49 protein-coding genes and 1 other RNA gene (2 of these 50 only partly in view) are annotated in these 56,640 nt (G+C 71.5%); 18 read left to right on the top strand and 32 right to left on the bottom strand.

Annotated features, from left to right (window positions below; all coding sequences use genetic code 11):
* Positions 1 to 74: the end of a hypothetical protein gene (locus tag ASE20_RS03610; RefSeq protein ID WP_200952707.1), read on the top strand. It extends 145 nt beyond the left edge of the window; the window shows 74 of its 219 coding nt (coding positions 146-219); its start codon lies off the left edge, out of view; its stop codon occupies positions 72 to 74.
* 22 nt (positions 75 to 96) lie between these two features.
* On the opposite strand, the gene ASE20_RS03605 is transcribed toward ASE20_RS03610, so the two are convergent.
* The 7 genes from ASE20_RS03605 to ASE20_RS03575 all read right to left on the bottom strand — a co-directional run bounded on the left by ASE20_RS03605 (position 97) and on the right by ASE20_RS03575 (position 10,630).
* Entirely contained in the window at positions 97 to 1,137 is a 1,041-nt protein-coding gene (locus ASE20_RS03605; RefSeq protein WP_056893181.1) for an iron-siderophore ABC transporter substrate-binding protein, read from the bottom strand.
* A 38-nt stretch (positions 1,138 to 1,175) separates the two neighbouring features.
* Positions 1,176 to 1,988 carry an ABC transporter ATP-binding protein gene (locus ASE20_RS03600; protein WP_056893180.1) on the bottom strand — a complete coding sequence of 271 codons (813 nt, stop codon included), beginning with the start codon at positions 1,986 to 1,988 and terminating at the stop codon, positions 1,176 to 1,178.
* Complete coding sequence (locus ASE20_RS03595; protein ID WP_056893179.1) at positions 1,985 to 3,022, bottom strand: FecCD family ABC transporter permease; 1,038 nt, start codon at positions 3,020 to 3,022, stop codon at positions 1,985 to 1,987. The genes ASE20_RS03600 and ASE20_RS03595 overlap by 4 nt, the downstream gene beginning before the upstream one ends.
* On the bottom strand, positions 3,019 to 4,056 hold the full coding sequence (locus tag ASE20_RS03590) for a FecCD family ABC transporter permease (protein WP_082612123.1): 1,038 nt from the start codon (positions 4,054 to 4,056) through the stop codon (positions 3,019 to 3,021). The genes ASE20_RS03595 and ASE20_RS03590 overlap by 4 nt, the downstream gene beginning before the upstream one ends.
* A gap of 29 nt (positions 4,057 to 4,085) precedes the next feature.
* Positions 4,086 to 6,128 carry a hypothetical protein gene (locus ASE20_RS03585; RefSeq protein WP_056893177.1) on the bottom strand — a complete coding sequence of 681 codons (2,043 nt, stop codon included), beginning with the start codon at positions 6,126 to 6,128 and terminating at the stop codon, positions 4,086 to 4,088.
* Positions 6,129 to 6,362: 234 nt separating this feature from the next.
* On the bottom strand, positions 6,363 to 9,281 hold the full coding sequence (locus ASE20_RS03580) for a bifunctional [glutamine synthetase] adenylyltransferase/[glutamine synthetase]-adenylyl-L-tyrosine phosphorylase (protein WP_200952706.1): 2,919 nt from the start codon (positions 9,279 to 9,281) through the stop codon (positions 6,363 to 6,365).
* 8 nt (positions 9,282 to 9,289) lie between these two features.
* Positions 9,290 to 10,630 (bottom strand): glutamine synthetase family protein, encoded by a 1,341-nt coding sequence (locus tag ASE20_RS03575; protein ID WP_056893176.1) that lies wholly within the window; start codon positions 10,628 to 10,630, stop codon positions 9,290 to 9,292.
* Between the two features lie 157 nt (positions 10,631 to 10,787).
* Here ASE20_RS03575 and ASE20_RS03570 point away from each other — a divergent pair, with 157 nt between their 5' ends.
* Complete coding sequence (locus ASE20_RS03570; RefSeq protein ID WP_056917992.1) at positions 10,788 to 11,534, top strand: hypothetical protein; 747 nt, start codon at positions 10,788 to 10,790, stop codon at positions 11,532 to 11,534.
* Here the strand turns inward: ASE20_RS03570 and ASE20_RS03565 are convergent.
* The gene (locus ASE20_RS03565) at positions 11,512 to 12,183 is read right to left on the bottom strand and encodes a helix-turn-helix transcriptional regulator (protein WP_056893174.1); all 672 of its coding nucleotides are present in this window, start codon (positions 12,181 to 12,183) and stop codon (positions 11,512 to 11,514) included. The two genes, ASE20_RS03570 and ASE20_RS03565, sit on opposite strands and share 23 nt — an antisense overlap.
* Positions 12,184 to 12,299: 116 nt before the next feature.
* Here ASE20_RS03565 and ASE20_RS03560 point away from each other — a divergent pair, with 116 nt between their 5' ends.
* Positions 12,300 to 12,758, top strand: a complete 459-nt coding sequence (locus ASE20_RS03560; RefSeq protein WP_056893173.1) for a hypothetical protein — start codon at positions 12,300 to 12,302, stop codon at positions 12,756 to 12,758.
* Positions 12,759 to 12,778: 20 nt separating this feature from the next.
* On the opposite strand, the gene ASE20_RS03555 is transcribed toward ASE20_RS03560, so the two are convergent.
* The 3 genes from ASE20_RS03555 to ASE20_RS03545 form a co-directional block, all read right to left on the bottom strand.
* Positions 12,779 to 14,914 (bottom strand): transglutaminase domain-containing protein, encoded by a 2,136-nt coding sequence (locus tag ASE20_RS03555; protein WP_056893172.1) that lies wholly within the window; start codon positions 14,912 to 14,914, stop codon positions 12,779 to 12,781.
* Positions 14,914 to 15,450 carry a hypothetical protein gene (locus ASE20_RS03550; protein WP_056893171.1) on the bottom strand — a complete coding sequence of 179 codons (537 nt, stop codon included), beginning with the start codon at positions 15,448 to 15,450 and terminating at the stop codon, positions 14,914 to 14,916. The genes ASE20_RS03555 and ASE20_RS03550 overlap by 1 nt, the downstream gene beginning before the upstream one ends.
* Before the next feature lie 218 nt (positions 15,451 to 15,668).
* Positions 15,669 to 17,726, bottom strand: a complete 2,058-nt coding sequence (locus ASE20_RS03545; RefSeq protein ID WP_056893170.1) for an NAD(+) synthase — start codon at positions 17,724 to 17,726, stop codon at positions 15,669 to 15,671.
* Positions 17,727 to 17,787: 61 nt separating this feature from the next.
* Here ASE20_RS03545 and ASE20_RS03540 point away from each other — a divergent pair, with 61 nt between their 5' ends.
* From ASE20_RS03540 to ASE20_RS03530, 3 genes are all read left to right on the top strand, one after another.
* On the top strand, positions 17,788 to 18,252 hold the full coding sequence (locus tag ASE20_RS03540) for a VOC family protein (protein WP_056893169.1): 465 nt from the start codon (positions 17,788 to 17,790) through the stop codon (positions 18,250 to 18,252).
* A 110-nt stretch (positions 18,253 to 18,362) separates the two neighbouring features.
* Positions 18,363 to 19,229 (top strand): 3-methyl-2-oxobutanoate hydroxymethyltransferase, encoded by an 867-nt coding sequence (panB, locus tag ASE20_RS03535; RefSeq protein ID WP_056893168.1) that lies wholly within the window; start codon positions 18,363 to 18,365, stop codon positions 19,227 to 19,229.
* A 26-nt stretch (positions 19,230 to 19,255) separates the two neighbouring features.
* Positions 19,256 to 20,425, top strand: coding sequence for a PQQ-dependent sugar dehydrogenase (locus tag ASE20_RS03530; RefSeq protein WP_082612121.1), 1,170 nt, complete (start codon positions 19,256 to 19,258; stop codon positions 20,423 to 20,425).
* A 7-nt stretch (positions 20,426 to 20,432) separates the two neighbouring features.
* On the opposite strand, the gene ASE20_RS03525 is transcribed toward ASE20_RS03530, so the two are convergent.
* Both ASE20_RS03525 and ASE20_RS25425 read right to left on the bottom strand, forming a co-directional pair.
* The gene (locus tag ASE20_RS03525) at positions 20,433 to 22,460 is read right to left on the bottom strand and encodes a M3 family metallopeptidase (protein ID WP_056893167.1); all 2,028 of its coding nucleotides are present in this window, start codon (positions 22,458 to 22,460) and stop codon (positions 20,433 to 20,435) included.
* Positions 22,457 to 23,815, bottom strand: a complete 1,359-nt coding sequence (locus ASE20_RS25425) for a hypothetical protein (protein ID WP_157538637.1) — start codon at positions 23,813 to 23,815, stop codon at positions 22,457 to 22,459. The genes ASE20_RS03525 and ASE20_RS25425 overlap by 4 nt, the downstream gene beginning before the upstream one ends.
* Positions 23,816 to 23,983: 168 nt before the next feature.
* Here ASE20_RS25425 and ASE20_RS03515 point away from each other — a divergent pair, with 168 nt between their 5' ends.
* Positions 23,984 to 24,649 (top strand): thymidine kinase, encoded by a 666-nt coding sequence (locus ASE20_RS03515; RefSeq protein WP_056893165.1) that lies wholly within the window; start codon positions 23,984 to 23,986, stop codon positions 24,647 to 24,649.
* On the opposite strand, the gene ASE20_RS03510 is transcribed toward ASE20_RS03515, so the two are convergent.
* The 6 genes from ASE20_RS03510 to ASE20_RS03485 all read right to left on the bottom strand — a co-directional run bounded on the left by ASE20_RS03510 (position 24,650) and on the right by ASE20_RS03485 (position 31,385).
* Positions 24,650 to 25,723 carry a hypothetical protein gene (locus ASE20_RS03510; RefSeq protein WP_056893164.1) on the bottom strand — a complete coding sequence of 358 codons (1,074 nt, stop codon included), beginning with the start codon at positions 25,721 to 25,723 and terminating at the stop codon, positions 24,650 to 24,652.
* Complete coding sequence (locus ASE20_RS03505) at positions 25,720 to 26,253, bottom strand: SigE family RNA polymerase sigma factor (protein ID WP_056893163.1); 534 nt, start codon at positions 26,251 to 26,253, stop codon at positions 25,720 to 25,722. The genes ASE20_RS03510 and ASE20_RS03505 overlap by 4 nt, the downstream gene beginning before the upstream one ends.
* Before the next feature lie 84 nt (positions 26,254 to 26,337).
* Positions 26,338 to 27,474 (bottom strand): alkaline phosphatase family protein, encoded by a 1,137-nt coding sequence (locus ASE20_RS03500; RefSeq protein WP_056893162.1) that lies wholly within the window; start codon positions 27,472 to 27,474, stop codon positions 26,338 to 26,340.
* Complete coding sequence (locus ASE20_RS03495) at positions 27,467 to 28,036, bottom strand: DUF5998 family protein (RefSeq protein WP_056893161.1); 570 nt, start codon at positions 28,034 to 28,036, stop codon at positions 27,467 to 27,469. Before ASE20_RS03495 ends, ASE20_RS03500 begins: the two co-directional genes overlap by 8 nt.
* A gap of 30 nt (positions 28,037 to 28,066) precedes the next feature.
* Positions 28,067 to 30,787 carry a bifunctional GNAT family N-acetyltransferase/acetate--CoA ligase family protein gene (locus ASE20_RS03490; RefSeq protein WP_157538636.1) on the bottom strand — a complete coding sequence of 907 codons (2,721 nt, stop codon included), beginning with the start codon at positions 30,785 to 30,787 and terminating at the stop codon, positions 28,067 to 28,069.
* Positions 30,788 to 30,797: 10 nt separating this feature from the next.
* On the bottom strand, positions 30,798 to 31,385 hold the full coding sequence (locus ASE20_RS03485) for a dihydrofolate reductase family protein (protein ID WP_056893160.1): 588 nt from the start codon (positions 31,383 to 31,385) through the stop codon (positions 30,798 to 30,800).
* A 60-nt stretch (positions 31,386 to 31,445) separates the two neighbouring features.
* On the opposite strand from ASE20_RS03485, the gene ASE20_RS03480 reads away from it, so the two are divergent.
* Genes ASE20_RS03480 through ASE20_RS03465 form a run of 4 tightly spaced genes read left to right on the top strand, consistent with a single transcriptional unit; the run spans position 31,446 to position 36,960 of the window.
* A complete protein-coding gene (locus ASE20_RS03480) occupies positions 31,446 to 33,971 on the top strand; it encodes a DNA topoisomerase (ATP-hydrolyzing) subunit A (protein ID WP_056893159.1) in 2,526 nt (841 codons plus the stop codon).
* A gap of 4 nt (positions 33,972 to 33,975) precedes the next feature.
* Positions 33,976 to 34,695: an LppX_LprAFG lipoprotein gene (locus ASE20_RS03475; protein ID WP_056893158.1), complete on the top strand. Its 720-nt coding sequence runs from the start codon at positions 33,976 to 33,978 to the stop codon at positions 34,693 to 34,695.
* A complete protein-coding gene (locus ASE20_RS03470; RefSeq protein WP_082612118.1) occupies positions 34,692 to 36,455 on the top strand; it encodes an MFS transporter in 1,764 nt (587 codons plus the stop codon). Before ASE20_RS03475 ends, ASE20_RS03470 begins: the two co-directional genes overlap by 4 nt.
* Positions 36,456 to 36,465: 10 nt before the next feature.
* Positions 36,466 to 36,960, top strand: coding sequence for a beta-class carbonic anhydrase (locus tag ASE20_RS03465; protein WP_056893822.1), 495 nt, complete (start codon positions 36,466 to 36,468; stop codon positions 36,958 to 36,960).
* A gap of 6 nt (positions 36,961 to 36,966) precedes the next feature.
* On the opposite strand, the gene ASE20_RS03460 is transcribed toward ASE20_RS03465, so the two are convergent.
* Together ASE20_RS03460 and ASE20_RS03455 are read right to left on the bottom strand one after the other, a co-directional pair.
* Positions 36,967 to 37,347 carry a hypothetical protein gene (locus tag ASE20_RS03460; protein ID WP_056893157.1) on the bottom strand — a complete coding sequence of 127 codons (381 nt, stop codon included), beginning with the start codon at positions 37,345 to 37,347 and terminating at the stop codon, positions 36,967 to 36,969.
* A 10-nt stretch (positions 37,348 to 37,357) separates the two neighbouring features.
* On the bottom strand, positions 37,358 to 39,355 hold the full coding sequence (locus ASE20_RS03455) for a DNA gyrase/topoisomerase IV subunit B (protein WP_157538635.1): 1,998 nt from the start codon (positions 39,353 to 39,355) through the stop codon (positions 37,358 to 37,360).
* Between the two features lie 430 nt (positions 39,356 to 39,785).
* On the opposite strand from ASE20_RS03455, the gene ASE20_RS03450 reads away from it, so the two are divergent.
* Positions 39,786 to 40,007: a hypothetical protein gene (locus ASE20_RS03450; RefSeq protein WP_056893155.1), complete on the top strand. Its 222-nt coding sequence runs from the start codon at positions 39,786 to 39,788 to the stop codon at positions 40,005 to 40,007.
* An 85-nt stretch (positions 40,008 to 40,092) separates the two neighbouring features.
* On the opposite strand, the gene ASE20_RS03445 is transcribed toward ASE20_RS03450, so the two are convergent.
* The 5 genes from ASE20_RS03445 to ASE20_RS03425 all read right to left on the bottom strand — a co-directional run bounded on the left by ASE20_RS03445 (position 40,093) and on the right by ASE20_RS03425 (position 44,472).
* Complete coding sequence (locus ASE20_RS03445; protein ID WP_056893154.1) at positions 40,093 to 41,508, bottom strand: hypothetical protein; 1,416 nt, start codon at positions 41,506 to 41,508, stop codon at positions 40,093 to 40,095.
* Between the two features lie 114 nt (positions 41,509 to 41,622).
* Entirely contained in the window at positions 41,623 to 43,128 is a 1,506-nt protein-coding gene (locus ASE20_RS03440) for an RNA polymerase sigma factor (protein ID WP_056893153.1), read from the bottom strand.
* A 184-nt stretch (positions 43,129 to 43,312) separates the two neighbouring features.
* Positions 43,313 to 43,879 carry an HhH-GPD-type base excision DNA repair protein gene (locus ASE20_RS03435; protein ID WP_056893821.1) on the bottom strand — a complete coding sequence of 189 codons (567 nt, stop codon included), beginning with the start codon at positions 43,877 to 43,879 and terminating at the stop codon, positions 43,313 to 43,315.
* A 63-nt stretch (positions 43,880 to 43,942) separates the two neighbouring features.
* A complete protein-coding gene (locus ASE20_RS03430) occupies positions 43,943 to 44,254 on the bottom strand; it encodes a hypothetical protein (RefSeq protein WP_157538634.1) in 312 nt (103 codons plus the stop codon).
* A 5-nt stretch (positions 44,255 to 44,259) separates the two neighbouring features.
* Positions 44,260 to 44,472, bottom strand: a complete 213-nt coding sequence (locus ASE20_RS03425; protein ID WP_056893151.1) for a hypothetical protein — start codon at positions 44,470 to 44,472, stop codon at positions 44,260 to 44,262.
* A 77-nt stretch (positions 44,473 to 44,549) separates the two neighbouring features.
* Between ASE20_RS03425 and ASE20_RS03420 the strand changes: the two genes are divergently transcribed.
* Genes ASE20_RS03420 through ASE20_RS03410 form a run of 3 tightly spaced genes read left to right on the top strand, consistent with a single transcriptional unit; the run spans position 44,550 to position 47,832 of the window.
* Entirely contained in the window at positions 44,550 to 46,034 is a 1,485-nt protein-coding gene (locus tag ASE20_RS03420) for a circularly permuted type 2 ATP-grasp protein (RefSeq protein ID WP_056893150.1), read from the top strand.
* Positions 46,034 to 46,987, top strand: a complete 954-nt coding sequence (locus ASE20_RS03415) for an alpha-E domain-containing protein (protein WP_056893149.1) — start codon at positions 46,034 to 46,036, stop codon at positions 46,985 to 46,987. The genes ASE20_RS03420 and ASE20_RS03415 overlap by 1 nt, the downstream gene beginning before the upstream one ends.
* Positions 46,984 to 47,832, top strand: coding sequence for a transglutaminase family protein (locus tag ASE20_RS03410; RefSeq protein WP_200952704.1), 849 nt, complete (start codon positions 46,984 to 46,986; stop codon positions 47,830 to 47,832). The genes ASE20_RS03415 and ASE20_RS03410 overlap by 4 nt, the downstream gene beginning before the upstream one ends.
* Here ASE20_RS03410 and ASE20_RS03405 read toward each other — a convergent pair.
* Entirely contained in the window at positions 47,816 to 48,256 is a 441-nt protein-coding gene (locus tag ASE20_RS03405; protein WP_056893148.1) for a tetratricopeptide repeat protein, read from the bottom strand. The two genes, ASE20_RS03410 and ASE20_RS03405, sit on opposite strands and share 17 nt — an antisense overlap.
* A gap of 53 nt (positions 48,257 to 48,309) precedes the next feature.
* Between ASE20_RS03405 and rnpB the strand changes: the two genes are divergently transcribed.
* Positions 48,310 to 48,672, top strand: an RNA gene (rnpB, locus tag ASE20_RS07210) — RNase P RNA component class A.
* Positions 48,673 to 48,812: 140 nt separating this feature from the next.
* Here the strand turns inward: rnpB and ASE20_RS03400 are convergent.
* The 4 genes from ASE20_RS03400 to ASE20_RS03385 all read right to left on the bottom strand — a co-directional run bounded on the left by ASE20_RS03400 (position 48,813) and on the right by ASE20_RS03385 (position 54,665).
* A complete protein-coding gene (locus ASE20_RS03400) occupies positions 48,813 to 49,817 on the bottom strand; it encodes a helix-turn-helix domain-containing protein (RefSeq protein WP_056893147.1) in 1,005 nt (334 codons plus the stop codon).
* 197 nt (positions 49,818 to 50,014) lie between these two features.
* Complete coding sequence (locus ASE20_RS03395; RefSeq protein WP_056893146.1) at positions 50,015 to 51,508, bottom strand: aldehyde dehydrogenase family protein; 1,494 nt, start codon at positions 51,506 to 51,508, stop codon at positions 50,015 to 50,017.
* Between the two features lie 69 nt (positions 51,509 to 51,577).
* The gene (locus ASE20_RS03390) at positions 51,578 to 52,831 is read right to left on the bottom strand and encodes an acyl-CoA dehydrogenase family protein (RefSeq protein WP_056893145.1); all 1,254 of its coding nucleotides are present in this window, start codon (positions 52,829 to 52,831) and stop codon (positions 51,578 to 51,580) included.
* Positions 52,832 to 53,624: 793 nt separating this feature from the next.
* Entirely contained in the window at positions 53,625 to 54,665 is a 1,041-nt protein-coding gene (locus tag ASE20_RS03385) for a Fic family protein (protein ID WP_157538633.1), read from the bottom strand.
* A gap of 240 nt (positions 54,666 to 54,905) precedes the next feature.
* Between ASE20_RS03385 and ASE20_RS03380 the strand changes: the two genes are divergently transcribed.
* Positions 54,906 to 55,121 carry a hypothetical protein gene (locus ASE20_RS03380; protein WP_056893143.1) on the top strand — a complete coding sequence of 72 codons (216 nt, stop codon included), beginning with the start codon at positions 54,906 to 54,908 and terminating at the stop codon, positions 55,119 to 55,121.
* 4 nt (positions 55,122 to 55,125) lie between these two features.
* Here the strand turns inward: ASE20_RS03380 and ASE20_RS03375 are convergent, their stop codons facing one another.
* Positions 55,126 to 55,641 (bottom strand): glycine cleavage system protein R, encoded by a 516-nt coding sequence (locus ASE20_RS03375; protein WP_056893142.1) that lies wholly within the window; start codon positions 55,639 to 55,641, stop codon positions 55,126 to 55,128.
* A 41-nt stretch (positions 55,642 to 55,682) separates the two neighbouring features.
* Here ASE20_RS03375 and ASE20_RS03370 point away from each other — a divergent pair, with 41 nt between their 5' ends.
* Positions 55,683 to 56,640: the 5' portion of a class I SAM-dependent methyltransferase gene (locus tag ASE20_RS03370; protein ID WP_056893141.1), read on the top strand. The gene runs 137 nt beyond the window's last position; the window shows 958 of its 1,095 coding nt (coding positions 1-958); it begins with the start codon at positions 55,683 to 55,685; its stop codon lies beyond the right edge, outside the window.

Genomic DNA, 56,640 nt, shown 5'->3' with positions numbered 1-56,640 from the left:
ACGTGGGCGACCACCTCCCGCGCCGCTACGAGCGGACCGAGACGCGCAGCATCCACCCCGACGGGCCGTGCTGACCCGTCGGGATGGATGCGTCGGTCACTTCGCGACGGCGGCCGCGAGCTTCTCGATCAGCTCCGGCATGCCGCCCGACCACCGGAAGCTGAGCGCGGTCGGGGGCGAGACGGCCGAGATCCGCTCGCGACCGACGACCTGCGCGACGGCACCGTTCTTGACGGCCGGGATGGCCAACGCCTTCTGGTCCTTCAGGAAGGCAGCGGCCTGCGCGTCGTCGTCGAAGTAGGTCACCGCGACGTCGGCGTCGATCTTGTCCGCCTCCTCCCAGCTGAGCTCGTAGTAGAAGCCGCCCTTGGAGGTGTCGAGCTTCGCGATGCTGGGCGCGACGCTGAAGCCGAGCTTGGTCAGGATCGCCAGGCGCGGGTCGAGCTCGGTGTACGGCGAGATCGTGTTCGGACCGGGGTAGAGCGCGGCGATGGTCCTGTCCGCGAACTCGGGGTGCTTCTTCGCCTCGTCCGCGAGGTAGCTGTCGATGTCGCCGAGGACCTTCTCACCCTGCGCGCTGCGGCCGAGGGCCTTCGCGGTGATGCTGATGGTGTCCTGCCAGGTCGTCGTCCACGGCGCCTCGGGATAGGCCACGGTCGGGGCGATCTCGCTGAGCTTCTTGTACTGCTCCTCGGTGATGCCGGAGTACGGCGCGAGGATCAGGTCCGGCTTGGCGGCGATGAACTCGTCGTAGGGCACGGTCGCACCGGAGCCGTCGTCGGGCAGCAGGGTCGGGTGCTCGACGTCCTCGGCGTCGTAGGCCTCCTCGACCCAGGGCAGCAGGTTGCCCTCGCCCACGGTCCAGATCTGCTCGGCGATCGCGACCGGGTAGACGCCGGCGGCGATGGAGGCCTCGGTGGAGCCCCAGCCCCACGTGGCGACGCGCTTCGGCTCCTCCTTGATCTCAGTGGTGCCGAAGGCGTGCTCGATGGAGATCGGGAACTCGTCGGTGACCTCCTGCGTGGTCTCGCCGGCGTCCTGGTCGGTGTCCTCCTGGCCGCAGGCCGACAGGGCCAGGACGGTCGTCAGACCCGCGACGAGCGCGGTGCTGCGACGGAAGGCGCGCGTGATCCGCACGGGTTGCTCCTAGTGTCTCGGGGTTAGGTGAGGCTATCCTAAACCAGAGTCCCGGCGAGTCCACGACGGGTCCGTCCCCTGGGCACCACGAGCGGCCCGCCGGTCACCGGGTCGGGGATCACCTCCGCGTCCAGACCGAAGGCCTCCCGCACCGACGCCGCGGTCAGCACCTCCCCGGGCGCACCCTGGCCGGCGATCCGGCCGCCGGCCATGACGACCATGTGGTCGGCGTACCGGGCGGCGTGGTTGAGCTCATGCAGGACCATCACGACAGTGGTCCCGCGCTGCTCGTTGAGGTCGCTGAGCAGGTCGAGCAGCTCGAGCTGGTGCGTCACGTCGAGGTACGTCGTCGGCTCGTCGAGCAGCACCGCGTCCGTCTCCTGCGCGAGCACCATGGCGATCCACACGCGCTGGCGCTGGCCGCCCGAGAGCTCCTCCAGGCGACGGTCGGCGAGATCGGCGACGCCCGTCGCCTCGAGCGAGCGGAGCACGACCTCGTCGTCCTGGCTGGTGTGCCGGCCGAACCAGCCCTGGTGCGGGAACCGGCCGCGGCCGACCAGCTCGGCGACGCGGACGCCGTCCGGGGCCACCGAGCTCTGCGGGAGCACCCCGAGGACCCGGGCCAGCTGGCGCCGCGAGAGGGCGGCCGCGTCCCGACCGTCGATGCGCACGGTGCCGGCGGACAGGGGGTGCAGGCGGGCCAGGCCGCGCAGCAGCGTCGACTTGCCGCACGCGTTGGGACCCACGATCGCCGTCACCTTGCCCGCAGGCAGCTCGAGGTCGAGGCCCTCGATGACGGGGTGACCCTTGTAGCCGAGCGAGATCCCCTCGGCGGCGATGGAGGTGCTCATGTTTGTCCCTTTCGGTCGCTGCGGGCGAGCAGCCAGAGGAGGTACGGCGCACCGACGAGCCCGGTGACGATGCCGACCGGCGCGGTCAGGCTGCCCGGCAGGGCGTACTGCCCGATGACGTCGGCGGACATGGCCAGCGCGGCGCCGACGACGGCCGAGGTGAGCAGCGCCGGTCCCCCGTCGTCGACGAGACGGCGGGCGATCGCGGGCGAGACCAGTGCGACGAAGGCGATCGGCCCGGCGACCGCGGTGGCCAGCGCGACCAGCGCGACGCCGATCAGGAGCGCCAGCACCCGGGAGCGGGTGGGGCCCAGGCCCAGGCCCTGGGCGTGCTCGTCGCCCAGGGCGAGCGCCCGCTGCTCGCGGGCGACGGGGACGGTGACCATCGCCAGCACGAGGACACCGAGGGTCAACAGCCCGAGCGTGCCGTCGCGGACGTCGGCCACGCTACCCACGGTCCAGAGCAGCACGGTGCCGCCCTCGCGCAGGTCGGCCTCGGAGAGCCGCCACGAGATCAGCGAGCCGCACAGGTAGGCGATGCCGACGCCGACGAGCACGAAGCGGATGCCGTGCAGGCCCCCTCGCCAGGCGAGGGCCCAGATCGCGACGGCCGCGGCGAGGGCGCCCGCGAAGGCAGCCAGGTTGACCGTGGAGCCGGAGGCGCCGTACCCGACGACAGCGGTCACCGCGCCGAGCGAGGCACCGCCGGAGATGCCCAGGATGTCCGGGCTGGCCAGGTTGTTGCGCAGCGTCGACTGGAAGAGCGCGCCGGCGAGGCCGAAGGCGACGCCGGCGACGACGGCCGCGGCGCCGCGGGGCAGGCGCAGCTCGCGCACGACGAGCAGGTCGAAGCGGTCCCCCACCCCGAACAGCGCGGGGAACGAGCGCTCGGGAGGTACGCCGGCCGCGCCCAGCCCGAAGGTCACGAGCAGCAGGCCCAGGCAGGCGCCGGCACCCACCAGGACGACGGCGAGGGTCCGCAGCCGGCTGCGGCGCCGGATCCGCGTGATCGCCTGCAGGGTCGCGGTGCTCACAGTCCGGCCACCCGTCGGCCGCGGGCCACGGCGATCAGGACCGGGGCGCCGATCAGCGCGGCGACGACACCGGCCTCGAGCTCGTCGGACCTCACCAGCCGGCCGATGATGTCGGCGGCCATCAGCATGACCGGTCCGAGCAGGGCGCACAGCGGCACCAGCCAGCGGTAGTCGGTGCCGACGAGACGGCGCGCGGCGTGCGGGACGGCGAGGCCGACCAGCGCGATCGGTCCGGCGAGCGCGGTCGCCGCGCCGGCCAGCAGGATGATCGCGAGGCCCGCGAGCGCGCGCGTGGTCCCGACACCCTGCCCGAGCGCCGCCGCGACGTCGTCGCCGAGGGCGAGGCCGTTGAGGCGGTGCGCGACGAAGAAGGCCAGCGCCGCGCCGAGCGCGATGAACGGCCACAGCACCTCGACCGCACCGAGGTCGCGGCCGTTGAGCGCACCGACCTGCCAGTAGCGCAGCTCGTTGAACGCGTCGACGTCGCGGAACAGCACCAGCGTCGAGATCGGGGTCAGCAGCGCGGTCACCGTCGCACCGGCCAGGGCCAGCTGCACCGGGCGGCCGTTGCCGATCGCGAAGACCACGACCGCGGCGACCGCGGCGCCGAGGAAGGCGAACCAGACCACGCTGCCCGCGCCCGTCACGCCGAGAACCGTGGCGGCCACGACCACGCCGAGCGCGGCGCCGGCGTTGAGCCCGAGGAGCCCGGGGTCGGCCAGCGGGTTGCGGGTGATGCCCTGGCTGAGCACGCCGGCCAGGCCGAGCGCGGTCCCGGCGAGCAGGGCGATCAGGGTGCGCGGGACGCGCTGCCCGCGGATCACCGCGTGGTCGACGTTGCCGGCGACGGGGTCGGTCAACGCGCGCCAGGCCTCGCCGAAGGCGACCTCGCGGACGCCGAGCGCGACGCTCAGCACGACGCCGACCAGCAGCAGCACCAGCGCGCCCCCGAGGACCCCGCACCGGACCGCGCGCCCGGACGGCACGACGGTCCGTGCCGGGGCGAGCGCCGCGGCGGCCTCTAAGGTTTGCATAACCTAAGAATCGCACACGGCGCACGTCCTCAGGTCGCGGGGGCGGACTCCTCCTTCGCCGGGACGGCGCTCGCGCCGGCCGCGGCGGCGTAGAGCCAGCCGTAGAACGCCAGCAGCACCAGCCACGAGGCGATCACGACGCCGTACATGGTCGTCCAGAGCCACACGGGAACATCGGGCTTGCGCTCGCGCTGCAGCATGAACGGCTCGTGCACGAACGCCGCGTCGGTGCCGTCGTCGACCTGGACCAGCCCGGAGGCGGGTCCGTCGATGGCGGTGTCGGCCGGCATGTGCACCGGGATCGAGACCATCGTGGTGGGCGCGAGGTGCAGGCGGATCAGCACCTTCCAGTTGCCGTAGATCGGCAGCGGCTCGGCGGAGCGGTACTCCCCCGCGTTGCCGGTCGGGTCCATCGCGACGCTCAGCATGCCGTCACCCGGCACCTTGCCGTCGGTGCGGTGCCGCCCCTGGTAGGCCAGCGCGGAGATCCACACCGCGTCCTCGACCCGGTCGTCGTCGGTGCGCACGGTCACCCGCGTCATGCAGCCGTCGGCGCCGAGGCAGTCGTCGTTGTAGGTGACGTGGCCCATGATCACGTCGGTGCCCTCGACCGGCTCGTAGGTCGTACGGCACTCGTCGCCGGCGCAGTCCTTGACGACCTCGACCTCGCCGGCACTGGCCGGCGGCGCGAAGATCCCCATCAGGACCAGGAACACGAGCGTGCCCGCCGTGCCGACCCACCGGCCGGCCACGGCCATGCCATCGCGCACCGGCGCCGAGGCCTCGGGCAGGTCCGCGATCCGCTCGATGTGGCGGGCGAACGACCAGCCGAGCAGGCCGCCGCCCGCGGCGGCGAGCCCGCCGACGCCGAGCATCAGCGGCATCTGCTGGGTGTCCGGGGGCAGCGGGTACGGCATGAAGAAGTCCATCCACCACCACTCGGTCGCCAAGCCGACGGTGCCGCCGAGGAGCGCGGCGCCCGCCGCGAAGACCGGACCGCGGTTGCGGACGAGGAGCGCCACCAGCTCGATGCACAGCGCCGGGCCGAGGAAGAGCAGCCAGTGGGCGCGGTGGATGTCGGGGACCGGGAGCGTGATCGCGAAGATCAGCACCCGCAGGCCGGTGTAGGCCAGCCAGGTGACCAGCGCACCGCCGGGCCCGAAGAAGAGGCGGCCGGCGGTGAAGATCCAGCTGGTCAGGAAGCCCGAGATGATGAACATCGTCGCGGCCGGGAACTGCGGCACGCCGAGGTCGAACTCCATCAGGAAGGCGACCGGGATGATGCAGATGCCGATCACGACGGTGATGTAGAGGCGGGTGGCCCACGCCGACCGGTCGGCCAGGACCGAGGCGGGCGCCTCGCGTCGTACGGGCGGCAGGATCTTGCCGAAGAGGCCGAGCCCGCCGGTGGCGAGGCCGCCGAACCAGGTCCAGCGCTGCGCCGGCGGCCGGCCCAGCTGGGCGCCCTCGGCGTACAGCAGCGGGACGGCGAGGATGCAGGTGACCGCTCCGCCGATCATCATCACGTGGGTCGGGCCCCACTCGGTGACGTCCTGCCCGAACAGGCGGTGCCACACGTCGTCGGCGGGGAAGCCCGCGGCCGCGATCATGCCCGCGCCGAGCAGCACGAGCGTGCCCATCGGCACCCGCCACTTCGGCGTCAGTCGCACGGTACGACGCGGCAGCGGATCCTTGGCGAGGGCCGCCGAGATCACGCCCGCGGCCAGGAAGAAGAAGATGCCGAACATGATCGGGAAGTGCGACGGGTTGGCCAGCGGCCCCTCGTCGCGCCCGTTCTGCATGTGGATCGGGACGTCCCAGTAGACGCCGAAGCCGCACGAGATCAGCGACAGGACGGCGAGGTAGCTCGGGAGCCCCGCCCAACGCGGCAACCCGTCGATCGCGGACACCCGGTCGGCCAGCCGGCCGATGAAGGTCGACTTCCCGTCCCGCTCCCGGAGCAGGAAGATCCCGAGCGGCACGTAGATCGCGGCGAAGGCACCGAAGGCGATGAAGACCTGGTCGAGCGCCGCACCACCCGCGGGCGGAGCCTGTTCAACGGCAAGGAGCATGCAAAGAACGCTACTCGCCGTAACAGGTAGTTGAACAGGGAATCGACCCGTGGTTGAGAGGGATCACACGCCGCAAAAAGCGTCGGGCCGCGACCTCTGGGGGGGTCGGTCGCGGCCCGACCGGCCCATCATGACACATCGATCCGCGACGCGGGCGACAAGGGCGAGGTGTTTCCACGATGGACCCGCAGCCGCAACGAAGGTGAGCCTTTCCCGCCCGTCCAGGTGGCCGGATCACTCCCAGAAGACGCGGTCCACGACGGCGCGCGCGTGACGGGTGATGCGCAGGTAGTCGTCGAGCAGCCGGTCGGTCTCGTCGGTCTGGTAGCCGAGGATCCCGGCGACGGAGCGTCGCTCGAGGCTGGCCCGCGGGAACTGGTCGCCGGGGCGACCGCGGGCGAGCAGCAGCGCGTTGCGGACCCGGGTCACCATCCGCCACGAGGTGCCGAGGGTCGCGGCGTCCTCGTGCGTGACCAGGCCCGCCTCGGCGGCTGCCGTGAGGGCGGCGAGGGTCTGCGCCGTCCGGAGTCCCGGTACGTCGGCACCGAAGCGCAGCTGCAGGAGCTGGACCGTCCACTCGATGTCCGCCAGTCCCCCGCGCCCGAGCTTGAGGTGCAGCGCCGGGTCGGCCCCGCGTGGGAGCCGCTCCTTGTCAACGCGTCCCTTGATCCGGCGCACCTCGAGGACGTCGTCGTCGGTCAGCCCGCCGGCCGGGTAGCGCAGCGGGTCGATCAGCGCGGTGAACCGCTCGCGCAGGTCGGGGTCGCCGACCACCGCGTCGGCCCGCAGCAGGGCCTGTGCCTCCCACACGTGCGACCACTTGGCGTAGTAGGCGGCGTAGGCGTCGAGCGTGCGCACCAGCGGCCCCTGCCTGCCCTCGGGCCGCAGGTCGGCGTCCACCACCAGCGCCGGGTCGGTCCCCGGGGCGCCGAGGACCTTGCGGACCTCCTCCGCGACGAGGCGCGCGTACGTCGAAGCTTCGTGCGGGTCCGCGCCGGGCTGGGGGTCGTGGACGAACAGCACGTCGGCGTCGCTGCCGTAGGAGAGCTCGAAACCGCCGTACCGGCCCATGGCGACGATCGCCATGCGGGTCGGCGGCTCGTCGAGGCCGCGCGAGCGCGCGGTCGACTCCATGGCGCCCTCGAGCGTCGCGGCCAGGGTCGCGTCGGTGAGCCGGGTGAGGGCGAAGCCGACGTCGGCGACGTCGACCAGCCCGAGGACGTCGCCGGCCGCGATCCGCAGGAGCTCGCGGCGGCGCACCGCGCGCACCGCCCGCACGCCCTTCTCGAAGCCGTCCTGGCGGCGGCCGGTCGCGAGCATCTCGTCGAGCAGCGCCTCGGCGGGCAACGGGGCGAGGTCGCCCCCCAGCAGGCGTACGCCGGCGGGCTCGCGCTCGAGCAGGTCGGTGCAGTAGCGCGAGGTCGCGAGCAGGTGGGCCAGCCGCTCGGCGACCTCCCCCTCGTCGCGCAGGGTCGAGAGGTACCACGGGGTGCGGCCCAACGCCTCGCTGATCCGGCGGAACCCGAACAGGCCGCCGTCGGGGTCGGGCGCCTCGGCGAACCACTGGAGCATGGCCGGCAGCAGGGTGCGCTGGATGGCGGCGGTGCGGCTCACGCCCGAGGTCAGCGCCTCGAGGTTGCGCAGCGCGGCCTGCGGGTCGGCGTACCCGAGGGCGGCGAGGCGGGCGCCCGCGGCCTCGGACGACAGGCGCACCTCATCGGCGCCGATCCGCGCGACCGCCGTGAGCAGCGGGCGGTAGAAGATCTTCTGGTGCAGGCGGCTGACCTCACGCCGGTGGTCCTGCCAGGTCTCGTCGAGGCGCTTCTCGGACTCCTTGAGGAAGCCGAGGCTGCGGCCGAGCCGCCGCAGCGCCGCCTCGTCCGACGGTACGACGTGCGTGCGCTGCAGCCGGTGGAGCTGGATCCGGTGCTCGAGGGTCCGCAGGAAGGCGTAGGCGCGGTGCAGCGCCTCGCCGTCCTCGCGACCGACGTACCCGGCCTCGGTGAGGCGGGCCAGCGCGCTGAGCGTGGTCGGGGGCCGGATGCCCTCGTCGGCCCGGCCGTGCACGAGCTGGAGCAGCTGGACCGCGAACTCGACGTCGCGCAGTCCGCCGGCGCCGAGCTTGAGCTGGCGGTCCGCCTCGCGGGCCGGGATGTGGTCGAGGACGCGGCGGCGCATCGCGCGGGCGGCCTCGACGAAGCCCTCGCGGTCGGCGGCCGTCCAGACCATCGGGCTCACCATGTCGACGAAGGCCCGGCCCAGGTCGAGGTCGCCCGCGACCGGGCGCGCCTTGAGCAGGGCCTGGAACTCCCACGGCTCCGCCCAGCGCTCGTAGTAGCCCTGGTGGCTGGCCAGCGTGCGGCTCAGCGGACCGGCCTTGCCCTCCGGACGGAGGTTGGCGTCGACCGGCCAGATGGTGCCCTCGGCGGTGTGGTCGGAGCAGACCTGCATCAGCTGCGCAGCCAGCCGGGCCGCGATCCGCTCGTCGCCCTCGTGCACGAAGATCACGTCGACGTCGGAGACGTAGTTGAGCTCGTGGCCGCCGCACTTGCCCATCGCGATGACCGCGAGTCGCGCCTTGTCGGCGTCCTCGCCGATCCGGGCCCGGGCCACCTCGAGCGCGACGTCGAGCGTCCCGGCCGCGAGGTCCGAGAGCTCGGCCGCGGCGTCGTCGACGCCGAGGTGGTGGGTCAGGTCGCGCGCCGCGAGGCGCAGCAGCAGGCGGCGGTACTCCACCCGCAGCGCGTTCACCGCCTCCGCGTCCGGCTTGTCGGCGACCGCCGCCAGCAGGGACTCCCGCAGCGCCCACGCGGCCGGCCGGGTCGACCCGAGCTCGGGGTCGGTCAGCTCGCGCCAGTGGAAGGGATGGGTGACCAGGTGGTCGGCGAGCGCGGCGCTCGCACCGAGCACGCAGAGCAGGCGCATCGCCGTGCCCTCGTCGTCGGCGACGGCGGCCAGCAGCTGCTCGCGGTCCTGCGCCGCCTCGGCCAGCCGGCCCAGCGCGTGCAGGGCGGCGTCGGGGTCGGCGGTGCGACCGAGGTAGGCCAGCAGGTCGACACCGACCGGGCCGAGCGCGGCCAGGTCGGCCTGCGCCCGGTCGAGGTCGACGAAGCCGAGCCGGAGCAGCTCGGTGCGCTGGCTGGCCCTGTTCACGGCGAGGCTCAGAGAACCGGCAGCATCCGGTCGCGCTCGAACACCGACACCTGGCCGCGGTACTCGTCCCACTCCGCGCGCTTGTTGCGCAGGAAGAACTCGAAGACCTGCTCCCCCAGCGTCTCGGCGAGCAGCTCGGAGCGCTCGGCCACGACGATCGCCTCGTGGAGGCTCTTGGGCAGCGGCTCGATGCCGAGGCTGTGACGCTCGCGCTCGCTCAGCGCCCACACGTCGTCCTCGGCCTCGCGCGGCAGCTCGTAGCCGTTCTCGATGCCCTTGAGGCCGGCGGCCAGCACGGCGGCGTAGGCGAGGTAGGGGTTGCAGGAGGAGTCGATGGTGCGCAGCTCGATGCGGGTCGACTGGCCCTTGCTGGGCTTGTACATCGGGACGCGGATCATCGCGGAGCGGTTGTTGTGGCCCCAGCAGATGTACGACGGCGCCTCGCCCCCGAACATCAGCCGCTTGTAGGAGTTGACCCACTGGTTGGTGACGACGCTGATCTCGCTGGCGTGCTTGAGGACGCCGGCGATGAACTGGCGGCCGGTCTTCGAGAGCTGGTACTCGGACCCTGCCTCGTAGAAGGCGTTCTGGTCGCCCTCGAACAGCGACACGTGCGTGTGCATGCCCGACCCGGGGTGCGTCGTGAACGGCTTGGGCATGAACGTCGCCCACAGGCCCTGGCTCAGCGCGACCTCGCGGATGACCGTGCGGAAGGTCATGATGTTGTCGGCCGTGGTGAGCGCGTCGGCGTACCGGAGGTCGATCTCCTGCTGGCCCGGGCCCGCCTCGTGGTGGCTGAACTCCACCGAGATGCCCATCGCCTCGAGCATCGTGATCGCCTCGCGGCGGAAGTCCGAGCCGTGGCTGTGCGCGGCGTGGTCGAAGTAGCCGCTGCGGTCCATCGGCACCGGCTCCTGGCCGGGCTGCGGCTCGTCCTTGAAGAGGTAGAACTCGACCTCGGGGTGCGTGTAGAAGGTGAAGCCCTGCTCCGCCGCCTTGCCGAGGGTCCGCTTGAGGACGTTGCGCGGGTCGGCGTACGACGCCGAGCCGTCGGGCATCACGATGTCGCAGAACATGCGGGCCGTCGCCGGGCCCTCGCTGCTGCGCCACGGCAGGATCTGGAAGGTGGTCGGGTCGGGCAGCGCGAGCATGTCGGCCTCGTAGACCCGGGCGAAGCCCTCGATCGCCGAGCCGTCGAAGCCGATGCCCTCGGAGAACGCGCCCTCGAGCTCCGCCGGCGCCACGGCGACGGACTTCAGGAACCCGAGCACGTCGGTGAACCACAGCCGCACGAACCGGACGTCACGCTCCTCGAGAGCGCGGAGTACGAAGTCCTCTTGCTTGCCCATGACGCAGAGCCTAGGGGGTCAGACGTCCCTCGGCAGGGCAGGGCCGATCCTGAGGTCTTTTCAAGGGTTTCCCAGATTTCTGTCGGACCTTCTGCACAGGATCAGGGCCCGGCCGGGGACCTCCCGGCCCGGATCCGCATCACGGAAGGGGACAAGCGTGTCCATCCTCAAGAATCGCATCGCCGCGGTGGCTGTGGGGGCCACCGTCGTCGTTGCTCTCGGAAGCACGGGAGCGGTCGCTGCCCGCATGATCGGCTCGGCCGACATCAAGGACGGCTCGATCCGGTCGATCGACATCGCCAACGGCACCCTCACCGGTGCCGACGTGCGCGACGGCGGCCTGACCGGCGACGACATCCGCAACAGCTCCGTCCGGAGCGCCGACATCGTCGACGGCGCCGTCCGGCTCGCCGACCTGTCGCCGGACGCCCGCGCCGCGTTCGCGCCCCCCGTCGGCACCATCGGCGTCGAGGTCGCGACGCTCGCCGCCCCGAAGGCGATCGCCCACATCGGCGGCGGGATCAACGCCAACAACACCGATCTCGACACCGGCCTCACCCTCCCGGCCGGCCGCTACCTGATCACTGTCGACGGCGCCTTCGAGAGCGCCCAGGCCGCCGCCGACCCGTCGGTCGACGTCTACCCGCAGCTGTCGCTGTGGATCGACCGCAGTGGCGACGGCGCCTTCCAGTGGCAGCAGCAGGAGGGTGACATCAGCCCGAACGCACTGATGCCCGCCGCCGCCAACCGCCACATCTCGGTCAGCGGCACGACCGTCGTCGAGCTGACCGAGGAGACCTACGTCGGCCTGCTCGGCTTCGGCTACGACAGCGCCCAGGGCACCGCCCGCAGCGGCGACATCAACGTCAAGAGCGCCACGCTCACGGCGACGCCGCTGTCCTGACCCGGACGCAGCAGCCCGTCCCCGGCTCGACCGCCACCGCGGTCGAGCCGGGGTCGAGGCGATCCGCGAGCGCGCCGACGAAGGCGTGGTTGACCCCGCAGACGAGGTCGCGGTGGTCGACGGCGAGCCGGTCGAACGGGCAGTTGCCCAGGCAGATCCCCTCCGCGGTCTCCCGCGGCTCGTAGCCCAGCGGCCCCAGCGCCGCGACCAGGCCGTCGCCGGCCGCCGGCCACTGCGCGAGGACCGCGGCCGCTGCCGCGTCGGCGGCCCCGTCCAGCGCCTCGGGCATCGGCGTGCCCGCGAGGTTCCGCTCGACGGCGTCGGCGAGCACCTGGCCGGCGAGGTCGTAGCGACGGCTCGGGACGCTGACGACCACCTCCCGCCCGGAGCGGCGGTAGAGCTTGGCCGGCCGTCCCGCCCCCGGACCGGAGCGGCCGGTCAGCCGCTTGAACTCCGTCACCAGCAGGCCCTCCTCGACCAGCCGGTCGAGGTGGAACTTCGCCGTGTGCCGCGGCACCTCCACGCCGGACGCGGCCTGGTCGCGGCTCACCGCGCCGGGCTGCTCGGCGACGAAGCGGTAGAGCGCTCGTCGTACCGGGTCGGCGAGCGCTCCCAGCCGGCTGACCCGTTGCCCGAAGGCCTCGTCCATCGCCGCACCCCTCCCCGGAATTTCTAGCAGACACGAGTCTTGCTGAAAGAGGCGCCCAGGTCTACCGTCAAAGTTGATGTCCCTTACAAGGGGACCGCTCGAGAAAGGGAATCGCCATGGCCAGCACCCACACGTGGGACCACCTCACCCACGACATGCGCGAGGAGCTCAACGACCTCACTCACTTCTCCACCATCGACGCCAACCGTCAGGGACGCGTCGCCCTCTGGGCCACCCTCACCGCACTCCCGCTGGTGTGGGGCCTGGACATGCTGTTCGGCGTCCTGACCGACAAGTGGACCAGCTACCTCGCCGTCTGGGCCGACAACTTCCTGCCCGGCAACGCCGACGACGCCGTGATGTGGATCGGCATCATCACCGTGGCGATCGCAGCGCTCGTCGCGTTCGCGCCGCACTTCGGCGGCGACGTGCTCGGCGTCTGGCTGTGCCTGCTCGCGATCAACCTCTTCTCGGTCGACGGGGTCGCCCACCTCGCGGTCGGGATGCTCGCGCTCGGCTTCTGCAGCTTCGCGATGGCCCGGATGGTGCGCGGGGACCACATCAGGGAGGCCTAGGGCGGCCCGCCGACCTCCGCTCAGCGCGTCGCGTACTGGCGGAGGTAGGCGTCGGCCATCCAGGCGTCGTCCTCGGAGCGCAGCGCGTTGCCGGTGAACTGGCCGTCGCGGATCATGAGGTACCGGGTCCCGTCCCCCGACCGCCACGGCCCGCCGGGGTCGTTCCAGGTGACGTCGACCGAGCGCCAGCTCCTGCCGTCCTTGACCTTGTTCCACGCGTGGCGTCCGCCGTTGGCGAGGTCGCCGGTGACGATGACCGACTCGATGCCGGCCTCCTTGGCGATGGCCTGGAAGGCGAACGAGTAACTCATGCAGACGCCGGAGCGGTCGAGCAGGATGCCGTCCACCGTCCAGGCGTACTGGAACCGCTTCGGGGTCTCCTTGTCGCGCGCCCGGGCCTTCTCCGCCGCCGCAAGGGCCACGTGGTCGTAGTCGGCCTGGTCGACCAGGTAGCGGTTGATCGCCGCCACCTTGTCGGACACGCTCATCCCCGGGCGGGTCTCGTCCTTCGCGATCCGCTCGGCGGCGTCGGCGATGCTCCGCTGCCGGACCCGCAGCTCGGCTGCGTCGAACGCCGGGTCGACGTAGAGGACGCTGCCGTCGAACGAGAACTCGTCGAAGGTCGCGAGCGCGTACGGGTTCTGGAGGATGGCCTCGTCGAGGGCGTCCTGGAAGCCGGGCAGGCCGGGCTTGCCCTCGAACCTCGAGAGATCGATCGAGGTGGAGCCCGCGACCAGCTGGCCGGCGATGAACCGGCTCAGCTCGTTGCTGCCGAACACGGGGAGGTCCGGCGCCGGCAGCTCCGGGGCGGGCCGCTTCGGGTGGTTGACGTCGATCACGACCTTGGTCTGGCCCAGACCCGCCTTCGGGTACGCACGCTGCGCGCGGGTGTTGAACGCCCGGACGTCGGCGTCGATGTTGCCGACGGCGTCGGCCGGGATCCGGACGACGTGGGACAGCCGCGTGCCGCGACCGCGCACCGGGACCAGCCAGAGGCGGCCCTGGCGTCGTACCTCACCGCGCTCGACGTAGGCCCCGGTCGCTCGCGTCGACCCGTCGACCGAGACGAACAGGAAGCGGCTGGGCAGCCCCGCCAGGCCGTCGTTGTCGACGTCGGCTCCCGCGTCCCACCCGTCGTCGGACCGCACGGGGAGCGCCTCGAGGCCGGCGAGGTCGACCGGTGCGAGCACGGAGGGCTGCCGGTCGACCACGGCGACGACACCGAGCTGGACCTCGACGTCGTCGGACACCAGCTCCGGGGTGCTGGCCATCAGCGACGCGTCACCGGTCGTCAGCTTCAGCACCTCGTTCTGGTCGCAGGTCGACCCGTGGCACTGCCTGACCTCCTCGGAGGACCACGACGTCTTCGTCGTGCGCCCGACCACCTGCACGGATCCGTTCAGGGTGTCCCCCGTTCGACGCTGCACGACCACGGCGTACTCGGTCGCACCGGCGACGGGACTCCACTCCACGAGCGCGTCGCCCTGGCCCGTCACCGACGCGGTGACCTGCTCGGGCGCAGGCGTCTCGGAGGCGAAGTGGACCTCGGTGACCAAGGGCCGGGCACGCTGGGCACCGTCCGGCTCGAGGTACTGCACGACGTACACGCGGGGGTTGAGACTCCAGTAGGTACCGACGTCGGCCAGGGTCCAGGTCGGCTTGGCGCCGACCTGTCCGCCCTCCCGCACGATGTGGGTGCTCCGCACCCGGAGCGGCTTGAGCGCCAGGCGCGGATCGTCGTCGGACGCCGTCAGGTCGGGCAGGATGTCGAACGGCACGTGCCGGGTCAGTCCCTGGTCGGCGTAGACCTCGATCCTGCCGGGGTCGCCCTTCCAGAGGTCCTCGGCCTCCGCGTCGTAGCGGGCCGGGATCACCAGGTCCTCGTCGATCGCGGCGCCGTCGACGGGCGCGGTGTAGTCGAAGCCGGGCACCGCCTCCTGCGCCGAGGCGGTGGTCGGGAGCACCGTGCGTCCGTCGCCGAGCAGGCGCTCCCGCGCGGCCTCCGCACTGGTTCCCCCGTCACGCTCGTCACCGGGCGCGTCGTCGTCGCGGTCCAGGACCAGGACGACGGCCACGCCCACGACGAGGACGACGACCAGGGCGAGCGAGCCGAGCACCGCCAGCCAGGGGAATCCCCGCTGTCGACCGCCCGACATCACTGCTCGTCCATCCAGCTCGGGGTCTCCAACGTGGGAGCGGTGATCTCGGGGATCGGCTCGTCTCCCTCGTCGCCGCTCGACCAGACGTCGCTGCACGCCTCGAGCACCCCACGCTGGGCGCTCTGCAGCTGTCCCTGCTGCTCGGTGATCTCGGCCGGCACCGTCGTCTCGGGGTACTCACCACGGCTCAGCGCATCCTCCACCGACTGCTTCCAGTCAGCGAGCGCCCGGTAGTACGGCACGACGGCGGCTGCCTCGTCCTCGACCAGCGCAGCGAATTCCTGGTCGTCCTCGACGTCGGCGAGCACCGCGTCGTACATCGACTGCAGCTCGTCGGGATCGAAGCCGGCCGCAGCCTGGACCTCCGAGCTCATGATCAGCGTCTGGTAGCTCTCGCACGACGCCGTACGGGCGCCGCCGTCACCCGCCGCCTTCTTGTCGTCCTCGTCGTCCTCGTCGTCGCCGAGCACCACGAAGGCGAGGGCGGCGATGACGGCGAGGACCAGCACCAGTCCCGCAACGAGCCAGAGCACGGTGCGCCCGCTCCCGGACCGCTGCGGAGGCGGCGCGAACGGCGGCGGCGGCGGAGGCGGCCCGAAGGGGGGCGCGCCGGCGGGAGGTTGGTTCATGGGTCCCGGGACCTGTCTTTGTCGGCGCCAGTGCGCTGGCGTGGGTGAGGGCTCGACCTTCTGGCGAGCCCTCACCTAGATGCCGCGCACCGGCACCCCTCAAACCTGACTGGCGCCGGCGGTCACCGCTCCGGGACGTTGGCCGACAGCTCTGCGAGCCACGCGGCCGCGCTGGCGTCCGAGGGCATCCGCCAGTCGCCACGCGGCGACATCGTGCCGCCGGCGCTGACCTTCGGCCCGTTCGGCAGCGCGGAGCGCTTGAACTGGCTGCTGAAGAAGCGGCGCACGAACACCTCGAGCCACTTCCGGATCGTCGGGAGGTCGTACGCCGTGCGCCGCTCCTCCGGGAAGCCCGGCGGCCACTCCCCTGCCGCCTGGTCGTGCCAGGCGTGCCAGGCGAGGAAGGCGATCTTGCTGGGCCGGTAGCCGCGGCGCAGCACGTGGTGGAGCGTGAAGTCCTGCAGTGCGTAGGGCCCGACCGAGTCCTCGGTCTTCTGCTCGCCGCCCGGGATCAGCTCGGGGGTGATCTCCTGGTCGAGGATCTCCTGCAGCACCTTGTCGGCGTCGTCGTCGTAGTGGCCGTCGTGCAGCTGGTCGGTGTCGATGACCCACCGGATGAGGTGCTGGATGAGGGTCTTCGGGACGCCCGCGTTGACGTTGTAGTGCGACATCTGGTCGCCGACGCCGTAGGTGCACCAGCCGAGCGCCAGCTCCGACAGGTCGCCCGTGCCGAGCACGATGCCGCCGCGGTGGTTGGCCAACCGGAACAGGTAGTCAGTGCGCAGCCCGGCCTGGACGTTCTCGAAGGTGATGTCGTAGACCGGCTCGCCGCCGCTGAAGGGGTGGTCGAGCCCCTCGAGCATCGTCCGCGCGGCCGGCTTGATGTCGAGCTCCTGGAAGGTGCAGCCCAGTGCCCTCGAGAGCCGCGTGGCGTACGACTTCGTCGTCTCGCCCGTCGCGAAGCCCGGCATCGTGAACGCGTGGATGTCGCTGCGTGGGCGGCCCAACCGGTCCATCGCCTTCGCCGCGACGATGAGGGCGTGGGTCGAGTCGAGGCCACCGCTGACACCGATGACGATCTTCGGCTGTTGCCCGGAAGGTGGACTCAGCGCCTTCAGGCGCTGCTCGAGCCCCGAGACCTGGATGTTGTAGGCCTCGTAGCAGTCCAGCGCGAGACGCGCCGCGTCGTCGGGGACGAACGGGTAGCGGTCGACCTTGCGCCGCAGGCCGATGTCGCCCGCCGGCGGGTCGAGGGTGAGCTCGATGCGGCGGAACGCGTCGATGTCGAGGCCGAGCGCGCGGCGGTTGTCGTCGAAGGTGCCCTGCCGCATCCGCTCCTGGCGGATCCGGTCGAGGTCGACGTCGACGACGGTACGACGGGGGCCGTCCGGGAACCGCTCGCCCTGCCCCAGCAGGTCACCCATCTCGTAGACCATCGTCTGCCCGTCCCAGGACAGGTCGGTGGTCGACTCGCCCTGACCGGCGGCGGCGTAGACGTAGGCCGCGTTGCAGCGCGCGCTCGCACTGCGGGCCAGCAGGTGCCGGTCCTCGGCGCGGGCCACCGTGATCGGGCTGCCCGACAGGTTCGCCAGCACGGTCGCGCCGGCCAGCGCGGCCTGCGCGCTCGGCGGCACCGGCACCCACATGTCCTCGCACACCTCGACGTGCAGCTGCAGGCCGGGCACGTCGGTCACGTCGAAGATCAGGTCGGCGCCGATCGGCACGGTCGTGCCGGCGACCACGACCTCGCCGACGACGTCGTCGCCCGGCGCGAACCAGCGGCGCTCGTAGAACTCGCGGTAGGTCGGCAGGTAGGACTTCGGCGCGACGCCGAGGACCTCCCCGCGGTGCACCACGATCGCGCAGTTGAGGATCCGGTTGCCGTGCCGCAGGGGGGCGCCGACGACGACGATCGTCATCAGGTCGGCGGAGGCCGCGACGATCTCGGCGACCGCGGCGTGCACCGCGTCGAGGAGCACGTCCTGCAGGAAGAGGTCGTCGACGGCGTACCCGGTCAGGCCGAGCTCGGGGAACACCGCCACCGCCACGCCCTCGTCGTGGCAGGCCCGGGCCTGCTCGATCGTGCGGGCGGCGTTGGTCGCCGGGTCGGCGATGGCGACCGGCAGGGTCACCGCCGCGACCCGGGCGAACCCGTGGGCGTAGGCCGAGTAGAAGTCCACGAAGGTGAGTCTAGGGAGACGGGCCGCGATGACTCCGGGGCACGCCGCCGGTCTCCCCTGCATGAGCATCACCCACATCCAGCCGTGCCTGTGGTTCGACGACCGGCTGGAGGAGGCCGCGCGGTTCTACACCGGCATCTTCCCGAACTCCTCGATCACCCACCTGGGCCCGCTGGCCGGGGAGTTCACCCTCGACGGGATCACCTTCCGCGGCATCAACGGCGGGCCGTCGTACCCGTTCACGGAGGCGGTGTCCTTCTCGGTGACCTGCCGGGACCAGACCGAGGTCGACTACTACTGGGACTCGCTCGCCGACGGTGGCCAGGAATCGGTCTGCGGGTGGCTGCGGGACCGGTTCGGCCTGTCGTGGCAGATCGTCCCGACCCGGCTGCACGAGCTGATGACCGACCCGGACCCCGCCCGGGCCGAGGCGGCCAGCCGGGCGATGCTGGGGATGCGCCGGATCGTGGTGGCCGAGCTCGAGGCGGCGGCCGACGCCGCCGTCCCGCGGCCGGGCGAAGGGTGACCGAGCACACAGGGCGCGCACGCCTTCGGCGGGACTAGCCTCGTCGTTGTCCTTCACGAACGTGGACCCGCAGCTGCGGGCCGCGAGTCACGAATGAACGGAGCTCGACGATGAGCAGCAGCACCCCCGAAGAGACCGCGCCCTACGGCGGCGCGCCGGCCGCGCCCGCGACGCCCGCCCCTGTCCGGCGGATCCGCACGCACCACCTGCGCGAGATGAAGGAGCGCGGCGAGCGCTTCTCGATGCTCACCAGCTACGACCAGCTGACCGCCGGCATCTTCGACGAGGCCGGCATCGAGGTCCTCCTCGTCGGCGACAGCGCCTCGAACAACGTCCTCGGCAACAGCACGTCGATCCCGGTCACGGTCGACGAGCTGCTCCCCCTGACCCGCGCCGTGAGCCGCTCGGTCTCGCGCGCGCTCGTGGTCGGCGACCTGCCCTTCGGCAGCTACCAGGCCTCCCCGGAGCAGGGCTACCTGACCGCCGTCCGGTTCATGAAGGAGGGCGGCGCGCACTGCGTGAAGCTCGAGGGCGGGGTCGAGATGGCGCCGCAGATCGAGTTGATGACGCGCGGCGGCATCCCCGTGATGGCGCACATCGGCTTCACCCCGCAGTCCGAGCACGCGCTCGGCGGCTACCGCGTCCAGGGCCGCGGCGCCGCCGCCGACCGGGTGCTCCGCGACGCGCTCGCCGTCCAGGAGGCCGGCGCCTTCGCCGTCGTGATGGAGATGGTCCCCGGCGACGTCGCCGCCGAGGTCACCGCCAAGCTCGACATCCCGACGATCGGCATCGGCGCCGGCAACCAGTGCGACGGCCAGGTCCTCGTCTGGCAGGACGCCTTCGGCCTGCGGACCGGCAAGCTCCCGCGCTTCGTCAAGCAGTACGCCGACCTGCGCTCGGTCCTGCTCGACGCAGCCCGTGCCTACGACTCCGAGGTCAAGGACCAGAGCTTCCCCGCTCCGGAACACACCTTCTGACACCGGATCCGACGTACCGTCGGACCATGAGGGTCCGTCTCGCCGTCCTGTCCGTGGTCGTCCTCGTCGGGTCGTTGCTCGGCGCTGCCTGTGCGGGCAGCGCCGAGCCCGGCCCGGCCGACGCGCAGCGCGTCGTACCCGCGCTCGACGTCGACGTCGTGGCGACCGGCCTGGACCATCCGTGGGAGGTGCAGCCGCTGCCGTCCGGGCAGCTGCTGGTGACCCAGCGCGAGCGGCGGACGTTGACGCTGGTGAACCCGACCAGTGGCAGCAAGCGCAACATCGCCTTCCCCAGCAGCCAGGTGTGGGCGCAGGGCGAGACCGGCCTGCTCGGCCTCGCGGTCGACCCCGAGTTCGCGGCCAACCGGCGCATCTACACCTGCTCCGGCTGGCGGACGACGTCCGGCCACGACATCCGCGTGATCGCGTGGACCCTCGACACCGGCCTCACCCGCGCGACCTTCCGCCACACCCTCAAGGCCGGGCTTCCCTCGAACAGCATCGGCCGCCACGGCGGCTGCCGCCTGCTGATCACCCGCAACGGAGCCCTCCTGGTCGGGACCGGCGACGCCGCCCACGGCACGAACCCGCAGAACCTCCGCTCGCTGGGCGGCAAGGTGCTCCGCATGGGTCGCTTCACCGGCAGGCCCTCGGCGGGCAACCCCTGGCCGCGCAGTCCCTACCCGAACCGGCGCTACGTGCTGTCCTACGGCCACCGCAACGTCCAGGGCCTGGCCCAGCGCGCCGACGGCACGGTCTGGTCGGTCGAGCACGGTTCCTACCGCGACGACGAGATCAACCTGATCGGCGCGGGCCGCAACTACGGATGGAACCCGGTCCCCGGCTACAACGAGTCGGTCCCGATGACCGATCCCCGCCTTCCCGGCACCCAGTTCGCCGCCCGCTGGCGCTCCGGCGACCCGACCATCGCCACCTCGGGCGCCGACTTCGTGAAGGGCAGCGGCTGGGGCGACCTCGCCGGCACCCTCGCCGTCGCCGTCCTGAAGGACCAGCGGCTGATGTTCGTCCGCTTCGACAGCTCGGGCCGCCTGCGCTGGACCCGCGTGCCGGCCGAGCTCCGCGGCACGCACGGCCGGTTGCGCGACGTCACCGCCCTGAACGACGGCTCGCTGCTCGTCACCACAGACAAGGGCGACGGGAACGACGAGATCCTGCGGGTCCGGCCCGCCTCCTGACAGGGGCTCAGGCGAGCCCGCGGCGCTCGAGCAGCGGCTCGATCGGCGCCGGGCGCCCCCGCCACTCGAGGTACGACGCCAGCGGGTCGCGCGTACCGCCGATGCCGATCACGTGCTGGAGGTACTGCTCGCCGTTCTCGCGGGTGAGTCCGCCGTTCTCGCGGAACCACGCGACGGTGTCGGCGTCGAGGACCTCGCTCCAGATGTAGGAGTAGTAGGCCGAGGCGTAGCCGGAGCTGAAGCTGTGGGCGAAGTACGGCGTGGAGTAGCGCGGCGGAACGGCCGGGTTGTCGAGGCCCACCGCCGCGAGGGCGGCGCTCTCGAAGGCGGGCACGTCCGCCACGTCGGAGGGGACCTCCTCGGGGGCGAGCTCGTGCCAGGCCAGGTCCACGAGGGCGGCGGCGAGGTACTCGCTCGTCGCGAAGCCCTCGTTGAAGGTCTCCGCCGCACGCAGCCGCTCGACGACCTCGGCCGGGATCGGCTCCCCGGTCTCGTGGTGGCGCGCGTAGTTGGCCAGCACCTCGGGCCACAGGATCCACATCTCGTTGACCTGCGAGGGGTACTCCACGAAGTCACGGAACACGGCCGTCCCCGCGAACTTCGGGTACGTCGCCCGCGCCAGCAGGCCGTGCAGGGCGTGGCCGAACTCGTGGAACAGCGTGCGGGTCTCGTCCCAGGTCAGGAGCGTCGCCTCACCCGCCGCCGGCTTGGGGACGTTGAGGTTGTTGACCACGACCGCCGACTCGTCGCCGAGCAGTGTGGACTGCGTGACGAAGCTGCTCATCCACGCCCCGCCGCGCTTGGAGTCGCGGGTGTAGAGGTCGAGCAGGTACAGCCCGATCGACGCACCGTCGCGGCTGACCTCGAAGACACGCACGTCGGGGTGGTAGCCGTCGAGGTCGGTGCGCTCGACGAAGGTGAGTCCGTAGAGCCGCTCGGCCGCGAAGAAGACGCCGTCGCGGAGCACCCGCTCCGCCTCGAACCACGGGCGCAGCGCGGCCAGGTCGACGTCGTACGCCGACGCGCGGACCTGCTCGGCGTAGTAGGGCCAGTCCCACGGCGCGACCTCGAACCCGGCCTGGGCGGACAGCGCCTCCTGCTCGCGGCGGGCGTTGCGGGCCGCGGGGACGGCGAGGCGCTCCAGCAGCGAGCGGACCGCGGCCGGCGTACCGGCGGTGTTGTCGGCGGTCACGACCGCGGCGTGGTTGTCGAAGCCGAGCAGCCGGGCGCGCTCGGCGCGCAGCCGCAGGATGGCCAGCGCCAGGGCGCGGGTGTCGTGGTCGCCGCCGCGGCTGCCACGCGAGCGCTGGGCGACGGAGAGCCGCTCCCGAACGGCGCGGTCGGTGAGCGAGGCCAGGTGGGGGTGGGCGGTCGGGAGCACCAGCGTGAGGAGGTACGTGCCGTCGAGGCCGCGCGCGGAGGCCGCGGCGGCGGCCGCCGACACCTCGCCCGGCGTCAGGCCGGCGAGCTCGGCCGGGTCCTCGACCACGACCGCGAGGTCGTTGCTGTCGGCCTGCAGCGCGAGCTCGAAGGCTGTCTCCTTGCTGGAGATCTCCTCGTTCAACGCCCGCAGCCGGGCCTTCTCCTCCTCACCCAGGGCCGCGCCGGCGAGGCGCAGCTCGGTGACATACCGCTCGACGAGGTACGCCGCCTCCGGCTCCAGCGACGCTCGCTGCTCGTCGACCGCCTGGATCCGCAGCCACAGCGCCGGGTCGAGGAGGATCGCGTCGGAGTGGGCGGCGAGCCGGGGCGCGAACTCCGCGCGGACGGCGTCGATCGTGGGGTTCGCGTCGGCACCGGCCTTGTTGCCGAACACCCGCAGCACGCGGGTCAGCGCCGTGCCGCTGCGCTCGAGCGGCACCAGGGTGTTGTCGAAGGTCGGCGGCGCGGGGTCGGCGGTGATCGCGGCGATCGCGGCCAGCTGCTCGGCCATCGCGGCCTCGAGCGCAGGCGCGTAGTCGTCGTCGCCGATGTCGGCGAAGCGCGGCAGCTGGTGGGGCAGGTCGCTGGTCCCGAGCAGGGCTTCCGTGGTCACTCGGGCACTGTAGCGACGGGCTCCTGAGGTTTCGTGGCGTCACCGGCGGGCTCGGGAGCCGGGTCCGTGGCGGGCTCCGAGGTCGGGGCCGGGGCCGGGTCGACCGACCGCTCCGCCGGCCCCGGGTCCGGGATCGGGTCGGAGGTCGGCGCGGGCGTCGGCTCCGGCTGCGGTGTGGGCTCGGGCTCGGTCGACGGGTCCGGGGTCGGGTCGGGCGTCGGCTCGGGCGTCGGCTCGGGAGTGGGGTCCGGGGTCGGGTCCGGCGTCGGCTCAGGAGTGGGGTCCGGGGTCGGCGTCGGGTCCGGGGTCGGCGTCGGGTCCGGGGTCGGGTCCGGGGTCGGGTCCGGGGTCGGGTCCGGCGTCGGCGTGTAGGGCCCGTCGAGGTCGGGCAGGGTGCCGCTGGGCGCCGGCAGGTGTCCGCCGTTGCGGCGGATCGAGGCCCGCACCCGTCCGAGAGCGACGGCGAGGTCGTCGTCGCAGTCGCAGAGTACGAACGGGTCGCCGATCGGGCCGATCACGAGCGGCGAGCTCGCCGGGACGCTGGCGATCTCCTCGGCGTACCGCGCGACGAGGGCCAGCACGGTGTCGGCGAAGCCCTCCGAGGTGTTGTACGACGCGAGCGCCTTGCGCAGCGCGGCCGGGTCCGACAGGTCGGCGCCGTCGGCGCACAGCAGCACGCTGGTGCCGAGTGCCGCGTCGTCGAGGTCCTGCGGGTTGCGGGCGCCGTCGCCGTCGGCGTCGACCGCGACCGAGGACCAGGTGGTGGGCAGCAGGCCGAGCGGTCCGACCGGCGCGTCCCAGCGGGCGTTGCGGTCGAGCTTGCCGCCGTCGGTGTCGCTGACCTTGTTGCGGCCGTCACGGCCGTCCTGGGGCATGCCGACCAGGGCCGGCTCCACGACGCCGTCGGCGGTGGTCTCGTGGGTGTCGTCCGCACCGCGTCCGTGGTCGGACTCGATCCGGCCGAGGGCGGCGAGCACCATCCAGTCGAGGTGGCAGTCGGCGGCGGCGCCGTCGATGATCGCGGCGGCGCGCTGGTAGGCGACCACGGCAGTCGCCGGTGCGTCGACGATCGCGCCGTCGTAGTGGGCCGCGGCACCGACCGGTGCGCGCAGCGCCGACGTATCGACGACGACGGCGTTCGGAGCGGCCGCGGGCGCAGCCAGCTCGGCGTCCGGCACGGCAACGGGCGCGTCGGCCGTCGGCGCCGGCTGGGCGCTCGTGTCCTTGGTGGCCTCGGGGGCGTCCTGCCCTCCGACGCCGCCCAGTGCCAGCGCGATGGCTGACACGGCGACAACGCCAACTCCCCCGAGAGTGCGCCACAGGACGCGGGTGGCCTCGTTGGTGGTGACCCCCATACCACCGGCCCTTCTGTGAGAAAACGGACAAGGGCAAGTCTTTGCCCGAACCCCACCCTTCCGCAGCCGAATGGCCAGATCCACGGACTCCGGCAGAGTTGTCGAGCCGTTCCCCACGCTCACACGGTGCGTTCACCATCGGATCCGTGGGATGAGAGGATGCCGCCCGTGGCCGAGCTGACCTTCCGAACCGGGACCATGGACGCCGGCAAGTCGACGCTCGCCCTGCAGACCAACCACAACCACGCCGCCCGCGGCCGGGTCGGCCGGCTGTTCACCTCGCACGACCGCGCGGGCGTCGCCATCGTGTCGTCCCGGCTGGGCCTGACCGCGCTCGCCGAGGAGGTCGAGCCGGACTTCGACTTCTGGCGCTACACCGTCGATGCGCTCACCCAGGGCGCGCGGATCGACTACTTCATCTGCGACGAGGCGCAGTTCTACACCCCGGCGCAGGTCGACCAGCTGGCGAAGGTGGTCGACGAGCTGCAGATCGACGTCTTCTGCTTCGGCATCCTCACCGACTTCCGCACCCGCCTCTTCCCCGGCGCGGCCCGGCTCGTGGAGCTGGCCGACCGCACCGAGGTGCTGCAGGTCGAGGCGCTGTGCTGGTGCGGCAAGCGGGCCACCCACAACGCCCGCACCGAGAACGGCGTGATGGTGACCGAGGGCGAGGTGATCGTGGTCGGCGACGTCGACAACGAGCCGGTCTCGGCTCCCGACGACGACGTCGAGGTGGCCTACGAGGTGCTCTGCCGCCAGCACCACCGGCGCGGGCTGACCGCGGCGCGAGCGCGCGCGGTCAGCCTCTCCCCCGAGCCGCTGCCCTTCGCCTGATCAGTCCTCGACCGGCTCGCCCACCGGGAGTGCGAAGCTGCCCTCGGTCAGCTCGTCGAACGTGCCGACGTCAGCCACCACCTCCCGGCATCTGCCGCTCGACACCGTGCACGCCAGCAGCTCGGCCATGGAGCCGTCGCGACTGGCGATGACCGCCAGGGTGTCGTTGCCCAGCCACTCGAAGCCGGCCGCGAACGAGCGCCCGTCGACGTCGATTCGCTCCTCGTCCCCCGTGGCCACGTTGTGCACGCGGAGCTCGTCAGCGTCGAAGCTGACCCGCCGCCCGTCGGGCGAGAGCACCGCGGTGGTGCCGGCAGGATCACCGATCTCCACGGCGCCGTCGCCGGCTCGCTCGACGACGTAGGCCTCACCGGTGGACCAGACCATCACGTCGTCCTCGACCGCCATCAGCTCGCCGCCCGGCGCGGGCGGACCGACCTTCCAGACGTCGTTGCCGTCGACGTCGAGCACGTCCCAGCCACGGTTGTGCACGTACAGCGAACGCTGGTCGACGGCGACGACATCCGCGTCGTCCGAGGGCTGGTCGATCGCGCGGGACAGCACACGCCGGCCGGCCGCCTGGTCGTAGGCGACCCACCGCGCGCCGGCGCCGTCGGGCTCCCGCCAACCGACCACCGACGTCTCGACGTCGGCGGCGAGGCGCGCCGTCCGGGGGTCGACCCGGCCGATCGAGGTGACCGTCCCACGGGCGACCGACCACACCTCGCCGGCGTCGTCCGCCACGACGAAGCCGGTACCGGTCCGGACGAACGAGTGGACCACGTGCCCGACCTCGATCGAGCTCCCGGACGTCAGGATCCGGGTGCCGACGGCCCAGGTCACCTCGTTCGCCGGCGCGCCGGTGTACGGAGCCCGGTCGGCGGCCTCGTCCGACCCGCCGGCGGCCAGGGCGATCCCGCCGACGACGACCGCCAGTGCGGCCACGCCGCCGACGAGGCCGATCCGACGGCGTCGTACAACGCGGTCACCGGAGTCCATGACCGCGGCGAGGTCGACGGCGTCGAAGTCGAGGTCGGCCGCGGTGTCCATCAGGTTCTTCAGCTTCTCGGTCATGCCGGCACTCCTTCCGAGGCGAGCAGGTCGTCGATGTCGAGGTCGTCCCCCATCAGGTCGCGGAGCCGGTTGAGCGCGGCCGAGGCCTGGCTCTTCACGGTGCCGACGGCGCAGCCGAGCACCTCGGCGGCCTGCCGCTCGGTGAGGTCCTCGTAGTAGCGCAGCACGATCACCGCGCGCTGCCGGGGCGGCAGCTGGGCGAGCGCGTCGAGCAGGGTACGGCGGGCGACCAGCGCGTCGGCGTGGCCGGCCTCGGCCCGTTCCGGCAAGGTCTCCGCGACCTTCTCGGCGTTCCAGCTCCGCTTGCGGAACCAGGTGATCGCGGTCGTCGTGATCGCCTTGCGGGTGTAGGACTCGGCGGCCTGCGGGTTCCGCAGCCGCGGCCAGGCGACGTAGGTCTTGGTCAACGCCTCCTGGACGAGGTCCTGGGCGAGGCCGACGTCACCCACCATGAGGTACGCCGCGCGGTGCAGCGCACCCGAGCGGGCGGCCACGAACTCCGCGAACGCGGCCCGGTCACGAGCGGGCATGGTGCCTCCGGTCCTCGGGGGCTCCACCGGCCCCGGTCATCCACCCAGACGACGCGACCACGGCAAAAGGTTCGGTCGTCCCGGTCAGTCCAGCAGGACCGGGATCAGCATCTCGTCGGGCGTCAGCGAGCCGTGCATGCCGATCAGCTTGGCCTCGTAGGGAAAGCCGTCGGTCGACAGCACCGCGAAGTCGCCACGGCAGGCCACGACGACGTCGCCGATCCGCGGCAGCACCGACGGGTCGACGGGGCCGAACCAGCCGCGGCCGATCGCCTCGGCGCGGGTCAGCACCTCGGCACGCTCGCCGATGACCTCGCGCCAGGTGGCGACGACGTCGGGAACGGCACCCCCGGTGCAGTAGAGGTGGCGGAAGCGGGCCTCGCCGCCGACGATCGCGACGCCGTCGCGCAGGTCGTCATGGGCGGAGACGTCGAGCCGCGACCCGTCCGGCACGTCGACCATGCCGTGGTCGGCCACGACGACGAGGCGGCGGTCGGCCGGAAGCGCCTCGCGCAGCTGCTCGGCCTCGTGGTCGATCATCGCGAGCTGCTGCAGCCACTGGCTGGAGGCGACGCCCCACCGGTGGCCGGTCCAGTCCAGGTCGCCGTCGTAGACGTAGGTCAGGGCCGGCTGGCGGGGATCGGGCCGGGACGCCGCGATGACCGCCGCGATCCGCTCGCCGACGCGGTCGACGCCGACGTAGTCGGCTCCGCGGTGCGCGGCGACGGTCAACCCGCTGCCGTTGAACTCACGCTTGTTGACGACCGTGACCCGCACGCCGGCGTTCTGCAGCGACGAGAACGCCGTGGTGTGCGGCTGCCACTGGGTGGGCTCGACGTCCTGGTCCCAGACCAGCGCGTTGAGCAGGTCGCTGGTGCCGGGGACGCGGGTCGTGAAGCCGACCAGGCCGTGGGCGCCCGGCGTGAGGCCGGTGCCGAGCGAGGTCAGCGACGTCGACGTCGTCGACGGCACGCCGGCCGTGGCCGGGGAGGAGCCCGCCAGCAACGAGGCCAGGTACGGCGCCGCGTGCGCGTGCCGCTCGAGGAGCCGGGCGCCGAGGCCGTCGATCAGGAACACGACGTACGACGCCGCGTCGGGCAGCGTCAGCCCCGAGGGGGCCGGGCCGAGCGGGCTGCCGAGCGCGTGGGCCGCGGCCGGGACCAGGTCGCCGAGCGAGCGGACGCCGTAGGCCGGCTCGCAGAACCCGTTGACCTCAGCCACGGGTCAGGGCCGAGAGCGATGCCGCGAAGGAGAGCAGTCCGGCCACGGCGTCCGTGCCGTCGGCGGCGGCCGAGACGCGCAGCGAGAAGTCGTCGGAGGTCATCGTGCCGGTGTAGCCGTGGTCCGCCTCGCACTGCGGGTCGTCGCAGGCGGCGGGCTCGAGGTCGAGGCGGCTGACCGCGCCCCAGCCGATGGTGAGCACGGCCTCGGCGGGCGGGCGTGGCCCGGCGGTCGGGTTGGTGGTCATCCGGGTGACCACGACGTTGGCGACCGCACTGAGGCTGACCGCCTCGGTCGAGGTCGACGTGTACGGCTCGGGCAGCAGGTCGTCGCCGGCGTGCTCGTCGGTGTGGGCGAGGATCAGCCGGGTCGGGGTCAGCACGATCACGGTCTGGTGGCGGCGTACCTCGTCGCGCTCGAAGGTCGGCTCGTGGTGGACGTAGAAGGACACCACGGACTCGCCCCCGCACGCGCCGTTCACCGCATCGGCGACCACCTCGGGGTAGTAGCCGGTGCGGTCGATCGCAGCGTTCAGCTCGGGGTGCCGGTCACGGTCCGTCATGAGCGGCATCCTCGCACGGGCGTCCTGTCGTCAGTCCGGGACGGTGGTGATCAGGTCGGGCATGCGTCGCACCAGCGAGTCCGGGCGCGGATCCTTGATGGCCGCCACCCGCGCCGACGCGGTGAGCACCTCGGCGCCCTCGACGCCCGCGAGCACGAGCGACAGCTCCAGCGAGCTGACCTGCGGCAGGTCGTTCTGCAGCTCGGCGACCCGGGTGATCAGGTCCTCGATGGCGGCCACGTCGACCGCCTCCGCGCCGCGGTAGCCGAACAGCAACGGCGCACTCTTGACCTCGCGCACCATCGACGAGACCTCGTGCTCGCCCAGCGGCGGGATGCGGTAGGACCAGTCGCCCAGCAGCTCGATGACCGGGCCCGAGATGCCGAACGAGACGACCGGGCCGAACAGCGGGTCCTCGAACGTCCGCACCGCGATGGGTACGCCGGTCGGCGCGTTGCGCTGCACCACGAACCGCCCGGTCGCCGGGTCGACGAGACGGCTGAGGTCGCCCCAGGCGTCGTCCATCTCCTCGCGGCTGTTGATGTTGCGCCACACGTGCACCTGGTCGGGCCGCTCGCGCACCGCCGGCAGGGTCGACTTGAGCACGACGTTCCAGCCGAGCTGCTCCCCCGCTGCGACCGCGGCGTCGAGGTCCGTGACCGGCAGGGTCCGCCACAGCTCGATGCCGTACGCCGCCAGCAGCCGGGCCACCTGGTCCTGGTCGAGCTCGACCTCGCGGCCGGACGCGGCGATCCTCGGGTCGGCGAGGACGCCGTCGACGAGCCGCCGCGCGCCGCGGTCGTCGACCTCGCCCGCCTCGGCGGGCGGGCCGTCGGGGGCGTGCAGCCACACGGCGTACTCCACCACCCGCGCCAGGGCACGGACGGCCGCCTCCACCGCCGGGTACGACGGCACCGAGCCGCGTCCCGCGGACGAGCCCGCGACATCGGGCACGCGCAGCAGCTCGGGGATGCCCTCGGCCCCGAGGAAGGAGGAGACCAGCGGCTTGTCGGACTGCTCCCCCACGGCCGCCAGCACGTTGGCGACCTCCTCGCCGCTGACGTCGAGCGGCGGGATGTAGACGGCGATGACGGAGTCGACGTCGGGGTCGTCGATCGCGTCGTCGAGCGCGTCCTCGAAGTCCTCGGCGGTGGCGTCGGCGCCGAGGGCGACCGAGCGGTTGACGACGAGCCCGACCGCGGAGGCGGCGTCGGCGGCGAGCAGGCCGAGCGCGTCGGAGTTGCCGACGATCGCGACCCGCCGGCCCCGCGGGAGGGGCTGGTGGGCGAGCAGCTGGGCGACGTCGAACATGTCGTCGAGCGTGTCGACCTGGATGACGCCCGCCTGGCGGAACATCGCGTCGACCGCGGCCTGGGGAGCGCCGATCCGACGGACCGTGTGGCCCATCGGGACGCCCTGCGTCGTACGGCCGGAGCGGACCGCGACGATCGGCTTGCGGTGCGAGACCCGCCGCGCGATGCGCGAGAACTTGCGCGGGTTCCCGATCGACTCGAGGTACATCATGACGACCTCGGTGGCGTCGTCCTCCTCCCAGTACTGCAGGAGGTCGTTGCCGGACACGTCGGCACGGTTGCCCGCGCTGACGAACGTCGAGATGCCGAGGCCCCGGTTCTTGACCTTCTCGAGGATCGCGGAGCCGAGTGCGCCCGACTGGCAGAAGAAGCCGGCACGCCCGCGGTTGGGCATGACCGACGACAGCGAGGCGTTGACCTGCACGCTCGGGTCGGTGTTGATCACGCCGAGGCAGTTGGGGCCGATGAGGCGCAACCCGTAGGACCGGCACAGCCCGGCCAGGTGCCGCTGGCGCCGACGTCCCTCCTCGCCCGTCTCGGCGAAGCCCGAGGAGATGACGACCAGGCCGTGCACGCCCTTGTTGGCGCAGTCGAGCACCACGTCGGTGACCGCCTCGGCCGGCACGGCGACGATCGCGACGTCGACGTCGTCGGGGATGTCGTTGACGTTCTTGTACGCCGGCAGGCCCGACACCGCGGGCGCGCTCGGGTTCACGACGTAGACCCGCCCGGTGAAGTCGGCCATCACCAGGTTGCGCACGAGGACCTGGCCGATCGTGTCCTGGCGGCGGCTGGCACCGATGATCGCGACGGACCTGGGCCGGAAGAAGCGGTCGATCGACGCGGCCTCCGCGGCGTGCTCGCGGTCGCGCATCACCCCGATCGCCGTGTCGGTCGGGTCGATCGGGAACTCCAGGGTGATCACGCCGTCGTGGTAGCCGCTGGCGACGCGGTAGCCGGCGTCGCGGAAGGTCTGGATCATCCGGCTGTTGTCCGGCAGCACCTCCGCCGTGAACCGCTCGACGCCCTTCTCCCGGCCCGCCTGGGCGAGGTGCTCGAGCAGCAGCTGCGCGATCCCGCGCCCCTGGTGGTCGTCCTCCACCAGGAAGGCGACCTCGGCCTCGTTGTCGCCCACGACGTCGTACCGGCCGACGGCGATCATCTGCTCCTGCACGACGAGGATCAGCGCCACCCGGTCGACGTGGTCGACGTGCGTGAACCGGCGGACGTCGCGCTCGGAGAGCACCGGCATCGGCGAGAAGAAGCGGTAGTACTTCGACTCGTCGGACACCCGCGCGTAGAACTCGACGAGCAGCTCGTCGTCCTCGGGCCGGATGGGCCGGATGTGCGCCGTCCGGCCGTCACGCAGCAGGACGTCGCCCTCCCAGTGCGCAGGCGGAGCCTCGATCTCCTCGGTCAGGGGCACATCGCCGGTCACAAGGAGGAATCTACCGGCGAACCGGGTAGCTGAGGTGCAGCACCCGGTCCCCGCGGACCACGACCTCCGGGTCCTCGAGCAGGTGCTGCCCCTCGATCGCGCCGAAGTACCTCTTCCCCCGGCCGAACACCACCGGGACGACGTCCATCGCCACCACGTCCACGAGGCCCGCCGCGAGCGCCTGCCCGCCGACCTCCCCCGCGCAGATCGCCAGCACCCCGTCGCCGGCTCGCCGCTTGCCCTCCTCCACCGCGCTCGCGACGTCGGTGAAGAATGGAACGTCCGCCTCCGGGTGCCAACCCTCCGGCTTGGGCCGGTGGCTGACGACCAGGAGGTGCTCCCCCGCCGGCGGGCTCGCCTCCCACCCGTTGGTCTGGTCGAACAGCCGACGGCCCTGGATGATCGCGCGGATGCTGCGCCACATCGGCCGGACGTACGCCGCGGAGGCGGCGGTGACCGCGAACGGACCGTGGTCCTCCCCGTCGGTCAGGGACTGGTCGCCGTTGAAGTACCAGTCGAACAGCGGTCCGACCTCGTCGTTCTCGTCGGCGATGAAGCCGTCCACGGACACCACTGCGTGCATCATCACGGTCGCCATGCGGGGACAGACCGGACCTCCTCCCCGGATTCATCGGGGCCACCCGGAAGAATGACCCGCATGGCACGGCGTACCAAGTCAGATCCCCTTCCGGAGGACTTCGAGGAGCACATCCTCGACACCGACATCCGCGACGAGATGCAGTCGTCCTTCCTGGAGTACGCCTACTCGGTCATCTACTCCCGTGCGCTGCCCGACGCCCGCGACGGCCTCAAGCCCGTCCAGCGCCGGATCCTCTACACGATGAACGACATGCGGCTGATGCCCGACCGCGGCCACACCAAGTGCGCGCGCATCGTCGGTGAGGTCATGGGTCGGCTGCACCCCCACGGCGACGGCGCGATCTACGACGCCCTGGTCCGCACCGCGCAGTCGTGGTCCCTGCGGCTGCCGATGGTCGACGGCCACGGCAACTTCGGCTCGCCCGGTGGCGAGGACCCGCCGGCCGCGATGCGTTACACCGAGGCCCGGATGGCGCCGGCCGCGGTCGCGATGACGGAGTCGATCGAGGAGGAGACGGTCGACTTCAAGCCCAACTACGACAGCCGCGAGTACGAACCGACCGTCCTCCCGTCGGCGATCCCCAACCTGGTCGTCAACGGTACGACGGGCATCGCCGTCGGCATGGCGACCAACATGGCGCCCCACAACCTGGTCGAGGTCGTCCAGGCGCTCCGCCACCTCATCCAGCACCCGAAGACCGACGTCGACGGCCTGATGCGCTTCATCCCCGGCCCCGACCTGCCCACCGGCGGCAAGATCGTCGGCCTCGACGGCATCCGCGACGCCTACGAGACCGGCCGCGGCATCTTCAAGATGCGCGCCACGGCCCGCATCGACAACGTCGGCCGCCGCAAGGGCATCGTGGTGACCGAGCTGCCCTACGGCATCGGCACCGAGAAGGTCATGGAGCGGATCAAGACCCTGGTCCAGACCAAGAAGATCCAGGGCATCGCGGACATGAAGGACCTCACCGACCGCGAGAACGGCCTGCGCCTGGTCATCGAGATCAAGAACGGCTTCGTGCCCGAGGCCCTGCTCGAGCAGCTCTACAAGCTCACCCCGATGGAGGACTCCTTCGGCATCAACAACGTCGCCCTGGTCGACGGCCAGCCGCGCACGCTCGGCCTCAAGGAGATGCTGGAGGTCTTCCTCGAGCACCGCTTCGACGTCGTGCGCCGTCGTTCGCAGTTCCGCCGCAACAAGAAGGCCGCGCGCCTCCACCTCGTCGACGGCCTGCTGATCGCGCTGCTCGACATCGACGAGGTCATCCAGGTCATCCGGACGAGCGACAACTCCGCCGCCGCCAAGGAGCGCCTGCGCAGCGTCTTCGACCTCTCCGAGGAGCAGGCCGAGTACATCCTCGAGATGCAGCTGCGCCGCCTGACCCGCTTCTCCCGCCTCGAGCTGGAGAAGGAGCAGGAGGAGCTGCGCAAGGAGATCGAGGATCTCGACGCGATCCTCGCCGACGAGGGCCGGCTCCGGAAGGTCGTCTCCGACGAGCTCGCCGAGGTCGCGAAGACGTTCGGCACGCCGCGTCGTACCGTCCTGCTGGAGTCGGCCGGGTCCACCGCCGTCGCCGCGGCGGCCGCACCGCTCGAGGTCGCCGACGACCCGTGCTTCGCCCTGCTGTCGTCGTCGGGCCTGCTGGCCCGCACGACCAGCGCCGACGAACTCGGCACCGGCGGCGGCCGCGCCAACCACGACGTCGTCGTCTCCGCCGTCCGTACCTCGGCGCGCTCCGACATCGGCGTCCTCACCTCCGCCGGCCGGCTGCTGCGGCTCGGCGTGCTCGACCTGCCGGCGATCCCGCCGAGCGCCAACGAGCCCAACCTGCAGGGCGGCCTGCCGCTGAGCGAGGTCCTCGAGCTCGCGTCCGGCGAGCGCGCGCTGGGGCTGACCACCCTCACCGCCGACGGGCCGGGCCTCGCGCTCGGCACGAAGCAGGGCGTCGTCAAGCGGGTGAACCCCGAGGTGATCAGCAAGGACGAGTGGGAGGTCATCTCGCTCAAGGACGGCGACGAGGTCGTCGGTGCGGTCCAGCTGGTCACCGGCACGGAGGAGCTCTGCTTCGTCACCTCCGACGCCCAGCTGCTCCACTTCGGCGCCGACGGCGTGCGGCCCCAGGGCCGCTCGGGCGGCGGGATGGCCGGTGTCCGGGTCGCCGACGGCGAGCGGGTCGTCTGGTTCGGCGTGCTCGACCTCAACGCACCGGGCGGCGTCGTCCTGGTGACGGCGTCCGGCTCCTCGACCGCGCTGCCGGGCACCGAGCCGGGCTCGGTCAAGGTGACCGACTTCTGGGAGTACCCCGCCAAGGGCCGCGCCACCGGCGGCGTGCGCTGCCACCGCTTCCTCAAGGGCGAGGACACGCTCGTGTTCGCCTGGGCCGGCCCCGCCCCCGCCCGCGGTACGGCGGCCAGCGGCGCCCCGGTCGACCTGCCCGACGCGGGCGGACGACGGGACGGCTCCGGCGTCCCCGGCAGCCAGCCGCTCGCCGCGGCCGCCGGTCCGCTGACGGCCACCCTGACCGTGGCATCCGGCGGGGGCACCGCGCCCGACTCCCCTCCCACCGATGTGTCAGGGTGACCTCATGACGACCTCGACCCGTGTCGCCGCCGGCCTGCTCACCGGCCTGTTCGCCGTGAGTGGACTCACCGCCTGCTCCGGCGACGACGACGGCGGCAGCGACGCCGCGTCCTGGACCGACGCCGGGGCGAAGGCCAAGGAGCTCCTCGACGGCACCAGTGGCATCGAGGTGTCGATCTCGACCGCCGACGACCCGGGCGTCGACTACCTCTCCGCCGCCAGCGGCACGATCGTCGCCGACCCGCCCGCCTTCGAGGGCTCGGTCAGCGGCTCGGTGTCGGGGCTGCCGGTCACCGGCGTCCCGGTCATCTCGGTCGGCGGCACGCTGTGGATCAACCACGCGCTGCTCGGCGGCTGGAGCGACCGCTTCCAGCCCGAGGACCTGTGCGCGCCCGACCCGGCGACGCTGCTCTCCCCCGACTCCGGTGTCTCCAACGTGCTCACCTCGAGCGACGACGTGAAGGCCGGAAAGTCCGAGCGCGGCGGCAAGGACAACAAGGAGGTCTTCCACACCTACTCCGGCACCGCCACCGGCGACGCGATCCGCGAGATCCTGCCGTGTGCCGAGGGTGACGCGTTCGACGCGACGTACCGGATCGACGACGAGGGCTACCTCCGGACCGCCCGCCTGACCGGTGTGTTCTTCCCGGACGCCGACGAGGTGACCTACACGATCGACGTCACGAAGTACGACGTCACCAAGGACATCTCCGCACCCGAATGACCGGAATCACCGGTCCCGACGCGCGCCCCGCGGCCCGCGACCGGGTGCTGCTCGCCTTCTGCGCGGTCGCGGTCGCCTTCGCGGCGGTCGACACCTACGTCGTCGTCCTCGCCCTGCCCGACATGATGGCCGGGGTCGGGATCCCGGTCGACGAGCTCCAGCGGGCGGCCCCGATCGTCTCCGGCTTCCTGCTCGGGTACGTCGCGATGCTGCCCCTCATCGGCCGCATCGCCGACCTGCGCGGGCAGGTCCCCGTGCTGGCGATGTCGCTGGTGCTGTTCTCGATCGGCTCGCTGGTCACCGCGACCTGCTACGACCTGCCCAGCATGGTCGTCGGCCGGTTCCTGCAGGGCGTCGGCGGTGGCGGCCTGGTCCCGGCGACGATGTCGCTGGTCGCCGCGCTCTACCCCGTCGAGCGCCGCGGCCTCCCGCTCGGCCTGGTCTCGGCGGTGCAGGAGTTCGGCAGCGTCCTCGGCCCGCTGTTCGGCGCGATGGTGCTCTCCTTCACCAGCTGGCGCGGGATCTTCGCGATCAACCTCGCCGGCGGTGCGGCCCTCCTGGTGGCCGTGGGCCTGCTCGTCCGCCACCGGTCCCCCGGGGCCGAGGAGGTCGCGCCGCGAGCGTCACGGGACCGCCGCACCCTCCTCGCGCGGGTGATCGCCGTGGTCCTCCTCACCGCCACCGTGGTGACCGGCCTGGTCACCTTCCTCCAGCCGAGCGACCTCCAGCGCGACCTCACCTGGGGCCAGCTCTTCATCCCGTACGTCGACGGCGGGAGCCGCTGGATCACCCCCATCGGCGTCGCGACCATCGGTTGCGCGCTCGCCCTGGCGCTGTGGTGCTGGTTCCTCCCCCGCGCGCTGGTCGACCTGCGTGGCTGGCTCGGTCACCTCGTCGCGGCCGACCTGCTCGGCGCGGCCCTGCTCGCCACCGTGCTCGGCGGCGTCGTGCTCGCCTTCGCGACCGCCGACCCGGAGGTGGCGGTGTTCTCGCGGCAGGGCCCGTGGTTCCTCGCCGGCTCCGCCCTCGCGCTGGTCCTGCTCCTGCTCCACCTGCGCCGTGCCGCCGACCCGATCGTGCCCCGGGGCGCGCTCGCGGCGACGCCGGCGTGGGGCTCGCTGCTGGTGAGCTTCCTCGTCGGCTGGGCCCTGATCGCGGCCCTCGTCGACATCCCGCTGTTCGCGCGGACCACCACCGAGCGCGACTCGCAGCTCGGCGCCGCCCTCGTCCTGCTCCGCTTCCTCGCCGCCCTGCCGATCGGCGCGGTGCTCGGTGGCTGGCTCCTGCAGCGGGTTCCTGCCGGCGTACTCACCGCCGTCGGCATGGGCTCCGCCTCGCTGTCCTTCCTGCTGATGGTGCAGTGGGATCAGCACAGCCTCGACGGCTTCGCCAGCAACCTCCCGCTGGTGCTCGGCGGCTTCGGCTTCGGGCTCGCGCTCGCCCCGGTCAACGCCGCGATCCTGGCCTCCACCGACGACGACACGCACGGCCTCGCCAGCGCCCTGGTCGTCGTCGCCCGCATGGTCGGCATGCTCGTCGGCATCTCCGCCCTCACCACGATCGGGCTGCGCCGGCTCTACGCCGCCCAGGCCTCCCACCCGGACCTCGACCTGCGCGAGCTGGGCATCGTCCAGGAGCACGCCGTGTTCGTCGGCGCCTCCGTCGCGGCCCTCGCCGCCGGCGTCCTCGCGCTCGTCGTCTTCGCCCGGGCGGGCACCCGAGGTGTGGACACCGCGAAGGTGCTCCGCGCCGCCGGATAATCTTGTGGGCATGGGCGATTTCGATGACCTGCTGAAGGCGAACCAGGACTACGCGGAGACGTTCGACCAGGGTGGATTCGACGGCAAGGCCCACGCGGGCGTCGCCATCGTCACCTGCATGGACTCCCGCATCGACCCCCTGCGGATGCTCGGCCTCGACTACGGCGACGCCAAGATCTTCCGCAACCCGGGTGGCCGCGTGACCGAGGCGGCGCTCGAGGCGCTGGTGCTCGGCGCCCACCTGCTCAACGTCGACCGGATCCTGGTGATCCCGCACACCCGCTGCGCGATGGCCGCGAACTCCGAGGCCGACATCCACGAGAAGATCGGCGCCGCGGTCGGCCACGACGTCAGCTGGCACGCCTTCCACGTCATCCCGGACCAGAAGGTCGCCCTCGCCGAGGACGTCCGCAAGGTCCGCTCGCACCCGCTCATCCCCGACAGCGTCAAGGTCGGCGGCTTCATCTACGACGTCGACTCGGGCCTGCTGACCCAGGAGGTCTGAGGGCGGTCAGCCCTCGCCGTCGAGGCGGGCCCGCAGCACCCGGTCCACCAACGCGCCCGGAAGCTCGTCGAGCCGGCGCCCCAGCGTCGGCAGGTCGCCGATCGACGTGATCACGTCGAGCAGCTTCGCGGTGTCCGCCACGGGGTCCGCCAGCGCGACGTCGACCAGCAGCGGGCAGTCCACCGCTCCCCCGTCGGGCTCCGGCGCCACCTCCGGCACCCAGCAGCCGACCTCGAGGAGCAGCTGCGCGCCCCGACCCACGCCCTCGGCCCGCGGGTCGACGTACCAGAACAGGTCGCCGACCGCGATCCGCAGGTGCCCGCGCCGGGCCTTCGCGCCCCGTGCCTTGAGCAGCTTGACGACGGCTGCCCGGCTCTCGCTCACCACGAGGACAGCATCACGCGTCAAGTGCTTCCATGTCGATCTCGTACGCCCCCTGCACGATGAACTCCTTGCGCGGCGCCACGTCGCTGCCCATCAGCAGCTCGAACACCTCGGCCGACAGGTTCGCGTCGTCGACCGTCAGCCGGCGCAGGGTACGACGACGGGGGTCCATGGTCGTCTCGGCCAGCTGGTCGGCGTCCATCTCACCGAGGCCCTTGTAACGCTGGACCGGGTCCTTCCAGCGGACGTTCTTCTTCTTGAGCTCGGCGAGCTTGCGCTGCAGCTCGTCGTCGGAGTACGTGTAGACGTACTTGTCCTGGCCTTTCTTCGGGCTCGAGATCTCGATCCGGTGCAGGGGCGGGACGGCGGAGTAGACGCGGCCGGCCATGATCAGGTCGGGCATGTACTTGAAGAACAGGGTCGCCAGCAGGGTGCGGATGTGGGCGCCGTCGGAGTCGGCGTCGGCCATGAAGATGATCCGGCCGTAGCGGCGGGCCTCGAGGTCGAAGGTGCGGCCGGAGCCGGCGCCGACGACCTGGATGATCGAGGCGCACTCGGTGTTCTTCAGCATGTCGCCGACCGACGCCTTCTGGACGTTCAGGATCTTGCCGCGGATGGGCAGGAGCGCCTGGAACTCGGCGTTGCGGGCGAGCTTGGCGGTGCCGAGCGCGGAGTCACCCTCGACGATGAACAGCTCGGTGCGCTCGTTGTCGGAGGCGCGACAGTCGGCGAGCTTGGCCGGCAGCGAGGACGACTCGAGCGCGTTCTTCCGGCGCTGGGTCTCCTTGTGCTGGCGGGCAGCGATCCGGGTCTTGGACGCGGCGACGACCTTCTCCATCAGGAGCTTGGCCTGCGCCTTCTCGGCCCGCTTCGTGGAGGTCAGGAACTCCTTGAGCTCGGCCGCCACCACCTTGCGGACGACGCTGCGCGCGGCCGGCGTACCGAGGATCTCCTTGGTCTGGCCCTCGAACTGGGGCTCGGCCAGCCGGACCGTGACCACGGCCGTCATCCCCTCGAGGATGTCGTCCTTGACCACGTCGTCGTCGTTGACCTTGAGCGCCTTGGTCGCCCGCATGGCGTCGTTGAAGGTCTTGGTCAGCGCCGTCTCGAAGCCGGAGACGTGGGTGCCGCCCTTGGGTGTCGCGATCACGTTGACGAACGAGCGCAGCTCGGAGTCGTAGCCGGTGCCCCAGCGGACGGCGACGTCGACGGTGAGCTCGCGCTCGACGTCCTGCGGGGTCATGTGGCCCTTGTCGTCGAGCAGCGGCACGGTCTCGGTGAAGGTGTCGCTGCCCTGGAGGCGCAGCACCTCGGTGACCGGCTCGCCGGTGGCGAGGTAGTCGCAGAACTCACCGATGCCGCCGTCGTGGCGGAACCTCTCCTCGACCCACTCGACCGGGTCCGCCGCGCGCTGGTCGCGGATGACCAGCTCGAGGCCGGGGACGATGAAGGAGGTCTGGCGCGCGCGTCCGATCAGGCCGTCGAGGACGAAGGTGGCGTCCTTGGTGAAGATCTGGCGGTCCGGCCAGAACCGGATCCGGGTCCCGGACCTCCCCTTGGCCACGCGGCCGCCCTTGCGGGACAGGCCGGATGCGGGGGTGAACGGGGCCGAGGGACCCTCGCCGTCGAAGACGCCCGGCACGCCGCGCTGGAAGCTGATGCCCTGGGTCGCCGGCGAGCGGTCGACGTCGATGTCCATCCGGCTCGAGAGCGCGTTGACGACCGACAGGCCGACGCCGTGGAGGCCGCCGGTGGCGACGTAGGAGCCGCCGCCGAACTTGCCGCCGGCGTGCAGCTTGGTGGCCACGACCTCGACACCGGACAGGCCGGTCTTCGGCTCCTTGTCGGTCGGGATGCCGCGGCCGTCGTCGTAGACCTCGACGGAGCCGTCGGGGTGCAGCGTGACGTCGACCGTACGAGCGAAGCCGCCCAGCGCCTCGTCGACGCCGTTGTCGATGATCTCCCAGAGGCAGTGCATCAGCCCCCGGGTGTCGGTGGAGCCGATGTACATCCCGGGACGCTTCCGCACGGCGTCGAGGCCCTCGAGGACCAGGAGGTGGGCTGCGTTGTAGGTGTTGTCGGCGATGACCGGGCTCCTTCATGCGATACGTGGAACGAGCGCGCCACACGCGCGGCGCACGGTCCGAATCTACCGGCGACACGCCGGAGACCGGTGCAGGCACACGGCGGAGGGCGGGTGGACGATGAGCGACATCGGCAAGGGCGCCGTCCGGACCAGGCAACGATGACCGATCGGTTGGTCACAAGCTTGTTTCGGGTATTGGAAAATCGAGAATCCAACCATCGACAGGTGATCAGATGTCCGCATAGGGAACGTGGAATGGGCCACATACGATCGGGAATCTTTGGACCGGTCGCTACGTTGATCCCCACGTCACCCCGATGAGGGTGTTGTAGCCAGGCGAAAGAGAGGCCCCGAGATGACGACTGCTGTTGCTCCCAGCGCTCAGCTCACCGCTGAGGACCGTTGCGACCGTTGTGGCGCCCAGGCCTACCTCCGTGTCGAGCTGACCACGGGCGGAGAGCTTCTCTTCTGCGCGCACCACGCGCGCGAGCACGGTGACCGCCTTCGCGAGATCGCGGCGAACGTGCACGACGAGACCCACAAGCTGACGGACAAGCCGGCCCCCGCGGCCGACTGACGTCGTAGCGCAGGATCGTGGCCCCGAGGCGACTCGGGGCCACGGCGCTTTTTGGGACACCTCACCAGGTCGGGAACCACCCACCTCAGCGCAACGCAGCGACGACCACCGTCGCGTCGGTGACGCGCACGTCGTCCGTCTCCTCGCTCCCCGCCCGCACCGCGTCGTCGACGCGAGCGACCCACGGCCGGTCGCCGCCGGCGCAGGCGAGTGCTCCGCTGAGTCCGGGGGCCAGCGGAGCACCCACGACCGGGTACGTCGCCTCGAGGTCGCCCGCGCGGACGGCGAGCGCTGCGGGCACGCCATCGACGGCGAACGGCCGCCACACCCAGGACCGCGCACCGCAGCCGCTGCCGGGCGCGAGCGCGATGCCGCCGCGGCTGTCATCGTTCTCCTGCTCGACCTCCGTCTGTGCCAGCACCTGTTCGTCTCCGCCGAGCCGGGCGGTCGTCAGTACCTCAGTGGTCGGGGCCGTCACCGGCCCCTCGGCTCCCGCGACCTGCTTGCTGTCCGCCAGGCCCAGCCACGCCACCTCGACCGCCCCGCCGACCACCCGCGTCTGCAGCTGCGTCGCTCCGTCCTTGGCCCAGACCTCGGCGAAGGGCTCGTCGCGGCTCGCGCGCTGCCGGACCTCGTACGCCGTCGTCCAGTAGAACTGCGTGTCGAAGGTCGACTGCCAGTTCGGCGAGACCGTGCCGATCACGATCGCCTCCCCGCCGCCGGGGAGCGCCACGATCTGAGAGCCTTCCGTCGAGACGCCCTCGGCATCGACCGCCTCCGGCGCCGTCCAGACACCACCCGGCGGGAGGTAGTGGGTCGTGACGGCACCACCGCCCCCTCGCTCGGTGCTGGTGGCGATCGCGTGGACACCGCCGTGCTCGTCGAGCGCGATGCGGGTCTCCGCGTACCAGTCGAGATCGCTGGTGGTCCAGCTGCCGGCGGCCGACCCGAGCGCCAGGATCGGCGCGCCCTCGTCGGACAGCCCGAGAACGGCGACGTCGCCGGCCGCATTCACCTGGACGTCGTTGACGTAGCTGATGCCACGCAGGACCTGGGCGTCGCTCCAGGCACCGTCCGTGCCACGCACCCGGGCAACGGTCCGCACCGGGGCCTCCATCGCGTCGTCGCCCGCGGTCAGCTCGGTCCACACCGCGACGCCCGCCCCCGCATCGTTGAACGCGGCGCGCGGCGGCGAGGTCGTCGTGCCCGGCGTCGAGATCTCCTCAGGGGCCGACCACGCATCGCCATCGAGCGTCGCCGCCAGGACCGGACCCCGGGGACCGTCATCCGTCGTCCGCGCCGCCAGCAGCAGCAGCCCGTCGCCGGCACGGAACAGCTGAGGCTCGGCGGCATGCTCGATCCGCAACGAGCCCTCGCCGTCGACCGTGGCGGCGGAGGTGGACGGCACCGGGCCCCGGGCGTCGTCCTCCCGCTCGAGCGAGCAGCCGGCGACGGTCAGGGACAGCAGGAGGGCGGACGCACACCCGAGACAACGGCGCATGCCGAGGAGCCTACGACCGGCTGGGCGTCCGGCGCTGGTTCCGGAAAAGCAACGCGCGGCGCCCTCCGAGGAGAGCGCCGCGCGCCTTGCACGGGACCGAGAGGTCGTCGTGGATCAGTCGAGGTAGTCGCGCAGGACCTGCGAGCGCGACGGGTGCCGCAGCTTCGACATCGTCTTCGACTCGATCTGGCGGATCCGCTCGCGGGTCACGCCGTAGACCTTGCCGATCTCGTCGAGGGTCTTCGGCTGGCCGTCGGTGAGACCGAAGCGCATGCTCACCACGCCCGCCTCACGCTCGGAGAGCGTGTCGAGGACGGCGTGCAGCTGCTCCTGGAGCAGCGTGAAGCTCACCGCATCGGCCGGCACGATCGCCTCGGAGTCCTCGATGAGGTCACCGAACTCCGAGTCGCCGTCCTCGCCGAGCGGGGTGTGCAGCGAGATCGGCTCACGACCGTACTTCTGGACCTCGACGACCTTCTCCGGAGTCATGTCGAGCTCCTTGGCGAGCTCCTCCGGGGTGGGCTCGCGCCCGAGGTCCTGCAGCATCTGACGCTGCACGCGGGCCAGCTTGTTGATGACCTCGACCATGTGCACCGGGATGCGGATGGTGCGGGCCTGGTCGGCCATGGCGCGGGTGATGGCCTGACGGATCCACCAGGTGGCGTACGTCGAGAACTTGTAGCCCTTGGTGTAGTCGAACTTCTCCACCGCGCGGATCAGACCGAGGTTGCCCTCCTGGATCAGGTCCAGGAACAGCATGCCGCGGCCGGTGTAGCGCTTGGCGAGGGAGACGACGAGACGCAGGTTGGCCTCGAGGAGGTGGTTCTTGGCGCGACGGCCGTCCTCGGCGATCCACTCGAGCTCCTCCTGGAGCTTCGGGGAGAGCTTGCCGCCCCGCGCGAGCTTCTCGTCGGAGAAGAGGCCGGCCTCGATGCGCTTGGCGAGGGAGACCTCCATCTCGGCGTTGAGCAGCGGGACCTTGCCGATCTGCTTGAGGTAGTCCTTGACCGGGTCGGCGGTCGCACCGGCGACCATGACCTGCTGGGCCGGCTCGTCGGTGTCGTCGGCGGCCGAGACCACGAACGAGGACGTGGCCGTGGCCTCCTCCTCGTCCTCCTTGATGGAGGGGTCGGCGGCGACGTCCTTCTCGAACTGGTCGTCGGGGATGTCGGGCAGGATCTTCTTGCCGTCGGGCCCGACGGCCGCGACGGCGACGTCGCCCAGGTCGACGACCTCGGCCTCGTCGGCCTTCTTCTCCGCAGCGGCGGTCTTCTTGGCGGGTGCGGCAGCCTTCTTGGCTGCCGGTGCGGCCGCTGCCTTCTTCGCAGGAGCAGCCGCCTTCTTGGCGGTGCTGGCCGTCGCGGTGGCACCGCCCTTGCGGGCAGCAGCAGCGACGGCGCGCTGGTCAGCGGGTGCACCCAGCTCCACGGAGATCCCGAGTCCGGAGAGATGGGCCATGAGCGACTTCAGGTGGGCCGGGGCGACGTCGGCTGCGCCGAACGCCTGACGGACGTCCTCCGCAGTCACGCTTCCCGCTGGCGCGCCACGCTCGATCAGCGCAACGATGGACGGGTGGGTGAGCACGGCGGGCGGGACCGAACGGTTCGAGGACACGAACACCTCTCGATACTGGCGGGTCTAGGGCGCGGCGAGGCCCGGAGGCGTCAAGACCGCTTCGGTCATCATGCCACGGTGCCGAAAGGGGCTTCGCATCCGGGCCTCCTCCGACGTGTCGTGGTCGGGTCGCGTCGCGTTCGCGCGGCGTTCACGCGGACGCTGGACGCAGGTCCGGCGACGGACACCGTCAGGCCTTGGCCTTCGCCTCGGCCTTCTTGGCCTGCTTGTACTCGCGCACCTTCAGCAGCGAGTCCGCGTCCGTGACGTCGGCGACCGAGCGGTACCCGTCGAGCGCGTAGTCACCCGCCGCCTTCTCCCAGCCGGCCGGCCGTACGCCGAGCTGCTTGGCCACGAGCGCCGTGAAGATCTGGGCCTTCTGCTTCCCGAACCCCGGCAGCGCCTGGATCCGCTTGAGCAGGTCCGCCCCGCTCGCGGCCTCGGTCCAGATCCGGGACGCGTCGCCGTCGTACTCGTCGACCACGGCCTGCGCGAGCTCCTGCATCCGCGCGGCCATCGCGCCGCCGTACCGGTGGATGGCGGGCGGGGTGCGGCACAGCTCCGAGAACTTCTCCGGGTCGGCGCCCGCGATCGCCGCCGGCTGCAGGGTCCCGAACCGCTCCAGCACCTTAGCCGGTCCCGCGAACGCGCGCTCCATGGGAAACTGCTGGTCGAGCATCATGCCGGCCAGCAGCGCGAACGGGTCGTCCGTCAGCACCTTGTCGGCGGCGGGGTCCTGGGCGATCTGGATGGCCATGTCGTCCATCTTGCCCGAGGCTCGATCACCAGGGCTCGTAGGTCACCGTGAAGCGGTCGCCGCTCACGCCGTCCAGTCGAGGAACACACCGCCGGCAGTCACCGCGACGAACCACCACACCCACGACACGACACCCAGCACCACGACCCGCTTCGGGTACGGCGTCCACCACACGAAGCACATCACGAGCATCGCGACCCAGGTGAGCATCAGCAGCACGACGGCCCACGCCGGAGCGAGGAGCCCGGAGGCGGCGTACAGGAAGAAGGACGAGACCACGAGCACCAGGCCGATGAACGGCAACGGGGAGATCTTCCGTCCGGTGGCAGGGTCGATCGCCACCGGACGGATCCGGCGGCGACGGGAGAACGGCACGGGGCCTACTCGCGGTCGGAGTCGGGCCCGGCCGCGGCGTCGTCGTTCCAGTCCGGGTCGTTGTCCCACGCGGCCGTGCGCTCGGCGGCATGCTCGATCGCGCGCGCGGCCTCGGCCTCGGTGTCGTAGGGGCCGAGGCGGTCCTTGTTGGGGCAGCCCTCGGCGCCCTCGACCGCGTGGTGCTTCAGGCAGAACCAGTACTCGCCGTCATTCGCCATGGTCGGCAACCTACTCCAGTAACAGCAGCGCCGCGTCGTGCAACATTCGCGTTACCGGACGTGAGTAGTGTCCGGTCATGAGCACGATGTTCGAAGGGTACGGGACCAGTGGACCGGCCTACGACGAGATGTTCGACGGTGACGAGCTGCGGCCGCCGTACCTGCGGATGCGCGACTCGCTCGACAAGATGAGCACCCCCGAGCTGATCAGTCGGGTGGAGGCGCTGCAGGCGAGCTACCTCGACCAGGGGATCACCTTCGACATCGGCGGCGAGGAGCGGGCGATGCCGCTCGACATCCTCCCGCGGGTCATCGAGATGGACACCTGGACGACCATCGAGCGGGGCCTCCAGCAGCGGGTCAAGGCACTCGAGCTGCTCCTCGCCGACGTGTACGACGCCGGCAACGTCTTCAACGACGGGGTCCTCCCCCGCCAGGTCATCACGACCAGCTCCCACTTCCACCGGCAGGCCGCGACGATCCGCCCCGCGAACGGCGTGCGCGTGCACGTCTCGGGCATCGACCTGATCCGCGACAACAACGGCGAGTTCCGCGTGCTCGAGGACAACGTGCGGGTGCCGTCGGGGGTGTCCTACGTGATGACCAGCCGGCGCGCGATCTCGGCCGCGCTGCCGGAGACCATCGCGCAGCACCGGATCCGTCCGGTGGCGAGCTACCCGCAGCGGCTGCTGGCGGCGTTGCGGGCCGCGGCGCCGGCGGGCGTGGCGGACCCGACCGTCGTCGTACTGACCCCGGGCGTCTACAACGGCGCCTACTTCGAGCACACGCTGCTCGCCCGCACGATGGGCGTCGAGCTCGTCGAGGGCCGCGACCTGGTCTGCCGGCGCGGCGAGGTGATGATGCGCACGACGAAGGGGCTCGCCCCGGTGCACGTGATCTACCGACGCGTGGACGACGAGTTCCTCGACCCGGTGCACTTCCGCGCCGACTCGATGCTCGGCTGCCCCGGCCTGATCGACGCCGCGCGGGCGGGCAACGTCACGCTCGCGAACGCGGTCGGCAACGGCGTCGCCGACGACAAGCTCGTCTACACCTACATGCCCGACGTGATCCGCTACTACCTCAACGAGGAGCCGGTGATCCGCAACGTCGACACCTGGCGCTGCGGGGAGCCCGACCACCTGGCCGAGGTGATGGACCGCCTCGACGAGCTGGTGCTCAAGCCGGTCGACGGGTCGGGCGGCAAGGGCATCGTGATCGGTCCGCGCGCATCGAGGGCGGAGCTGGACGAGCTGCGGGGCAAGGTGCTCGACGACCCGCGCTCGTGGATCGCGCAGCCCGTGGTCCAGCTGTCGACGGTGCCGACCTTCGTCGACGGCGAGCTCGGCCCACGCCACGTCGACCTGCGGCCGTTCGCGGTCAACGACGGCAGCCGGGTGTGGGTGCTGCCCGGCGGCCTGACCCGGGTGGCGCTCGGCAAGGGCGAGCTGATCGTGAACTCCTCGCGCGGCGGCGGCACCAAGGACACCTGGGTGCTTGCTGGGCCGACCTCCCCCGAACAGCAACAACAGCAACAGCAGCAGTCGAGGGAGGTGCTCTGATGCTGAGCCGGATCGCCGAGTCCCTGTTCTGGATCGGCCGCTACATCGAGCGGGCCGACGACACGGCGCGCATCCTCGACGTCCAGACCCAGCTCCTCCTCGAGGACGCCGCCGTCGACGAGGCACAGACCTGCCGCGACCTGCTGTCGTGCATGGGCGTGGAGCCCGCCGACGCGAAGGAGTACGGCGTCGACCTGTTCGGCTCCGTGTCGATCGAGCAGGTGCTGCGACTGCTGGCCTACGACGCCGGCTCCCCCAGCTCGATCGCCGCCATCTTCGGCGCCGCCCGCGAGTCCGCCCGGGGTGCGCGCGAGACGCTGACCGTCCCGCTGTGGGAGGTCATCAACACCACCTGGCGCCCGATCCCGTCGGGACACTTCGAGGCCCTGAGGCCGCCGTACATCTTCAGCTGGGTGCGCGAGCGCGCCGCCCTCATCAACGGCACGGCCGACGCAACCATGACCCGCGACGAGGGCTGGCAGTTCATCGTGCTCGGCCGCAACATCGAGCGCGCCGACATGACCTCGCGGCTCGTCGCGACGACCGCGCTGTCCGCCAGCGGCGGGCAGTGGACATCGGCACTGCGCGCGTCGGGGGCCTACGACGCCTTCCTCCGCACCTACCGCGGGATCGAGACCGACCGCGCCGCGGCGGAGTTCCTGCTGCTCGACCGGCTGTTCCCCCGGTCGGTCGTGTTCGCGCTCAACCGGGCCGAGCAGGCGCTCGACAACCTCGGCGGCGACCCGCGGCGCGCGGGCTTCCAGGACGAGGCGCACCGGCTGATCGGCCGGATGCGCGCGGAGCTGGAGTACCGCTCGCTCGCCGACCTCGTCGAGGACCTCCCCGACGAGATGGAGCGGCTGCAACGCACCTGCGCCGCCGCGACGGACGCGATCTCCCGGCGGTACTTCGCCGGCTCGGAAGCCCTCGCCTGGAAGGGAGTCGGAGCATGAACATGCAGCTGCGGATCGTGCACACCTCGGAGTACACCTACGACGGCGGCGCCATGGCGTCCTACAACCAGGCGCGGATGACGCCCGTGACCACGCCCGAGCAGATCGTCGTCCACCACCGCCTCGACGTCAGCCCGAAGCCGTGGACCTACTCCTACACCGACTACTTCGGCTGCGCGGTCACCGCGTTCGAGGTCGTCGACCCCCACGACTCGATGGCCGTGACGGCCACCTCGACCGTGCAGGTGAACCGCACGGGCGCCGAGCCCGAGGCGAGGTCCAGCTGGTCGTCGTACGCCGAGCGGGAGGTGCGCGACCGGTGGACGGAGTACCTCGTCGTCAGCGACGTCGTCGCGCCCCCTGTCGACTTCGCCGAGCTCGTGAACGACATCGGTGCCGGTGCCGACCTGCCCGGAGACGCGGCACGTGCGGTGTGCCGCCTGGTGACCGCGCAGATCGACTTCCTCCCCGGTGTCACCGACGCCGAGTCGACCGCCGCCGAGGCGTGGGGCCAGCGCGCCGGCGTTGGCCAGGACATGGTGCACCTGGCCATCGGCGGCCTGCGCACGCTCGGCATCCCGGCCCGCTACGTCTCGGGCTACGTCCACCCCGTCGACTCCCCCGTCGTCGGCGAGACCGTCGTCGGCAGTCCGTTCGCGTGGCTGGAGTGGTGGGACGACGGCTGGCAGCCCTTCGACCCCACCACCGACCGGTCGCCCGGCGAGCGGTACGTCGCCATCGGCCACGGCCGCGACTACGCCGACGTCCCTCCCCTGCGCGGGATCTACACCGGCGCGGAGACCGCCGCGCTCGACGTCAACGTCGAGATCACGCGCCTGGCGTGACCTTGCCGGCCATCCGCTCGACCCGCAGCACGTCGTACTCGTGCTCGGGGTCGCCGGTCATCGCGGCGGCCAGGCGCAGGTGGGGCAGCGCGTCGTCGTACCTGGCCTGGCGCTCGAGCGCCCGGCCGAGGGCATGGCGGGTCCACGCGTCAGACGGGTCCTCGTCGACGAGCCCGCGCAGCTCGTCGTGGGCCTTCTGGAGCTGGGCACGCATCAGGTAGGCCCAGGCCCGCAGCGACCGGAGCCCGCGGTTGGTCGGCTCCTCCTCGAGCGCGGGCTCCAGCACCGCGAGCGCCTCGCGGGGCGCGCGGCGGCTGAGCAGGTCGTGGGCCGTGCGGTAGGCGTTCTCGTGCCTCGCGCTAGCGCCGGGGAAGACGATCGCCGGCGCCTGGAGGGTGATCTGCGGCTCGGTCGTCTCGTTCATGTGACCCTCAACTGTCGGCCCGCCCCGGTTGTTCCCCTAGAGTGACCCGCGGACGGGCTGGCCGGGCGACCGCGTGACCCACCGCCGCGAGGCGTCGGGTTCCGAGGAAAGTCCGGGCTCCACAGAGCAGGGTGGTGGGTAACACCCACCCGGGGTGACCCGCGGGACAGTGCCACAGAGAACAGACCGCCGCCTCCTCCGGGAGGCGGTAAGGGTGAAACGGTGGGGCAAGAGCCCACCAGTGCACCGGGCGACCGGTGCAGCTCGGCAAACCCCACCCGGAGCAAGACCAGACAGCACACGTTCGAGGGCGGCTCGTCCGAGTGTGCGGGTAGGTCGCTCGAGGCTGTCGGCAACGGCAGCCCTAGATGGATGGTCGCCGATCACAGAACCCGGCTTACAGGCCAGCCCGTCCCCAACCTGGTCTCTGACCTGCGGTTTCTCCAATTTTCTGAGCAGTCTGGTCCGCAGCCAGTCCGCAGTAGAACCCACTGACGACCATCACCGACCACCCCCGTCACGACTGATCCGCCGACGGTCAGGCTCTCCACCGATCTCAACTCGTCGTCCGCGCGGTCCACTCCGTCCTCGACCGGTACTCGGTCGGGGTGCAGCCGTAGCGCTCCCTGAAGAGCCGGATCATGTGGGAGCTGTCGGAGAACCCCCACGCATGTGCCAGGTCGGCCACATTCACCGATGGTTGGACGCGCAGCTCGCGTGCGACCTGCTCCAGGCGAAGCTGGCGTACGACTGATCCGAAGGATGCGCCGTCGTTCGAGAAGAGCTGGTGGAGCTTGCGCACGGAGATTCCGACATGACCGGCGGCGTCCTCAGCGAGGACTCGCCCACTCCTGATGCGGCTGCGGGCGTAGCGCGTGGCGGCGGTCCTCAATGCCGCGTCGCGGGCGGCGCGGTCCTCGATCGTGGCCCCGTCGAACGCTCCGAGAGCAGTGGCGAGAACCTGGGCGAAGCTGTCGTCGAGCGCCAGCTGCGCGGCCGGCGTGAGATGCCCACGGGACTCCCAGATGCTCAGCATCATGTCGATGGCCACTCTCGAGGCACCGTGTTCGCGGTCGATGCCGCGACCTCCGATCCTGCTGTCCGCCGGCATGATCCCGGCGACCTTGGTCCGTGGGACGCGAAACGACAGCACGCGCCAGGCCTGGCCGTCGCCGGCCTCCTCGAACTCGAGGGTGTACGGCGCCGTCGTGTCGTAGATCCCGATCTGCCCGGGCCCGATCAGTAGCCGCCGGTCGCCCTGCTCGCCCTTGCAAGAGCCCGCCAGCTGGAGGTTGACGAAGACCTCCTCGCTCGGGGACTGCCGGACTTCTCGGGGTCCGTGACGAAGGAGCTGGGTGCAGGAGGCGATCTCGGCTGCATTCGTCTCGCCGAGGCGGGTGGATCGGACCCAGCCTTCCAGCCCGATGGGCGTGCGGCTCCGGTCGATGTGCTCGCGTCCGCGGGTGGGCGCGAGGGGGGTGAATGCCTGGCACACCACATCGGCCCAGTACGCCAGCTGCTGCTCGACCGGGTAGGTGTCGGTGCTCCAGGTTCTGTCCACCACTTCTCCGCGTTGTGCTGCTCAGGAGAACGGGATTGGTTCTGCGGATCCATCCGCCCACGAGGTACGGATCGAGTGCATCCTCATCCATTCTGCCATCCCCTTGATGACCGGACGAGGCGAGAGGTGACCCTTCTCGCCCCGTCCGGTGTCGTGGGACGGCTCAGGAGGTCGTCGAAGGCGGCTGGTGGCCGCGGTCAGCCCTTGTTGACCACGACCGTCTTGGTCTCGGTGTACGCATCGAACACCTCGGCGCCGTGCTCGCGTCCCCACCCGGACTGCTTGTAGCCACCGAAGGGAAGGGCCGGGTCCAGCACGTGATAGGTGTTGATCCACACCGATCCGGCGCGCAGCTCGCTGGCGACGTTGTGGGCGAGCGCCAGGTCGCGGGTCCAGATCCCGCCGGCCAGGCCGTAGGCGGTCGCATTGGCGGCCTGGACGACCTGCGCGGTGTCGGTGAAGCGCTGGACGGTCAGCACGGGGCCGAAGATCTCCTCGTCGACCACCCGCATCCCGGGCTCAGCGTCGACCAGGACCGTCGGCTCGATGAAGAAGCCCTCGGTGCCGTGGCGATTGCCACCTGCCACGGCGCGGGCACCTTCCGCGCGTCCGGCATCGAGGTAGCCGAGCACGGTGTCGAGCTGGGTCTGCGACACGACCGGTCCCATGGTCGTCTCCGGATCCAGGCTGTTCCCGAGCTTGAATCCGCGCGCGATGTCGGCGACGCCGGCGACCACGTCGTCGTAGACACTGTCATGGACGAAGAGGCGGCTCCCCGCCTCGCAAGCCTCGCCCTGGTTGAGGAAGATCGCCATGCCTGCGCCAGGAATCGCCGTCTCCAGGTCGGCGTCACCGAAGATGATGTTCGGAGACTTGCCACCCAGCTCGAGCGTCACCTTCTTCAGGTTGCCGGCGGCTCCCTGGATGATCTTCTTGCCGACCTCCGTGGAACCGGTGAACGACACCTTGTCAACACCCGGGTGGTTGACCAGCGCAGCGCCTGTCTCCTCGCCACCGCCGTGGACGATGTTGACCACACCGTCGGGAATGCCTGCCTCCCGGACGACCTCAGCGAACAGCGCAGCCGTCAGCGGTGTCTGCTCAGCCGGCTTGAGGACGACCGTGTTGCCCGCCGCCAACGCAGGCGCGAGCTTCCACGACACGAGCAGGAGAGGGAAGTTCCACGCGATGATCGCGCCGACGACACCCACGGGCTCGCGCAGCGTGTAGGCGAAGTAGTTCCCGGGACCGGCCGGCGCCGTGACGGGGATGGTGGAGCCAGTGAGCTTGGTCGGCCAGCCCGCCATGTAGCGGAACCACTCGACCACGAGCGGGATGTCCACGGCACGGGCCAGCGTGAGCGGCTTGCCGGTGTCGAGGGCCTCGAGGGTGGCGAACTCCTCGGCTCGCTCCTCGATCAGGTCGGCGAGCCGCCAGAGCACCTTGGAGCGCTGCCCCGCAGGCATCCGCTTCCACGGCCCGTCGAACGCACGACGGGCGGCCGCGACCGCAAGGTCGACCTCGCGCGGGCCACCGGAGGCGACCTCGGCGAGCAGGGAGCCGTCGCAGGGGTTCAGCGTCGTGAACGTCTCGCCGCTCGCCGACGTGACGTCCGCTCCGCCGATGAGGTGGGAGACGGGGGACTTCAGGAACGCCGACACGGCGTCCGGGATCTCCAGGGAGATCGTCATGATGCGCCTTCTTTCGTTTGAATGCGTGGCCGCCCGGGCTGGTTCACCCGACGCCCATGGAGGGAGTGGTCAGAGGGAGAGCCGGTTCTCACCGGCAGCCAGCGGATCGAAGGCAGGGTTGAGGAGCATCTCGTGGATCGCGCGGCGCCGGACACCCATGTTTCCGCCGTCGTACACCGGGAAGCAGAGCACGTCCTGCATGATCGAGGCGATCGGCGTGCGGTCCCCGTAAGCCTCGACGCCCACCAGGCGCATGGCGTCGTAGACCGTCTGCACCGACAGCTCGGAGTTGAAGATCTTGACCATGTTGGCCAGCTCCCGGTCCTTTCCGCCGGTCTTGTCGTAGTGGTCGGCCGCCTTCCACGCGAAGTACCGGGCGGCCTCGATGCGGGTCTTGATGTCGGCGAGCATGTAGCCCGCGTTCTGGTACTCCAGGACGGGGTGGGGACCAGACCGGTGGTCGGTCCGCGTGAACTCGTAGGCGAAGTCGAAGGCCGCGCGCATCCGACCGACGCAGGCAGCCCCGATGCTTGAGCAGGTCCAGGAGAACGCGGCCTTGATGAGCTCGAGTCCGTCGCCCGGCGAGCCGATCATGTTGGACACCGGCACGCGGACGTCGTTGAACTCCACCACCGGTGAGTTCGTGGCAAGGTGCCCGATCGTGTCGATCATGCCGGTGATCTCGACACCCGGCGTACCGGCCTCGACGACGATGACCGCCAGCGACTCCGACGAAGGCCTGGACATGTCGGTCCGGACCATGACGCTGATCAGGTCGGCGCCGCGGTCGTCCCACCCGGAAGCATTGGTGGTGTACGCCTTCTTGCCGTTGATGACCCACTCGTCCCCGACCAGCTCGGCGAACGTCTGGGTGCCGGCTGCCGGGTCGGGCGAGTCGTAGTTCGCACCGCCCGCGGCCTCGGTGAATGCGATGGCGCCCAGCCGTGGCTGATCGCCCGTGAACGGGCGGAGGAACCGTTCCTTCTGCTCCTCGGTGCCCCCGACGATGATGGGGTGAAGACCGAGGCCGGTGCCCAGCAGTGCCGACGCCACGTTGACGTCGACGCGGGCGATCTCCTCGCAGGCGAGGGCGAACTGCAGGTTGGTGAAGCGGCCGCCGCCGTACTGGGCCGGGACCAGCCCGCGGAGGAAACCACCAGCAACCATCTGCTCGTAGAACGGACGGATGGCACGGAACCGGTCCAGGGGGTCAGCGAACGGGGCGATCGCGTCCGCGACGCCGCTGAGCACCTCGTCAGCGAATGCCCTCGCCTGCTTGCGCAGACCCAGCTCTTCCTCGCTCAGGGTGAAGTCGATTGCCATGGCGGCCTCCTCGGGTAGCGACTCCGTCACGTGACGGAGATCTCGTGATCGACCCAATCTCTCCGCCTGACCCCTGGCACCGCGTGGACGTACGTGCACGGTGGATGGAACCTTTGTGCACGCGCGAACCGACGGACGAGCACCCCGGCAGATCCGCGACCGGCCCGCCGAGGCGCATGCCGACCTGGCCATGGCAGGGCCGGGAGGTGAGCGCGAGGACTACGAGCGATGAGCGAGGGCCGAGTCGCTGCTCAGCCGGTGGCGAATCCTCCCGGCCGGGCGGCTCCATCACGAACAGCTGGAGGTGCGCGGGATTGGTCTCGGCCGGTCAACCCGCACCTGGACGTGCGGGCCGTCTCCCTCGGCGGCACTCACCGACGGAGGCGGGTCCGTGGCGTGGCCGAGTTCGCGCTGCACGTGCTGGTCGAGACGGCGTCGACCCACGTCTGAGCGGAAAGGGACCCGGAGAGCCGGCAGTCAGTCCTGCATCGCCGACGCCGCACACGCGGATGGGTCTCCGCGGCTTCCATGACGTCCGTTGTGCTGGCAGACGGACCACGCGTTCGGAATCTTCGAAGCCATCGGGAACCGACCGCCCGCGGAGATCGAAGCCACCTACTAACTCAGCCAGCAGCAGTCTGCGACCCTCGAAATGTCAGAACCCGGCCTCTACTGAACTCGGGGCCGTTCAATCGTGGAATCCCACGCCCGAACATGGGCGCGGGCACCCGGCAGATTCCGGCGAATGCAACTGGCGGCGTCGGGCCGCGTTGGGCCCGCCCGTGACATGCGATCAGCTCCGGCGGCCGGCACGCTCCGCGAACCGGTCCAGTGCGTCGATCACGTCGGGCGCCGTCCACACCCGGTTGCGTCGCGCGGCTCCCGCCCGCACCAGGATGCCCGCCTCCTCCAGTTGCTCCACCGCACGTTGCGCCGCGGAGAGCGCGACGCCCGTGGTCTCGACGGCGTAGGCGACGTTGACCGCGGGTTGGTTGACGAGCAGTGGAAGCAGGCGACGAGCGGCGGAGCCGCGACGTGACGGCAGCTTGTCGGTCCAGGACTGGAGGATTCGGTCGAGGTCCTCGATGAGGATCCGGCCGTTGTCGACGGCTCGGAACGACGCGGCGATGAACTGTCGGACGATCGGTTCGACGTCGCCGGCGCGGTACGCAGTCAGGGCGTCGAAGTACGCGGAGGTGTCCGCCAACAGGCCGGCCGACACCGGCACCGTCAGGTGGCGGGTGACATCCGCGTGGCGGAGCATCGCGTGGACCAAGGTGCGACCGACCCGGCCGTTGCCGTCGTTGAACGGGTGGATCGTCTCGAACTGGGCATGGGCGATCGCGACGTGGACCAGGACGGGAAGGTCGGTGCGTCGGACGAAGTCGATCAGGTCATCCATCGCCGCCGGAACCCTGTCGTGGTGCGGGGGCACGAAGGACGCAGCGTGGGGACTGATCGCCGTGCTGCCGATCCACACCTGCTCCGTCCGGAAGCGGCCCGGAGCGGCGTACTCGTGGCCGTGGAGCAGGGCGTCGTGCACGGCTAGGATCGATCCGACGCTGATGTCGTCCGCCAGCTCGATGCCACGCTGCATGGCCGTCACGTTGGCGACGACCAACTCGGCGTTGCGACCGCTCCGTTTCTCGATCGCGGCGAGCGCGAGCGCGCGGGCGCCGGCAGTCACTCCCTCGATCTGCGACGACGACGCCGACTCCGTGCGCAGCAGGACGGCAGCGAGCGGCGCGAGCTCGACCGACGCGATGTCGGCGTCGAAGCGGGTGATGGCGCGGACGGCGTCCTCCGCTTCCGCCTGGAGTGGCGGGGGGAACACAGGTGAGCCGTGACCGATGAGGGCGGGCACCGCGGCGCGATAGGGACCACGCGCGCTCAGCTGCTGGCGGCGCGACGCCGCGCGGTCAGTCGGTCGCTTCCAGGCGCGGCTCTCCCAACCGCCGCTGGCGTGATCGTTGGAAGGCGGTCCATCGCTCCACCTTAAACCACTTTATGGTCATAAAGTGCTGCAACTGCGACCCGAGCCCGTCGCAGCCGAACGCCTGCGCACAATGTCCCCATGGACGACTCCCGCTACGGCAGGCCCTCCCGGCTCCCCGCACTGCTCATCGGGCTGCCGATCGCGGTGCTGCTGGCGCTGGCCGGAGGGTTCTTCACGCTCGCGTCCTGGGGCGTCTTCGGGTACGACGAGTCGAAGTCCCTCAGCGTGGTCGGCCCCCTGATGGCGGGCTTCGGCGTGGCACTCGGCTGGGTCTGCCTGCGCCCGCGCGGGTAGGCGATCAGCCGTCGGAGAGGTTGATCTCCACCATCAGCTCGTCGGCGATGGCCTCGAGCATCGAGCGCAGACCGTCGACGCTCGTGCCCGCGGGTGCGACCAGGACCGCCTGGGCCTCGAACAGCAGGCCGCCGGCCATGGGCGCCTCGCGGACGTCCGTGGCGAGCTCCTGGATGCTCACGCGCTGACCGGCGAGGGCGGCGGAGACCTCGGCGACGATGCCCGGACGGTCGGCACCGAGCAGCTCGAGGGTGATCCGGACGTCCGACTCCACCTCCGGTACGTCGGTCTGCTCGACGGTCACCGTGAGTCCGACGTCCTTCAACGCCCGGAGGTCGGCAGCGAGGGCCTCGGCCTTCGCGTCGGGCACGTCGACCAGGAGGATCCCGGCGAACTTCCCACCCAGACGCGCCATCTGGCTGCGGTGCCAGCTGGCGCCGTGGGCGTGGATCGGGGCGGAGAGCTCGGAGACGAGGCCCGCCCGGTCGTCACCGATGCAGGTCAGGGTGAAGGTCGCCATGGGGGAAGGCTAGTGTCCCGGAAGAGGGAAGGACGAGCACCATGAGCACCTTCGACAAGGACATCGACAAGGACGCCGCCAAGGCCTTCCAGCGCCGCATGGTCGGCGTGATGAACGACGCCTCGCTCGGCCTGCTGCTCGGCATCGGCGACGAGCTCGGGCTGCTCGACGTCCTGGCACGGACGGGTCCGGCGGACAGCGCCACGCTCGCCGAGGCGGCCGGCGTGGACGAGCGCTACCTGCGGGAGTGGCTCGACGGGATCGTGGCCGGCGACGTCGCGGCGTACGACGCCGCGAGCGGCCACTACTCGCTCCCGCCCGAGCGCGCCGCCTGCCTGACACCCGCCGGCGGACCGGTGAACCTCGCCCGCAGCCTGAAGATGCTCACCATGCTGGCGGGCGTGGAGCCCCAGCTGCGGGAGCGGTTCCGCCACGGTGGGGGCCTCGACTACGACCACTACCCGCGGTTCCACGCGCTGATGGCCGAGGAGGCGGCGGCCACGCATGACGCGGGGCTGCTCGACATCGTCGTACCGGAGGTGCCCGGGTTGCACCAACGGCTGACCGAGGGTGCCGCCCTGGCCGACATCGGCTGCGGATCCGGGCACGCGGTCAACCTGCTGGCGCGCGCCTACCCGGCGAGCCGCTTCGTGGGGTACGACCTCGGCGCGGAGGCGATCGAGGCGGCCCGTTCGGAGGCCGCGGCGTGGGGCCTGACCAATGCGACGTTCGAGGTGCGCGACGTCGCGGAGCTCGGCGAGGTGGCGGCGTACGACGTCGTGACGGCCTTCGACGCCATCCACGACCAGGCGTTCCCGGACCGCGTGCTGGCCGGGATCGCCGCGAGCCTGCGCCCCGGCGGCACCTTCCTCATGGTCGACATCAAGGCCGAGAGCGGCGTCGAGAACAACCTGCGGCTGCCGTGGGCGACCTACCTCTACACGCTGAGCCTGATGCACTGCATGACGGTGTCCCTGGCCCACGGCGGCGCGGGCCTCG

The sequence above is a fragment of the Nocardioides sp. Root240 genome, assembly GCF_001428825.1.
Taxonomy (GTDB): domain Bacteria; phylum Actinomycetota; class Actinomycetes; order Propionibacteriales; family Nocardioidaceae; genus Nocardioides.
Note: the sequence above shows the minus strand (reverse complement) of the source record. Positions and strands in the feature narration are given on the sequence as shown.

What these genes read in the sequence shown, in the direction of transcription:
- ASE20_RS03510 (WP_056893164.1), bottom strand. Translation starts at nt 25,723, where the DNA reads ATGACCGAGAAGCTGAAGAACCTGATGGACACCGCGGCCGACCTCGAC.
- ASE20_RS03530 (WP_082612121.1), top strand. Translation starts at nt 19,256, where the DNA reads ATGAGGGTCCGTCTCGCCGTCCTGTCCGTGGTCGTCCTCGTCGGGTCG.
- ASE20_RS03410 (WP_200952704.1), top strand. Translation starts at nt 46,984, where the DNA reads ATGAACATGCAGCTGCGGATCGTGCACACCTCGGAGTACACCTACGAC.
- ASE20_RS03505 (WP_056893163.1), bottom strand. Translation starts at nt 26,253, where the DNA reads ATGCCCGCTCGTGACCGGGCCGCGTTCGCGGAGTTCGTGGCCGCCCGC.
- ASE20_RS03585 (WP_056893177.1), bottom strand. Translation starts at nt 6,128, where the DNA reads ATGCTCCTTGCCGTTGAACAGGCTCCGCCCGCGGGTGGTGCGGCGCTC.
- ASE20_RS03405 (WP_056893148.1), bottom strand. Translation starts at nt 48,256, where the DNA reads ATGAACGAGACGACCGAGCCGCAGATCACCCTCCAGGCGCCGGCGATC.
- ASE20_RS03540 (WP_056893169.1), top strand. Translation starts at nt 17,788, where the DNA reads ATGAGCATCACCCACATCCAGCCGTGCCTGTGGTTCGACGACCGGCTG.
- ASE20_RS03435 (WP_056893821.1), bottom strand. Translation starts at nt 43,879, where the DNA reads ATGGCCATCCAGATCGCCCAGGACCCCGCCGCCGACAAGGTGCTGACG.
- ASE20_RS03455 (WP_157538635.1), bottom strand. Translation starts at nt 39,355, where the DNA reads ATGTACATCGGCTCCACCGACACCCGGGGGCTGATGCACTGCCTCTGG.
- ASE20_RS03590 (WP_082612123.1), bottom strand. Translation starts at nt 4,056, where the DNA reads ATGCAAACCTTAGAGGCCGCCGCGGCGCTCGCCCCGGCACGGACCGTC.
- ASE20_RS03495 (WP_056893161.1), bottom strand. Translation starts at nt 28,036, where the DNA reads ATGACGGACCGTGACCGGCACCCCGAGCTGAACGCTGCGATCGACCGC.
- ASE20_RS03395 (WP_056893146.1), bottom strand. Translation starts at nt 51,508, where the DNA reads ATGACGATCTCCCTGGAGATCCCGGACGCCGTGTCGGCGTTCCTGAAG.
- ASE20_RS03600 (WP_056893180.1), bottom strand. Translation starts at nt 1,988, where the DNA reads ATGAGCACCTCCATCGCCGCCGAGGGGATCTCGCTCGGCTACAAGGGT.
- ASE20_RS03465 (WP_056893822.1), top strand. Translation starts at nt 36,466, where the DNA reads ATGGGCGATTTCGATGACCTGCTGAAGGCGAACCAGGACTACGCGGAG.
- ASE20_RS03420 (WP_056893150.1), top strand. Translation starts at nt 44,550, where the DNA reads ATGAGCACGATGTTCGAAGGGTACGGGACCAGTGGACCGGCCTACGAC.
- ASE20_RS03575 (WP_056893176.1), bottom strand. Translation starts at nt 10,630, where the DNA reads ATGGGCAAGCAAGAGGACTTCGTACTCCGCGCTCTCGAGGAGCGTGAC.
- ASE20_RS03555 (WP_056893172.1), bottom strand. Translation starts at nt 14,914, where the DNA reads ATGTCGGGCGGTCGACAGCGGGGATTCCCCTGGCTGGCGGTGCTCGGC.
- ASE20_RS03560 (WP_056893173.1), top strand. Translation starts at nt 12,300, where the DNA reads ATGGCCAGCACCCACACGTGGGACCACCTCACCCACGACATGCGCGAG.
- ASE20_RS03450 (WP_056893155.1), top strand. Translation starts at nt 39,786, where the DNA reads ATGACGACTGCTGTTGCTCCCAGCGCTCAGCTCACCGCTGAGGACCGT.
- ASE20_RS03425 (WP_056893151.1), bottom strand. Translation starts at nt 44,472, where the DNA reads ATGGCGAATGACGGCGAGTACTGGTTCTGCCTGAAGCACCACGCGGTC.
- ASE20_RS03475 (WP_056893158.1), top strand. Translation starts at nt 33,976, where the DNA reads ATGACGACCTCGACCCGTGTCGCCGCCGGCCTGCTCACCGGCCTGTTC.
- ASE20_RS03470 (WP_082612118.1), top strand. Translation starts at nt 34,692, where the DNA reads ATGACCGGAATCACCGGTCCCGACGCGCGCCCCGCGGCCCGCGACCGG.
- ASE20_RS25425 (WP_157538637.1), bottom strand. Translation starts at nt 23,815, where the DNA reads ATGGGGGTCACCACCAACGAGGCCACCCGCGTCCTGTGGCGCACTCTC.
- ASE20_RS03415 (WP_056893149.1), top strand. Translation starts at nt 46,034, where the DNA reads ATGCTGAGCCGGATCGCCGAGTCCCTGTTCTGGATCGGCCGCTACATC.
- ASE20_RS03485 (WP_056893160.1), bottom strand. Translation starts at nt 31,385, where the DNA reads ATGGCGACCGTGATGATGCACGCAGTGGTGTCCGTGGACGGCTTCATC.
- ASE20_RS03380 (WP_056893143.1), top strand. Translation starts at nt 54,906, where the DNA reads ATGGACGACTCCCGCTACGGCAGGCCCTCCCGGCTCCCCGCACTGCTC.
- panB (WP_056893168.1), top strand. Translation starts at nt 18,363, where the DNA reads ATGAGCAGCAGCACCCCCGAAGAGACCGCGCCCTACGGCGGCGCGCCG.
- ASE20_RS03445 (WP_056893154.1), bottom strand. Translation starts at nt 41,508, where the DNA reads ATGCGCCGTTGTCTCGGGTGTGCGTCCGCCCTCCTGCTGTCCCTGACC.
- ASE20_RS03565 (WP_056893174.1), bottom strand. Translation starts at nt 12,183, where the DNA reads ATGGACGAGGCCTTCGGGCAACGGGTCAGCCGGCTGGGAGCGCTCGCC.
- ASE20_RS03375 (WP_056893142.1), bottom strand. Translation starts at nt 55,641, where the DNA reads ATGGCGACCTTCACCCTGACCTGCATCGGTGACGACCGGGCGGGCCTC.
- ASE20_RS03480 (WP_056893159.1), top strand. Translation starts at nt 31,446, where the DNA reads ATGGCACGGCGTACCAAGTCAGATCCCCTTCCGGAGGACTTCGAGGAG.
- ASE20_RS03390 (WP_056893145.1), bottom strand. Translation starts at nt 52,831, where the DNA reads ATGGCAATCGACTTCACCCTGAGCGAGGAAGAGCTGGGTCTGCGCAAG.